Source organism: Nitrosomonas sp. Is37 (genome assembly GCF_033063275.1).
In the GTDB taxonomy this organism is placed as follows: domain Bacteria; phylum Pseudomonadota; class Gammaproteobacteria; order Burkholderiales; family Nitrosomonadaceae; genus Nitrosomonas.
In genome coordinates, this window is the sequence record NZ_JAWJYP010000010.1 from 57,672 (window position 1) to 109,550 (window position 51,879).

The 51,879-nt window shown below is 47.6% G+C and carries 45 protein-coding genes; 22 read left to right on the forward strand and 23 right to left on the reverse strand.

Translation table 11 applies throughout. From position 1 onward, the window contains the following. The first annotated feature begins 635 nt into the window (after window positions 1-635). Entirely contained in the window at window positions 636-1,541 is a 906-nt protein-coding gene (locus R2Q26_RS06450) for a Hint domain-containing protein (RefSeq protein WP_317535527.1), read from the forward strand. A gap of 333 nt (window positions 1,542-1,874) precedes the next feature. Here the strand turns inward: R2Q26_RS06450 and R2Q26_RS06455 are convergent, their stop codons facing one another. Then, window positions 1,875-2,744 carry a hypothetical protein gene (locus tag R2Q26_RS06455; RefSeq protein ID WP_317535528.1) on the reverse strand — a complete coding sequence of 290 codons (870 nt, stop codon included), beginning with the start codon at window positions 2,742-2,744 and terminating at the stop codon, window positions 1,875-1,877. Between the two features lie 205 nt (window positions 2,745-2,949). Here R2Q26_RS06455 and R2Q26_RS06460 point away from each other — a divergent pair, with 205 nt between their 5' ends. From R2Q26_RS06460 to R2Q26_RS06470, 3 genes are read left to right on the forward strand one after another with little or no spacing between them, the layout of a single operon-like run. Next, the gene (locus tag R2Q26_RS06460; RefSeq protein WP_317535529.1) at window positions 2,950-3,603 is read left to right on the forward strand and encodes a TetR/AcrR family transcriptional regulator; all 654 of its coding nucleotides are present in this window, start codon (window positions 2,950-2,952) and stop codon (window positions 3,601-3,603) included. Window positions 3,604-3,615: 12 nt separating this feature from the next. After that, on the forward strand, window positions 3,616-4,662 hold the full coding sequence (locus tag R2Q26_RS06465; protein ID WP_317535530.1) for a metal-dependent hydrolase: 1,047 nt from the start codon (window positions 3,616-3,618) through the stop codon (window positions 4,660-4,662). Window positions 4,663-4,722: 60 nt separating this feature from the next. Continuing rightward, window positions 4,723-5,958, forward strand: coding sequence for an EAL domain-containing response regulator (locus R2Q26_RS06470; RefSeq protein WP_317535531.1), 1,236 nt, complete (start codon window positions 4,723-4,725; stop codon window positions 5,956-5,958). Window positions 5,959-5,962: 4 nt separating this feature from the next. Here R2Q26_RS06470 and fghA read toward each other — a convergent pair whose 3' ends face one another. From fghA to apbC, 5 genes are all read right to left on the reverse strand, one after another. Beyond that, window positions 5,963-6,814, reverse strand: a complete 852-nt coding sequence (fghA, locus tag R2Q26_RS06475) for an S-formylglutathione hydrolase (protein WP_317535532.1) — start codon at window positions 6,812-6,814, stop codon at window positions 5,963-5,965. A gap of 10 nt (window positions 6,815-6,824) precedes the next feature. Beyond that, window positions 6,825-7,931, reverse strand: a complete 1,107-nt coding sequence (locus R2Q26_RS06480) for an S-(hydroxymethyl)glutathione dehydrogenase/class III alcohol dehydrogenase (protein WP_317535533.1) — start codon at window positions 7,929-7,931, stop codon at window positions 6,825-6,827. Window positions 7,932-8,146: 215 nt separating this feature from the next. After that, a complete protein-coding gene (locus R2Q26_RS06485; RefSeq protein WP_317535534.1) occupies window positions 8,147-9,868 on the reverse strand; it encodes a sirohydrochlorin chelatase in 1,722 nt (573 codons plus the stop codon). Between the two features lie 108 nt (window positions 9,869-9,976). Further along, window positions 9,977-10,543, reverse strand: coding sequence for a dCTP deaminase (gene dcd / locus R2Q26_RS06490; protein ID WP_317535535.1), 567 nt, complete (start codon window positions 10,541-10,543; stop codon window positions 9,977-9,979). Between the two features lie 9 nt (window positions 10,544-10,552). Then, window positions 10,553-11,641 carry an iron-sulfur cluster carrier protein ApbC gene (apbC, locus tag R2Q26_RS06495; protein WP_317535536.1) on the reverse strand — a complete coding sequence of 363 codons (1,089 nt, stop codon included), beginning with the start codon at window positions 11,639-11,641 and terminating at the stop codon, window positions 10,553-10,555. A 120-nt stretch (window positions 11,642-11,761) separates the two neighbouring features. On the opposite strand from apbC, the gene metG reads away from it, so the two are divergent. Next, window positions 11,762-13,885 (forward strand): methionine--tRNA ligase, encoded by a 2,124-nt coding sequence (metG, locus tag R2Q26_RS06500; RefSeq protein ID WP_317535537.1) that lies wholly within the window; start codon window positions 11,762-11,764, stop codon window positions 13,883-13,885. A gap of 96 nt (window positions 13,886-13,981) precedes the next feature. Then, entirely contained in the window at window positions 13,982-15,928 is a 1,947-nt protein-coding gene (locus R2Q26_RS06505) for a choice-of-anchor tandem repeat NxxGxxAF-containing protein (RefSeq protein ID WP_317535538.1), read from the forward strand. A gap of 165 nt (window positions 15,929-16,093) precedes the next feature. Here the strand turns inward: R2Q26_RS06505 and R2Q26_RS06510 are convergent, their stop codons facing one another. From R2Q26_RS06510 to R2Q26_RS06570, 13 genes are all read right to left on the reverse strand, one after another. After that, complete coding sequence (locus R2Q26_RS06510; protein WP_317535539.1) at window positions 16,094-16,486, reverse strand: hypothetical protein; 393 nt, start codon at window positions 16,484-16,486, stop codon at window positions 16,094-16,096. A 203-nt stretch (window positions 16,487-16,689) separates the two neighbouring features. Then, complete coding sequence (locus tag R2Q26_RS06515) at window positions 16,690-17,898, reverse strand: aminotransferase class V-fold PLP-dependent enzyme (protein ID WP_317535540.1); 1,209 nt, start codon at window positions 17,896-17,898, stop codon at window positions 16,690-16,692. Window positions 17,899-17,905: 7 nt separating this feature from the next. After that, window positions 17,906-18,331 carry a ParB N-terminal domain-containing protein gene (locus R2Q26_RS06520; protein WP_317535541.1) on the reverse strand — a complete coding sequence of 142 codons (426 nt, stop codon included), beginning with the start codon at window positions 18,329-18,331 and terminating at the stop codon, window positions 17,906-17,908. Window positions 18,332-18,378: 47 nt separating this feature from the next. After that, a complete protein-coding gene (locus R2Q26_RS06525) occupies window positions 18,379-19,131 on the reverse strand; it encodes an ABC transporter ATP-binding protein (protein WP_317535542.1) in 753 nt (250 codons plus the stop codon). Next, entirely contained in the window at window positions 19,125-20,186 is a 1,062-nt protein-coding gene (locus R2Q26_RS06530) for an iron ABC transporter permease (protein WP_317535543.1), read from the reverse strand. Before R2Q26_RS06530 ends, R2Q26_RS06525 begins: the two co-directional genes overlap by 7 nt. Continuing rightward, on the reverse strand, window positions 20,183-21,373 hold the full coding sequence (locus tag R2Q26_RS06535; protein WP_317535544.1) for an ABC transporter substrate-binding protein: 1,191 nt from the start codon (window positions 21,371-21,373) through the stop codon (window positions 20,183-20,185). Before R2Q26_RS06535 ends, R2Q26_RS06530 begins: the two co-directional genes overlap by 4 nt. A gap of 54 nt (window positions 21,374-21,427) precedes the next feature. Then, window positions 21,428-22,660 carry an MFS transporter gene (locus R2Q26_RS06540; protein ID WP_317535545.1) on the reverse strand — a complete coding sequence of 411 codons (1,233 nt, stop codon included), beginning with the start codon at window positions 22,658-22,660 and terminating at the stop codon, window positions 21,428-21,430. 3 nt (window positions 22,661-22,663) lie between these two features. Beyond that, entirely contained in the window at window positions 22,664-24,571 is a 1,908-nt protein-coding gene (locus R2Q26_RS06545) for an IucA/IucC family protein (RefSeq protein WP_317535546.1), read from the reverse strand. Between the two features lie 10 nt (window positions 24,572-24,581). After that, window positions 24,582-25,724 (reverse strand): NAD/NADP octopine/nopaline dehydrogenase family protein, encoded by a 1,143-nt coding sequence (locus R2Q26_RS06550; RefSeq protein ID WP_317535547.1) that lies wholly within the window; start codon window positions 25,722-25,724, stop codon window positions 24,582-24,584. After that, window positions 25,721-26,806 carry a cysteine synthase family protein gene (locus R2Q26_RS06555; protein ID WP_317535548.1) on the reverse strand — a complete coding sequence of 362 codons (1,086 nt, stop codon included), beginning with the start codon at window positions 26,804-26,806 and terminating at the stop codon, window positions 25,721-25,723. Before R2Q26_RS06555 ends, R2Q26_RS06550 begins: the two co-directional genes overlap by 4 nt. A 16-nt stretch (window positions 26,807-26,822) precedes the next feature. Beyond that, a complete protein-coding gene (locus R2Q26_RS06560; RefSeq protein ID WP_317535549.1) occupies window positions 26,823-28,238 on the reverse strand; it encodes a Y4yA family PLP-dependent enzyme in 1,416 nt (471 codons plus the stop codon). 22 nt (window positions 28,239-28,260) lie between these two features. Beyond that, on the reverse strand, window positions 28,261-30,543 hold the full coding sequence (locus tag R2Q26_RS06565; protein WP_317535550.1) for a TonB-dependent siderophore receptor: 2,283 nt from the start codon (window positions 30,541-30,543) through the stop codon (window positions 28,261-28,263). Between the two features lie 560 nt (window positions 30,544-31,103). Continuing rightward, entirely contained in the window at window positions 31,104-31,310 is a 207-nt protein-coding gene (locus tag R2Q26_RS06570) for a hypothetical protein (protein WP_317535551.1), read from the reverse strand. 833 nt (window positions 31,311-32,143) lie between these two features. On the opposite strand from R2Q26_RS06570, the gene R2Q26_RS06575 reads away from it, so the two are divergent. The 5 genes from R2Q26_RS06575 (at window position 32,144) to R2Q26_RS06595 (ending at window position 36,900) form a co-directional block, all read left to right on the forward strand. Further along, window positions 32,144-33,106, forward strand: coding sequence for a glycosyltransferase family 2 protein (locus R2Q26_RS06575; RefSeq protein WP_317535552.1), 963 nt, complete (start codon window positions 32,144-32,146; stop codon window positions 33,104-33,106). Further along, complete coding sequence (locus R2Q26_RS06580) at window positions 33,081-33,485, forward strand: GtrA family protein (RefSeq protein ID WP_317535553.1); 405 nt, start codon at window positions 33,081-33,083, stop codon at window positions 33,483-33,485. The genes R2Q26_RS06575 and R2Q26_RS06580 overlap by 26 nt, the downstream gene beginning before the upstream one ends. Beyond that, window positions 33,467-35,206 (forward strand): hypothetical protein, encoded by a 1,740-nt coding sequence (locus tag R2Q26_RS06585; protein WP_317535554.1) that lies wholly within the window; start codon window positions 33,467-33,469, stop codon window positions 35,204-35,206. The genes R2Q26_RS06580 and R2Q26_RS06585 overlap by 19 nt, the downstream gene beginning before the upstream one ends. A 378-nt stretch (window positions 35,207-35,584) precedes the next feature. Continuing rightward, window positions 35,585-36,160, forward strand: a complete 576-nt coding sequence (locus R2Q26_RS06590) for a hypothetical protein (RefSeq protein WP_317535555.1) — start codon at window positions 35,585-35,587, stop codon at window positions 36,158-36,160. A gap of 254 nt (window positions 36,161-36,414) precedes the next feature. Further along, entirely contained in the window at window positions 36,415-36,900 is a 486-nt protein-coding gene (locus R2Q26_RS06595) for an SRPBCC family protein (protein ID WP_317535556.1), read from the forward strand. A gap of 75 nt (window positions 36,901-36,975) precedes the next feature. On the opposite strand, the gene R2Q26_RS06600 is transcribed toward R2Q26_RS06595, so the two are convergent. After that, window positions 36,976-38,931 carry an ATP-dependent DNA helicase gene (locus R2Q26_RS06600; protein WP_317535557.1) on the reverse strand — a complete coding sequence of 652 codons (1,956 nt, stop codon included), beginning with the start codon at window positions 38,929-38,931 and terminating at the stop codon, window positions 36,976-36,978. 179 nt (window positions 38,932-39,110) lie between these two features. Between R2Q26_RS06600 and R2Q26_RS06605 the strand changes: the two genes are divergently transcribed. From R2Q26_RS06605 to R2Q26_RS06630, 7 genes are read left to right on the forward strand one after another with little or no spacing between them, the layout of a single operon-like run. Next, a complete protein-coding gene (locus R2Q26_RS06605; protein ID WP_317535558.1) occupies window positions 39,111-41,387 on the forward strand; it encodes an LPS-assembly protein LptD in 2,277 nt (758 codons plus the stop codon). A gap of 32 nt (window positions 41,388-41,419) precedes the next feature. Next, on the forward strand, window positions 41,420-42,787 hold the full coding sequence (locus R2Q26_RS06610) for a peptidylprolyl isomerase (RefSeq protein WP_317535559.1): 1,368 nt from the start codon (window positions 41,420-41,422) through the stop codon (window positions 42,785-42,787). A 13-nt stretch (window positions 42,788-42,800) separates the two neighbouring features. After that, window positions 42,801-43,799: a 4-hydroxythreonine-4-phosphate dehydrogenase PdxA gene (pdxA, locus tag R2Q26_RS06615; RefSeq protein ID WP_317535560.1), complete on the forward strand. Its 999-nt coding sequence runs from the start codon at window positions 42,801-42,803 to the stop codon at window positions 43,797-43,799. Window positions 43,800-43,851: 52 nt separating this feature from the next. Continuing rightward, on the forward strand, window positions 43,852-44,625 hold the full coding sequence (gene rsmA, locus R2Q26_RS06620) for a 16S rRNA (adenine(1518)-N(6)/adenine(1519)-N(6))-dimethyltransferase RsmA (RefSeq protein ID WP_317535561.1): 774 nt from the start codon (window positions 43,852-43,854) through the stop codon (window positions 44,623-44,625). Between the two features lie 55 nt (window positions 44,626-44,680). Next, complete coding sequence (locus tag R2Q26_RS06625) at window positions 44,681-44,956, forward strand: transposase (protein ID WP_317535562.1); 276 nt, start codon at window positions 44,681-44,683, stop codon at window positions 44,954-44,956. Next, the gene (locus R2Q26_RS15505; protein WP_411182327.1) at window positions 44,949-45,023 is read left to right on the forward strand and encodes a transposase; all 75 of its coding nucleotides are present in this window, start codon (window positions 44,949-44,951) and stop codon (window positions 45,021-45,023) included. Before R2Q26_RS06625 ends, R2Q26_RS15505 begins: the two co-directional genes overlap by 8 nt. Window positions 45,024-45,032: 9 nt before the next feature. After that, window positions 45,033-45,749 carry an IS5 family transposase gene (locus R2Q26_RS06630; protein WP_317535563.1) on the forward strand — a complete coding sequence of 239 codons (717 nt, stop codon included), beginning with the start codon at window positions 45,033-45,035 and terminating at the stop codon, window positions 45,747-45,749. A 483-nt stretch (window positions 45,750-46,232) separates the two neighbouring features. On the opposite strand, the gene R2Q26_RS06635 is transcribed toward R2Q26_RS06630, so the two are convergent. Together R2Q26_RS06635 and R2Q26_RS06640 are read right to left on the reverse strand one after the other, a co-directional pair. Further along, window positions 46,233-46,766 (reverse strand): IS630 family transposase, encoded by a 534-nt coding sequence (locus R2Q26_RS06635; protein WP_317535570.1) that lies wholly within the window; start codon window positions 46,764-46,766, stop codon window positions 46,233-46,235. Next, entirely contained in the window at window positions 46,690-47,055 is a 366-nt protein-coding gene (locus tag R2Q26_RS06640) for an IS630 transposase-related protein (RefSeq protein WP_317535564.1), read from the reverse strand. The genes R2Q26_RS06635 and R2Q26_RS06640 overlap by 77 nt, the downstream gene beginning before the upstream one ends. Window positions 47,056-47,164: 109 nt before the next feature. Here R2Q26_RS06640 and R2Q26_RS06645 point away from each other — a divergent pair, with 109 nt between their 5' ends. From R2Q26_RS06645 to R2Q26_RS06655, 3 genes are all read left to right on the forward strand, one after another. Then, window positions 47,165-47,959 (forward strand): RNA methyltransferase, encoded by a 795-nt coding sequence (locus tag R2Q26_RS06645; RefSeq protein ID WP_317535565.1) that lies wholly within the window; start codon window positions 47,165-47,167, stop codon window positions 47,957-47,959. A 66-nt stretch (window positions 47,960-48,025) separates the two neighbouring features. Beyond that, window positions 48,026-48,892 (forward strand): DNA-3-methyladenine glycosylase, encoded by an 867-nt coding sequence (locus R2Q26_RS06650; protein WP_317535566.1) that lies wholly within the window; start codon window positions 48,026-48,028, stop codon window positions 48,890-48,892. 3 nt (window positions 48,893-48,895) lie between these two features. Continuing rightward, window positions 48,896-49,387: a methylated-DNA--[protein]-cysteine S-methyltransferase gene (locus tag R2Q26_RS06655; protein ID WP_090568742.1), complete on the forward strand. Its 492-nt coding sequence runs from the start codon at window positions 48,896-48,898 to the stop codon at window positions 49,385-49,387. A gap of 119 nt (window positions 49,388-49,506) precedes the next feature. Here the strand turns inward: R2Q26_RS06655 and aroC are convergent, their stop codons facing one another. Next, complete coding sequence (gene aroC / locus R2Q26_RS06660; RefSeq protein WP_317535567.1) at window positions 49,507-50,679, reverse strand: chorismate synthase; 1,173 nt, start codon at window positions 50,677-50,679, stop codon at window positions 49,507-49,509. Between the two features lie 197 nt (window positions 50,680-50,876). Between aroC and hemF the strand changes: the two genes are divergently transcribed. Next, window positions 50,877-51,779, forward strand: a complete 903-nt coding sequence (hemF, locus tag R2Q26_RS06665) for an oxygen-dependent coproporphyrinogen oxidase (protein ID WP_317535568.1) — start codon at window positions 50,877-50,879, stop codon at window positions 51,777-51,779. Window positions 51,780-51,879 lie beyond the last annotated feature (100 nt).

Here is a 51,879-nt window from a genome sequence, read left to right on the forward strand (position 1 = left end):
GTCTGCAATAGAGTAAAAAAAACTATTTCAGGTATTAATTCCTGATTTTTAAGTTAAGTTTTTCCAAAAATTTTCACCTTGGTTGTTTCAAGTGGAAAATCCTGGTTCGATTTACTTCAACTCTGTGAATAAATTTGTAGCGCTGACACTACAGATAGTGGTTACTGTGGCCGATATAGTGATTAATCGAAATGACATCATCATTGATATAAGAGTTGTTCCTATATTAGGACAAAAGAATTTCCTACAACATTTATTATTTTCGATTAAAGAAATTAGGGAATAGGGGAAGTCTGAATAAATATTTACCCAAACAAATTACGGTGTTTAGCGCTTTGGGATATGGTTTTGCCAAAATGAAGTTTAAGTAAATTCTCTATTTTCATTTTATAGAGTGTTTCTTATAAGTAAAAACGAATAATACAAAGAAGTAAGCTTATGACTTAGGGTATTCATGTCTAACACATCCTGTTTCTTTATTGCTGTGACGTAAGTTAATACATAGCGGATTCACAACTATTTCATGAATCAGGGAGCATAACAGCATATCTACAAAATTATCAGATATTATCATTAATCATGTTAGCGAAGACAATGATGTAACTAAAGGTGAGGTTTCTAGTAGCTTTGATATTTTGGGCTCAGGTGGATATTCAGGGAGAGCTCCTACCGTTAATGAAACTATCTCAGCTACAGTTAAGTGGTCTGACGGAACTCACACCTTCACTCAAAATATTAACGCCATAGTTGATAGCGTTACTAAAACCGGACACCACGAAAAAGAAGATCGCAAAACATTCACTTGGCATATTACCGAAAGCAATTTTTCTACGACTTTTCCCAACCTCAATCTTGGTTCAGACGATACCGTTCAAGTCACCTTTCCCCAGACTATAAATCCTAATGGTACAACTTATGGGACTGTATCTTCTCCTATTACGACGTTTGCTTATGGCTGTTTCCTCTGCGGCACACGGATCTTGACCCGGTATGGTTACTGCCCGGTCGAAGAGTTGGTTGTGGGCGACGAAGTTCGAACGATGAACAGCGATTGGCAACCGTTGCGGTGGATTGGGCATCAACGTGTCGTTACGCTTTTCGGACTGGTAAATGGCACGCCGGTGCGCATCACCACAGGCGCTTTCGGGCCAGCGTTGCCGGAGCGGGATGTTTGTGTTTCTCAGGATCATGCAATTTTTTTCCGGAATGAGCTTATTCCCGTTAAATCTTTGATCAATGGTGTGACCGTGTTTCGTGATACCAGTGTCAAGGATATCAAATACTTTCATCTGCTTCGTGACCGGCACGCGGTGATCTTTTCGGAAGGGCTCGCTACCGAGAGTTATATGCCTTGCGAAAACATTGAATGGTTTGATAATACATCGGAATGCCTGGAAGCATTGCTTAACGCCATCTGTGCTGGTACCGCGGAATGTCTGATCGAAAATGCTATCCGCGCAGAACCGACAGCCCTGCCGTGGAAGCGGCTCGCGCCCTGTTGGCCCGCTTTGTGCCAGCAGAACTCAAAGACCGCGCGGTAGGCTAATTTGTGCCCCCGACTCCAGCCGTAGTAGATTTTCCGCTATCGGCTGGATTCATATCGAATATAGGGATTTTCCAGCGGCAGCGTTGACTTACTTACAAAGCTTCCAGCTATCTCTTTCTATTTCTCCGAATTTCCTTTTCTGACATGCAAGAACCAGCTGCCAGCCAAGCGACGATATTGCGTCTGTATTATTTTGCTCTATCGGGATGAGCCGATTCATAAGGATCCTCCTTTGGATGAGGATCTAAAAATCCAGGTAGAAAGCTATGTTTACTTCGATAGCTTTCTACACGTCCAGTTTATGCAGCGTTCATCAACTAAAAGGAAATTAATTGCTAATCTTGACAAAATCACCATTTTTCTTGATCCACACTTCATTAGTGAAAGCATCATAGATACTGTTGGCATCAGTGGCAAAACAATCGGCTACGGTCTGGCTAGTGATAGTATTTTTGGCCGCCATGGTGATGGGTGGATTGACGGTGATGCCAGGAACGCTTTGAAATTGCCCTTCGAACGCGGATGTCATGTCGTAGCAGACATCTGAATGGACAGTCAGATTGGGGCTTTCCCGCGGTGCATTGATGGTGCAATGCTTGCCATTAAGGGAATCATTAGCAAAAGATTGAAATGGGTTGGGAATGCCAGGAAGGTCAATGGTAATCCCTCTTATTTCGGAGGAAGTGACATTACTGGTGGTGAGTAAGGAAATGCCAGTTGCAGAAGCTTGTCGGGGTGCCTCACATAAATTGGGGTTTGTTGGAAGTGGAATACATTGCCCATTGGTCGTGACATTGACGACATTACCACTCTGCGTGAAAACCAAGCCGGCAGGCACATTGGCCGTATTACAGGCAGGAATGCTGCCATTGCCACCCAAGTTGACTATGTGGGTGATCATATTGGGCAGGCTATCAATGAATGTGGGGTTATTGCCCCAAGGACCGCCTAATACATAAATGCCGTTATCAGTCTTATTAACACCTGCATAAATGCCTACTTCAGGATAGTACCTGAAAAGCCAAGGTTCAATACTTTGCGTAGCCTGGTGACTTGGAAAGAATTCGGGATAAGTATTTTCAGCCCAGTTAAGCAAGATCTCGGCATCACTGGCAGTATCAGCTGATGCGAAATTGAAGCTGCTCAGCAGGGCAAGGGAACAGGCTGACAAAATGAACTGCTTTATGCGGTGTTTCATGTAAATAACCTCTAATTTAATTTGTTGGAATTAATTTTTATTTAATTGGTTAGAGTATTAGTATTCTATCTTTGTATCGGGATAGAAAGCCGCGAGATGTTCTCTTTCTATATATAGAATATAAAGTACAGGATATAAAGTACGATTTAGCAGATTAAAGCAGGCGTTTCTCGCAATCGGATAGAGATTCCTTAAGGAGGGCAAGATGATAACAGAAAGCGAAAATATTCGTGATGTAATTGTCAATACTGCAGTTGCAATAGCAGCGCGTACTTCGTGGGAAGCCGTTCGTATTCATGATATTGCGGCTGAGCTAAATATTTCATTAGATGAGATACGTGGCTACTTTCGTGAAAAGGAGGATCTGGTTGATGCCTGGTTTGATCGTGCAGACGGTATCATGCTAAGAGAGGCAGATACTGCTGATTTTTCAGCACTCACATCGCAGCAACGTATTCATCGTCTCATCATGATTTGGCTGGATGCTCTGGCTGTCCAGCGCAAAGTGACACAACAAATGATTTTAGCAAAAATGGAACCTGGACACATCCATATTCAAGTGCCTGCCGTGATGCGTATTAGCCGTACTGTGCAATGGATTCGTGAGGCGGCACAGCGTGATGCTATCTTTGTGCGGCGTGCACTGGAGGAATCTGTTTTGACTACTATTTATCTGATGACATTCTTTTTCTGGATGCGGGATGAAACACCAGGATCAAGTAGGACGCGACAATTTCTGAATCGTAATCTAAGCCTGGCAATGTGGCTGGATCAAACTATTTATGGTAATAATGAATCTAAAATAAGTCAGGTATCAGTTGATCGAATCAGTGTGTCACCCAGCAAATCGACTCACTGATCATCCAACGCGGTGGATACCTTGACCCATGCCTTAAGCAGCGCCTTGCTGGTACGTGCGGCTGAGCCAGTGCTGCCGAAGTTAAAAGCCCTGCCAGTGCGTACTCGCCTTATCGCCGGAATGACGGCAGCAGCTTTTCCTGATATTGATGGTGCAATACGGTTGATCGATACCCTTACCTATCTTAACTGGCACCAGGGTCTTACCCACTCACTCTTGATGTTACCGCTATGGGCATTTTTTCTGTCGTATTTATTTTCCAAAGTTGCACGCGGTCGTTATTCATGGCAGCTTTTTTTAATTCCGGCTAGTCTAGGGATCGCTATTCACATTGCGGAAGACTTGATTACTTCTTATGGATTGATGCTGCTGGCGCCTTTTTCTACTGAGCGATTTTCTATGCCGCTTGCCTTTGTCATTGACTCATGGTTTAGTGCCATTATCATCGTGGGGTTGGTCATGAGTTACATTCTTCCAGCAAAGAAGTATATCGCTGGTTTTGCGCTCGTTTGCCTGAGTATGTATGTCGTATTTTTAGCATTCTTGCATGAACAGGCCAAGGACATTGGTCTGGCATATGCCCAGAAAATGGCTCTTGCCGACGCAGAAATCAACGTGTTACCACAACCTTTTTCACCTTTTAACTGGAAGATCGTTGCCGTGGAAGGAGAAACCTATCATATTTTATTAGTTAAGTTAGCATCTGGTTCTTCAGCAATGCTCTCTGATAATGGCGTGTTATCAAAAATGCTTGCCGTTTATCAACCGTTGACTTCCGCCAAGTGGCAGCAACTTAAGCGGTTTGGTGATTTCCCTGTTGATACTGCACTGGTACGTGAAGCCTGGTATCAGCCTGCCTTGGCAGATTTCCGGCAGTTTGCGGTATTCCCGCAATTGGATAGAATTGATTACTCTGAAAAAGGGGTATGTATCTGGTTTTATGATTTACGGTTTAAATTTCCTTTACTGCCACCATCATTTCGCTATGGAGGGTGCAGAGAGGAAGAGAGCGCTAATTGGTATTTGCAACGTCAGAAAGGCGCTTTCTGGATTGATTAAACCGTTTGAGCTATTTTAGCGTAGCTCAATACTAATTATTTTTTCCTAAAAAGGAACATCATGATCGAAAGATCTGCGATCAAGATTTTGATTCTTGACGATGAGCGGTTTATGCTCAAATTATTGGCACGTATGCTGACAAACCAAGGATTTACTTCCGTTGTTTGCTGCGATAATGGGTACGATGCATTAGCGCAGGTGGATAACGAGGCAACTCGACCTGATCTGATATTGCTTGATTTGAACATGCCAGGGATGGACGGGATCGAATTTGTACGTTATCTCGTTGAGCGGCAGTTTACGGGTAGCTTGATTCTCGTGAGCGGCGAGGATGAGCGTATGCTGAGAACGGCTGAGAGATTGGTGCAGGCGCATAAAATTCATATGCTAGGTTATCTGCAAAAGCCAGTCAAACCCGAAGCGATGCTGGCTTTGTTGACGCAATGGACGCCACCCGTACCAGTGAAACCTCCCAAAGCTAAGAAAATATATAGCGCGGAAGAAATAAGAACCGCCATTAAAGAGGGCGCGCTGATTAGTTACTATCAACCCAAGGTGTCTGTTGCCAGTGGTACGGTAGTGGGTGTGGAGGCATTGGTGCGTTGGCATCACCCTGAAGATGGCCTCGTTTTTCCAGATCAATTTATCAGTGTAGCGGAGGCACATGGCCTGATCAATGATTTAACCCGGTTAGTCCTTTCACAAGCATTCACGCAAGCAAAAAAATGGCAGCAGGCAGGGTTTGAGTTACGCGTTTCCGTCAATGTTTCTATGGATAATCTAGCTTCTCTCGATTTTCAGGATCTCGTTGTTAATCTTGCTGCCGACACTGGGATTTCACCGCAAAAACTGATGCTGGAAATAACCGAGAGTCAGCTGATGGGCGATATAAGAGTGTCGCTCGAAATTCTGACGCGGCTGCGCTTGAAACGCTTTCGTCTTTCCATCGATGATTTTGGCACTGGGCATTCTTCTCTGGCACAATTACGCGATATTCCCTTTGATGAACTCAAAATCGATCAAGGATTCGTCCACCGAGCCTGGAAAGATGAAACGCTACGTGTGATTTATGATGCGAGTCTGGCATTGGCTAAACAATTAAATATGGAAGCGGTGGCGGAAGGTGTCGAAGATCGGGATGACTGGGAATTACTGCGCCGCACCGGTTGCGATCTCGCGCAAGGTAATTTTATTTCCAAACCATTATTGGCCGAAGAAATCCCTGATTGGATAAAGGTTTGGTTAAAAAGGGTACAAACTGAGTCTATGGTAGCGAGCTCAGCTCAAGCTGATTAAGTCGCTATATCTGGCTAAGCTGATTGTAATGATGCTGTAAATGATCTGCCATGAAGGTGCTGATAAAGTAATAACTGTGGTCATACCCTTCATGGCGACGTATTGTCAGAGGTTGTCCGGTTAGCTGGCAGGCTGCTTCAAAACGATCCAGCTGTAATTGCTCTGCCAGGAAAGGATCGCTGAGACCCTGATCAATAAGGAGTGCAGGCAGTCGACGGCCTGCTTCGATCAAGCCGGTCGCATCATATTTGCACCAATTTTCCGGAGATGCACCCAGATAATGACTGAATGCCTTTCGCCCCCAGGGGCAGCGTTGCGGAGCAGCGATTGGGGCAAATGCCGAAACGGATCGATACAGTCCTGGATTTCGCATTGCAAGCGTTAAGGCACCATGACCGCCCATAGAGTGACCAAAGATACCGACACGATTTTGATCTGCCTGGAAATGCGACAAAATGAGCTGGTACAGTTCCTGCGTCACGTAACTTTCCATGCGGAAATACTTTGACCACGGTGCTTCAGTCGCATCCAGATAAAATCCTGCACCGGTACCCAACTCCCAATCATCAGCTTCACCGTCGATACCTGTTTGGCGTGGGCTGGTATCCATGCTAACCAGCATGATACCAAGCTGGGCAGCGATACGTTGCGCACCCGCTTTGATCATGAAGGTTTCTTCCGTGCAGGTAAGTCCGGCAAGAAAAAAAAGGACAGGAACTGAACCGTGCTGAGCCTGCGGGGGTTGGTAGACCGAAAATCGCATCGGCAGACCGATGGTTTCTGAGAAATGTTGATAGAAACCTTGTGTGCCACCAAAACAACGGTGTGTGTTGCGTGTTTCCAGATGTGTGGTCATTTGTTTGGTATTAGTAAAGGACGACCGAGCGGATCGATTTACCTGCCTTCATCAACTGAAAGCCCTCATTGATATCTTCCAGTTTTAGTGTATGTGTAATCAACGGATCGATCTTGATCTTGCCATCCATATACCAGTCGACGATCTTGGGAACATCGGTGCGACCGCGTGCGCCACCGAAGGCAGAACCTTCCCATTTGCGACCCGTGACCAGCTGGAAAGGGCGTGTACGGATTTCAGCACCGGCTTCTGCCACACCAATAATGATACTGCGTCCCCATCCCTTGTGCGTGCATTCCAGCGCCTGGCGCATGACCTGTGTATTGCCGATACATTCAAAGCTGTAATCGGCACCTCCGTCAGTCAATTGCACAATGGCATCGACAATGTTCTCTGTTTCATTGGGGTTGAGGAAATGAGTCATGCCGAATTCCTGCGCCATTTTCTCGCGCGCCGGGTTGACATCGATACCGATGATTTTGTCAGCACCCACCATTTTGGCACCTTGGATAACATTCAAGCCGATGCCGCCGAGGCCGAATACTGCGATATTGGCACCAGCTTCTACTTTGGCTGTAAAAACGACAGCACCAATGCCGGTAGTCACACCACAGCCGATATAACAGACTTTGTCAAAAGGGGCATCCTTGCGAATTTTGGCCAGGGCGATTTCAGGCACGACCACATAGTTGGCAAAGGTGGAGGTGCCCATGTAATGCAGGATCGGTTTACCATTGAGTGAAAAACGGGAGGTGGCATCCGGCATCAGGCCGCGCCCCTGGGTACTGCGGATTGCCTGGCATAGATTGGTTTTTCTGGATAGGCAAAATTTGCATTCCCGGCACTCCGGCGTGTACAAGGGGATAACGTGATCGTCCTGTTGCAGCGATTTAACACCAGGACCGGTCTCAACCACGATACCAGCACCTTCATGCCCCAGGATTGCTGGAAAGAAACCCTCAGGATCAGCACCGGAAAGGGTGTAATAATCGGTATGGCAAATACCGGTCGCTTTGATTTCAACCAGGACTTCGCCGGCTTTGGGAGCCATCAAATCGACCTCTTCAATCGTAAGGGGTTGTCCTGCCTGCCAGGCTACGGCAGCACGTGTTTTCATACTAGATGATTCCTTTTTGTTTGGTGAAATGATATTAAGTGCTCATCCCGAACGCTAGGTATTCAACATTCAAAGCCGAGCCAGTTACGAGCAAAATATTAACGTATCATTGGGGTGATAGATAGCTTTTTGTCAAGAATTCAGCATAAGTTGGTAAAAACAAAGTTTCAATAAAACGCAGTTTTGCTAAAACAAAATTGCATCGTGCAGCAGATTTATTCATTAGTTCTGAACTGCGCCATGCCCGATTTGATTTGCTCATCAACCCATTGGACAAATAAGGGATGTGGCGCGAATCCCAAGCCTAATTCATATTCTAATCCAGCTAAAAACATCTTTTCGTGTCCTTCGCCCATGACACGTGCAGGAATAATAAGTGCTCTTCCTCCTTGTTTTTGCGCTTCATTCACCATGGCACGAACTTTTTCAATCCAGGGTTCACGCTTATCCGGCCAGTCTTCGCGCCAGGTTGCGACTTTGATTGCACGAAATTCATTACCGCCTATTTTGCGCATGTGCGTGGCGAGTGTTTCCAGTATTTGGAGCCATTGTTCGTTTTGCTGGTCATTGCCGGAGCCATGTGCGACAAGAATGATGGTCTCTTTGGCAGGATCCTTGGACAATGCGCGCACCCGATCAAACAGCGCAGCTGCGAACAGTGGACTCGTTCCAATTCCTCCTGTTGTTCGGACTGGTAAGCGGGTACGGATGCGGGTTGGAATGTTTTCAGGCGTGCCATGCTGAGCATATTCTTTCCCACTATGAGCATCGTGCTCAGATATGTTTTGAACCTTATTTTCTATATCCAACCCGACCATGCGTTCAATCTCGTGACGAAAACTTTCTTCCAATGCAAATACGCGTACGATGATAGCCGCTTTGGCACTGCGCTGTTCCAGCTTACGGATAGCACGTTCAATCGTGAATTGATCTGCCATCGAAAATGCAAATTCGATCTTGTAGCGATTCATCAATGGTTGCACTGCTTCGCGCATTTGCTCATTCCAGTCAAAAGTTGAACCGTGGGCTAGAAACACCACACCAATATCTTCTGATGTGAGCGGTTGACTCAGATTAGCTTCGCGTTGTAACCAAATAGCCAGGCTATCGATGTTGCTTTTACTCTCGGAAAGCAACTGCATACCGGCGGGAAGTAATCGTTTCAGTCCCATGTCGAATGACATCATGCTGTCATACTTAGGACCAAAATGAAACGGTATAACAATGGTTTTGGTTTTATCGTCTAATTCCTGGGCCGGGCGGCTGTTGATGAGTGCTTGCTTTAATAGAGCAGCGTGTTGTTCTATTTCTTCGCTCCTTCCGTCATAGGCGAGCACTACCTGAAGTGATTTGAAGCCAAAACCAGCAGCAGCTTGTCCGGCAATACGCTCCCAATCCTTTTGCATTTTTTGCGCGTTGACGGGATCAGTTGCGCCATATCCAATTACAAGTACATGAGTATTAGCGGGATATTCAATAACACGGAATTTATCGACCAGATCTTCAACGGCAAAAAAGCTTTCACCGTAAGGACGCGTATATGAAATGGGTACGGTAAGTTGCTGGTGTGACAGTAGTTCACACGCAAACTGGTAACGTGGGTTTGCTGCTGAAATGAATAGCGGGATTACTTTGATCCGTTCAGCCCCTTTATCTAGCAGGGCATTAAGACTGATCTTGAGATATTTTTCTGTGTGCTCATCGGTGACAAAGACCAAAGCAGCATTATGCTTTTCTGCAAATAATTCAAATATATCCAGAATTTCTTCGTTACCAACAAAACCGCGATCCGCAGTCAAAACGAGAAAACCAGTCTGATTCTGGTGTCGATTGCTTTCTTCGGCCAGAGCATGGCTGCTCAAGATTATCAGCGCTAAAACAAACAGTCTTGCCTGGAAGAAGCATTTCAGGATTATGAGGTGCTTTGGTATATACATGATATTCCTCCATAGTCACGCACCAGGCGCTTTTGCTAAGGAAATACAAAGCATGATGCTACGTCATTCGTCTGGATTACTGAGATAAGCAGTTGTTTCAGTCTGAAATTATATCTTAGGCAGCGTCACTCCCTGCTGAAATTGGTATTTACCATTTCTATCTTTGTAAGAGGTTTCACAGACCTCGTCCGATTCAAAGAAGATCACTTGGGCAACGCCTTCATTAGCGTAAATTTTGGCCGGCAGCGGAGTAGTGTTGGAAAATTCGAGCGTGACGTAGCCTTCCCATTCTGGCTCAAAGGGGGTGACATTGACAATGATCCCACAGCGGGCATAGGTGGATTTTCCCAGGCAGATTGTGAGGATGTTGCGCGGAATGCGGAAGTATTCGACGGTGCGCGCAAGGGCGAAGGAGTTAGGGGGAATGATGCAGACATCACTTTTGACATCGACGAAGGAATTCGAATCAAATTGCTTGGGATCGACGATCGTCGAATTCAGGTTAGTAAACAATTTGAATTCATTTGAGCAGCGAATATCGTAGCCATAACTGGATGTGCCGTAGGAAACGATTTTGTTGCCATCTTTGTGTTTGATCTGTGCTGGCTCGAATGGCTCGATCATGCCGTACTCGATGGCCATTTTGCGGATCCATTTGTCTGATTTGATCGTCATATCAAATAATTAATCATTTTCCATAATTATTTTAGTAAACACCTCAGAATAATCCTTTGTCAGATTGGCGATTTTGACTGCCACCCGCCGTGCAATGGCACGATAGATTTCGGCAATCTGCCCATCCGGCTCAGCGACTACTGTGGGTTTACCCGAATCGGTGTGTTCGCGGATTTTAATATCCAGCGGTAGTGCGCCTAACAGGTCTACCTCATAATCTTTGCACATCTTTTCCCCACCACCTGTTCCAAAAATGGGTTCGGTATGGCCACATTTCGAGCAAGTGTGCATGCTCATATTTTCCACAATACCCAGAATCGGGATACCGACTTTCTCGAACATTTTCAGTCCTTTGCGGGCATCCAGCAAAGCGATGTCCTGGGGGGTTGTCACGATGACTGCCCCGGTCACCGGTACTTTCTGCGCGAGCGTCAATTGAATATCGCCGGTACCGGGCGGTAGATCGATCACAAGGTAATCGAGATCATGCCAGCGGGTATCATTCAATAGTTGTTGCAAGGCCTGTGTCACCATCGGACCGCGCCATACCATGGGTGTTTCTACATCGATCAATAAACCGATTGACATGGCCTGAATACCATGTGCACGCATCGGTTCGATAGTCTTACCATCCGGTGATTCGGGTTGACCGCTGATGCCGAGCATTTGGGGTTGTGAGGGACCGTAGATATCCGCATCCAGGATACCGACATTTGCCCCTTCAGCCGCGAGTGCGAGCGCGAGATTGACTGCGGTGGCAGATTTGCCAACACCGCCTTTGCCAGAAGCGACCGCAATCACATTTTTTACCCCGGGAATCAGCTTGACGCCCCGTTGCACGCCATGCGGAATAATCTTGCTACTTACATTGACGGTTACGTTGCCGATAGCTGGAATGGTTTTCAACGCATCACTGACCTGCTGGCGAATCGATTCGATCACGCTTTTGGCCGGGTAGCCTAGTTCAATATCAAGCGAGACATTGCTTCCGTCGATTTTGATATTGTGCACTTCCTTACTGGTGACGTAGTCTTTGCCCGTGGTGGGGTCGATAATTTCCTTGAGGGCGGTTTCTATTTGTTGTTCTGTAATCGCCACGATACAACTCCTTTATGCAGAGCATTTATTTATTGAAATTATTGATGTTAACAAATATCAGGGGAAAGTATCCAGTTTGTTACAATTCACCTTCTCAAATATTCAATATACCGACGATCGATGAACACACGAAAGATGCTGGTTACTTCTGCGCTGCCTTATGCCAACGGCAGCATTCACCTTGGCCACCTGGTGGAATATATTCAAACCGATATCTGGGTACGCTACCAAAAAATGCAAGGGCACACCGTTTATTACGTATGCGCAGATGATACGCATGGTACGCCCATCATGTTGCGTGCCGAGAAAGAAGGTATGACGCCGGAAGCGCTGATTGCCCGTGTGCATGGTGAGCATTTGCGCGATTTCACCGGCTTTCATATCTATTTTGATAATTACTACAGCACTCATTCGCAAGAAACCCGTCAGTATTCGGAAGAAATCTATCACAAGCTGAAAGCAGCGGGGCTCATCAAAATGCGTGCCATCGAGCAGCTCTATGATCCGGTTAAAAACATGTTTCTGCCGGATCGTTTCGTCAAAGGAGAATGCCCCAAGTGCGGTGCGAAAGATCAATATGGTGATTCCTGCGAAGCCTGTGGCGCCGCCTATGCGCCCACAGAATTAAAAAATCCTTACTCTGCGGTTTCGGGCGCGGCGCCCGTGAAAAAAGCCTCCGAGCATTTCTTTTTCAGTTTGTCAGATAGTCGCTGTGCAGATTTCCTGCGTCGCTGGACACGGGAAGCCAATCATCTGCAAGCAGAAGCCGCCAACAAAATGCACGAATGGTTAGGGGAGGCAGGGGAAAACAAGCTGTCCGACTGGGATATTTCCCGTGATGCGCCGTATTTTGGCTTTGAAATACCAGGAGAATCCGGCAAGTATTTTTACGTCTGGCTCGATGCACCGATTGGTTACATGGGCAGCTTCAAAAACTTGTGTTCCCAGCGTGGTATCGATTTTGATGAGTTCTGGCAGAAAAATACTCATACCGAGCTTTATCATTTCATCGGCAAAGATATCCTGTATTTTCATGCATTATTTTGGCCAGCCATGCTGGAAAATTCAGGCTATCGTACCCCGACGCAGATTTTTGCGCATGGCTTTCTCACCGTGAATGGCGAAAAGATGAGTAAGTCACGCGGTACCTTTATTACTGCGGAAAGCTATTTACAACAGCAGCTTAATCCAGAATGGCTGCGCTATTACTATGCTGCCAAACTGAATGGCACCCTGGAAGATATCGATCTCAATTTGGAAGATTTCACCGCACGCGTGAATTCGGATCTGGTCGGCAAGTACATCAATATCGCCAGCCGCTGCGCAGGATTCATCAGCAAACGGTTTGACGGCAAACTGGTTGCTGGGGAAGAATATCGCGTGCTGCAGAAAATGATCGATGAACGCTTTGCTTCCTGGCAGTCTGGCGTTATCGAAAAAGCGTATGAAGAGCGGGATTTTTCTGCAGCAATGCGGCAAATCATGAAGCGGGCAGATGAAGTGAATGAACTGATTCAAGAGCTGGCCCCGTGGGAAATCGCCAAAGATGCTGCGCGCAATAAGGAATTACATCTTGCCTGTAGTTTGGGAATACAACTGTTCTATTTGCTCTCGTGCTACCTGAAACCCATTTTGCCTGCCACAGCGGCGAGAATCGAGCATTTCCTCAATTGCGACTCACTTCCCTGGCCAAAACAAAAAGCCGGGCAAGCTTTATCTACAGTGCTATTGCCAGCAGGACACACGATCAATACCTACCAGCACTTGATGACGCGCATTGATGCTAAACAAATCGATGCCTTGATTGAAGCCAACAAACAGACTATCGCCCCAAGCCCTGATTCACATTCCCGCGTACGACACTCAGAAACGCAACAGCATATACAGCAACGTGTGATTGCACCAATCGCAGAAACCATTTCAATCGAAGATTTCAGCAAGATCGATTTACGTATTGCACGCATTGTCAATGCCGAACATGTAGAAGGTGCAGAAAAATTACTCAAACTCACGCTGGATATTGGTTCAGAGCAGCGCACCGTGTTTGCCGGCATTAAATCTGCTTATGATCCAGAAAAACTCAAAGGGCGTCTCACCGTCATGGTCGCCAACCTCGCGCCGCGTAAAATGAAATTTGGCTTATCCGAAGGCATGGTGCTGGCAGCAAGTGATGGAAGCAGTGGAGGGGGGCTGTATATTCTCTCACCAGACGACGGAGCGCAGCCGGGTATGCGGGTGAAGTGAATCGATGCAATGGGTTACATAAAGTCGCTCAACCCGATAGTTATAAGTGAGTTGTCTTCAGAAGAAAGAAAAAATATAAAGTGAGATGAAATGAAGATGAGAGCAACAAGCTGCAGAATTATTCTAAAAATAATTCTATTGAATGTAACCATTTTATGTTCTAGCTATTTATTTTCTGCAGTCGATTTAATAGCTGAGTCTGGTCAGCCTGCTGCGGGTTTCACATCTGAATATACCTATAACAATCTAATGATTCCCGTTATAGGGTCTTCAGGTCATGTGGCATTTACTGGTGATGCAATTGGCAGAAATAAGTTAAATGCTGTTTGGTCTGGCTTGCCTGGGCAATTAAAAGTAATTATAAAAGAAAACGATTCAATGCCTGGATTTCCAGACAATGTATTTTTTTTCAGCGCATTATCTACCAATACCATCGGTAGCCGATTCTTCGCAATGCAGGCAGAAAGAATTATAGTGACAAAATCAGGGCATGTAGGTTTTATAGCGGAATTAAAAGGAATTGGAGCCATCGGTCAAAATTATCCATTTGGGGTGGTTGCTTACGTTGGCGGAAAGATATACGGGATACTGCGTAATGGGGACCAAGCTCCAGGTTTTTCGCAGGAATACTCTATTAGAGGCATCACAAATTTTGCTTTTACCGATGCCGGCATGATTATTCAAGCAGTAGTCGGAGATCGCAATAGTAACCAAAGTGAACGAATGGGTATATGGTTCTGGAATTTTGAAACACTGGAATTAATTCCTTCGCCTGTAGAAAATTGTAGTTATATATTTTTACCAACCGCGATAAGTTCAGTGAATATTAATCAATCTGGAGAAATTGCTTTTAGTTCAGGCTTGGGGGGAGCTTTGTGCCCATCTGAAACTTTTGGTATTTTCAAATGGGATCAAAAGAAAACCCAGCTGATACTGGCTAGTGGCGACCCTGTGCCAGGTATGGCAGATACAACATTTCATTTGGATCTCGACAACCGAGGCCTGAATATATTTGCCATTAATGTAAATATACTTTCATTCAATGATCAAGGGGAAATAAGTTTTCCTGCAATTTTGCGTAATGCTGCTAATGGCTCCGCAAAAAAAAGTCTATGGATAGCAGATAGTTCGAGTGCAATTAAATTGCTGCTCCTGGAAGGAGAGTTTCTTGCTGAAGATGTGAATAATGCTTTTTTATTACCATTCACTGAGACGAGCTTACCATTAATAGGAAGCAATGGTTCATCAATAGTGCCGGTTAAAACAGATTCTTCTGTAGCGATCTTAACTGGAGCGCCCAGACCATCCCAGCCTTATGCAAACATTAATGAAGCTGGTGTTTCTCAACTTTCTTCTATTTTACAGCTTGCAGATCAACCACCTGGCTTTGGTGACACCTGGTTTTTCAGCTCCTTCTCCAGCATAGCAATGAATAAGGCTGGCCAGTTTGCTTTGAGCGGAGCGGTTGTAGATGCGAACGATACTTCTACGGATGCATTGGGATCTCCCGCTAGTCAGAAGTATGGAATATGGCGTGGAACCAGCAAATCAGATCTTGAACTGGTTGCATATGATGGAATGCCGGTTTTTGTTGATGGCAAAGAAGTGAGCTTTGATTTTGCACTTGGCCATTCTACCAATGGAACTGGTGGAGTTGCTGCTTTCAGTGAATCTCAAATTCTTCATAGTTCAACAGAAGGGGGGCGTGCAACCCAATTAAATGATAGCGGCCAAATAGTTTTTGGAGGCTTTTTGGATGCTGCTAGTGGAGATTTCCGGAGAGGCATCTTTTTAGCTGAAGGTAAAAACAATCAGGAGGAAAGAATCTTTGCGCTCGCCGAGCAAGTATTTCCTGATCTTTTTTCTCCAGCAAATGTTATTAATCAGATTGCTGAAGGATTTCTCTTTCGTTTTTATCCTGCCACCAACACTTATCTGGGCATGAGGAATAAAACAGTTTTTGTCGCTGGGGAACGCTTCGGATCAGGTATTATAGAAGTAGGTCCGGTAGAAAATGTCATTGTATTTCTTGAAGCGCAGTAGGGTAATGGAATAGACTCTTCCTGTTTTACTTGCAAAACAGGAAGAGTCCATAGCCCGCGTAGGGCGCAATCGTTATTGCGCCTTATGATACAAATGGTGCAATGCGCTTCGCTTATTACACCCTACCTACTGATTTCTTTGCGATTGAGTTTATATTCTTTTCACTTATTTTAGGTTAGGTTCGTTTCGTTGCCTGATATAGGTTTTCAGCTTTCTATCCTGCATGGCATTTTCTTCTCCACCAGTAGGTTCACCTCCGCCAGTTTGTCCCGCATTCGAAAGCATGCAGGCAAACATGCAAGCGACCTCAGAAAAGATGCTGCTGCAATGACTTCCTATTCGTGTGCACCTGCACGGACCAACCGAATCATATCCCACCTTGCTGGCATTGCATGATTTGATTAGCCGCTCCACACAATCCATCACGCCATCGACGCTTTGCCAGCCTTCGACAGTACCATCAGTTGATGTTCCATAAACAAACGTGCTCGATTCGCATGTTGAGCTCCTATTCCAGATGCAATTATCTTGATTTTCATAAGCATGCGTAGGGCGCAATCGTTATTGCGCCGAATGATACAACTGGTGCAATGCACTTTCGCTTATTACACCCTACTGCCAGGATAAGTAAAACCAAGGTCACAAACTCTTATGCTGATTAGAAGCGCGATGACGAATCTTGCTGAGAGGCATAACCCAGTTCTTATCAGCCACGCAATATCTTCAACTCGCATGAGCTTATTACCAGGGGCTATAACAATTTACCTAGTAGCTTTCGTCAGCTTCGACCCCGGTATCGTTTCAATCGCCTGAGCAATTGCCTCGATGTCTTGCTCCGTATTATAGGCATGGACAGATGCGCGTACGATGTCGCGCAGGCCACGCGCCTCCATATCCAGCATCGTTGAGCGGAAGGTCGAGGTAGAGACATTGATGCGCCTTGGCTGCCTGGCGAGCAGGCGCTCGATCTCCTTCGAGCCGTATCCATCAAGCGTAAACGTCACAATTCCGGATTTGACGAGACCGCTATCCCAAACTGTCACACCATCGATCGGTGCCAGCCGCTCGCGTAGGTGATCGGCAAGCTGTTGGATACGCGCCCAGAGGTGGTCGATGCCGAGTGCCAGCGCGTACTCAATCGCAGCGCCCATACCGAGCTTGGCAGCGATATTACATTCCCAGTTTTCAAAACGCCGCGCATCATCGCGTACTTCGAATTGGTCGGCCGTTTGCAGTGTCGCTGCATGCAAATCGAGAAATGTGGGTTCAAGCTGCCGGCATAAGTTTCTTTCAACGTAAAGAAAACCCATACCACGCGGTCCGCGCAGATACTTGCGGCTGGTCGCTGAGAGCATGTGGCATCCCATCTGTTGTACATCCAGTGGCAACTGACCCACAGCTTGGCAGGCATCGAGCAAAAACCATACACCAGCTGCTCGGGCTGCTGCACCAATCGCTCCAACTGGTTGCACCGGGCCGCCGTTAGTCGCGATGAGGGGCAAGGAAATAAGCTTTACACGCGGGTCAGTGAGCATATCGTAGAGCGCGTTGACTGAAACCTGATCCTGCTCGTCGTTAGGAATGATCCTGATCTGGACACCGCGCTGCCGTTTCATTTGGAGGTAGGGAATATAGTTGCCTGCATACTCGGTTGCGGCGGTTAGAATCACGTCGCCTCTCGCCAGTGGCAGTGAGTAAAACGCCATGTCCCATGCGCGCGTCGCGTTTTCTACAATCGCGATCTCCCCAGCCTGCGCGTTGAGCAGGCGCCCGATCGCGTCATAGACATTTTCCAGGCGCTCGCTGGCTGCCTCCGCAGCCTCGTATCCCCCGATGAGCGCCTCCTGCTGTAAGTGCTGGATGATGGTATCGAGCACGACGCGAGGCATAAGCGCAGCACCAGCATTATTCAAATGAATGATGTTGTGCGCGCCCGGCGTATCCGCAAGGAGCTGCATGATATTCAGCATGAGATCGTTAACCGGCTTCCACGTCTTTAATCACTGCTTCATCTGCCAATAACGACAGCGAAAGGTCGCAGGTGGGCAGCGGCGACAAAAACCGATGGAAAGTGGTTTTTGGCGGATAGGGTTCTTCCGTCTGCGCACGGCGCACGATTTCCTGTGGCGTGACGAGATAGCCTGGTCGCGTGGCGCTCACTTCGACCTGGTTGTAGTCAAGCAATACGCATGGAACAAACTTGAGCTTGAGCAGGTGTGCGGCCGCGACGCGGTGATGACCATCCATCACTGCCAGACTATGCCGTTCGAGCGTAACCGGAATACGCCAGATCCCTTCATTCTGGATTGTATCGGCCAACGCAATGGCGTGTTGTGGATCGTGGAGTTCGCTCGGCCGAATCCGGCCGATTGGAACGAGATGAATCGAAAGTTTGCGCAACATAACCAGTTCCTTTTTGTTTTTTCTTTTACAGTCGCCGCAGGATTGAGTCAAACCACGCCATCGACAATAACGTGACTGATCCCCATCGAGCAGCGCTCGATACGGGCTTCTATTTGATACACTTCGCGCAGCATCTCGACAGTGATGACGTCCGTGCAAATACCACTCTTCCATGCCTTGCCGGCAGCGACCACCAGTACCTGGTCGGAAAAACGCAATGCCTGGTTGAGATCGTGTATGGCGATGAAAACGATCATTCCCTGCTTACGGGCAAGGGTGCGCATGAAACTGAGCACCTGCACTTGTCGATGCAGATCAAGGGCGCTGGTCGGTTCATCCATGAGCAGGATTTCGGGCTCGCGTGCGAGCGTCTGTGCGATTGCAACCAATTGGCGCTGTCCGCCGGAGAGCTCCCCTAGGTTACGAAATGCGAGCTCCGCAATGCCCAATGTGGCAAGAGCTTGATCGACCTGTATCAGATCAGTTTCTTGCACTGACCAGGAGGCGTGCTGCTTGCGCGCCAGCAGTACGGATTCATAGACAGTGAGTCGCGCGCTCACCGTCGTTTCCTGTGGCATGTAGCAGATACCCTCGACTCCTTTGTGTGCACCATCAAGCAGAACTTTGCCGGGTCCTTTGAGCAGTCCGGCGATACGCTTGAACAGCGTTGACTTTCCAGCCGCATTGGGCCCGATAACCGCAATCACCTCGCCGCCCGAAAAGGTAGGTGTACTGATCCCGGAGACGACCAGTTCTTGACCGTAACCCGCGCCGATATCCTCCAATTGCAGCCTCACCATGAACGCCTCTTGCTTAAAATCAATGAGATGAAAAACGGCACGCCGATCAGCGACGTGACGATACCAATCGGGAAGATAGCCCCCGGGATCAAGGTTTTGCTGACTATCGAGCTCAGCGACAGCAGCAGGGCGCCAGACAGCAGTGATGCCGGCAGAAAGAAGCGTTGATCTTCGCCGATCAGCATGCGCGCAATATGGGGGCCGACCAGGCCGACGAAGCCGATCGTCCCAACGAAGGCCACCGGGAGAGCTGCGAGCAGACTCACCATCATCAACGTTTGCAGCCGCAGCCGCGGCACGTCGATGCCGAAGCTCGCCGCTTTGTCCTCACCCAGGCGTAGCGCCGTCAGCGCCCATGCGCGGTGCACGAAGATGGGCAGCATAACCAGAATCGCTATGCAGGTGATGGCAAGTTTTGGCCATGTGGCCTTGGTAAGGCTGCCCATAGTCCAGAACACCACAGCGGCCACCGCCTGCTCACTCGCGAAATATTGTGTGAGCGCCAGCAACGCATTGAAAGTGAAGACCAGGGCGATCCCGAGCAGCACCATCGTTTCGGCGGTCACGCCGTGTCGCCGGCTCAGCAAGTGAATCAAGAACGCCGCCAGCATTGCCATGACGAAAGCGTTGAGCGGCACGACATATTCCACCATGACCGGAAGCACTTTGATGCCAAAGGCGAGCCCTAAGGCGGCGCCGAAGCTTGCGGCTGCCGAGATACCAAGCGTGAAGGGACTCGCCAGTGGATTATTGAGGATGGTTTGCATCTGCGCACCGGCGAGCGACAGTGCTGCCCCCACAGCCACCGCCATCAGGGCCACGGGCAGGCGAATGTCCCACATGACGACGCGCGCCTGCGCGGATGCGCTGTCCGGCCACAGCAACGCTTGGACAACTTCATCGAGGCTATAGCTCGCCGGTCCGAGTGCAAGATCGAGCAGAACACTGCCCAGTAACAGAATAACGAGCAGTCCGAGCAACCATTGTTTGCGGCGCACGAGGGCACGGTAGGCGTGACGCTGTTCCACTTCCGATATAGGGGTTGCGCTCGTCATTGATCACTCCTGCTCAGGGTTGCGAAATAACCCGGCTGGTAGTCGAAGGGTAAAAATCGCTCGTGTAATTCGCGAAAGGATGCTTCGGGATCGAGATCGGCAAAAAGCGCCGGATGAAACCATTTGGCGAGCTGCTGGATTGCCACAAACTGGTAGGGATTATTGTAAAACTGATGCCAGATCGCATGAAATGCGTGATTCTTGTTCGCGGTGATGTTGGTGTAAGCCGGCCGCTTCGTATAAAACGCGAGCTTGCGCGCTGCTTCGCCCGGATTGGCGCCTGGTCCCACCCCGACCCAGTTTCCATTCGGAACATAGGCCTCCCAATTAGCACTGGTGACGACGACGTGATCGGGATTAGTGGCGATGATCTGCTCCGGGTTTAACTGCCCAAATGTTCCGGGAATGCTGTCCTTGGCAATGTTGCGCCCTCCGGCGAGCTCGACGAATTTGCCGAAGTTCTCGTCGCCGAAGCTGAGACAACAATCGGTAGTGTAACCGCCAATGCGCTCGATGAATACTTTCGGGCGTGATGGCTGGTGGGCGGCGATGACGTCAGTGACGCGCCTGATCTGCTGGGTCCGAAATGCAATGAGCTGCTCTGCGCGCGCTTCCTTGCCGAAGAGCTTACCAAAGAGGCGCAAGGTCGGTTCAGTGTTTTCCATCGGAGCATGACGGAAGTCGACATACACCACCGGAATGCCAAGCGCCGAGAGCTTCTCGATATAACGCGCTTCATCTATGGCGCGTTGTGCTTCAATGTTCAGAAAAATGACGTCGGGCTTCTGTATGATTGCCTGCTCAATATCGAATGCGCCGTCCTCGAAACCGCCGAAGGTGGGGATGTCGGCGATCTTCGGAAACTTCTGACGGTACAACGCGTAGGTATCCGGATCAGCCTGGATCAGATCCTTGCGCCAGCCGATGATACGCTTAATTGGGTTTTCCGTATCGAGTGCCGCGACGATATAGAGCAGCCGCCCTTCACCCAGGAGGACGCGTTGTACCGGCGTACGCACCTGCACCTGGCGCCCGAGGAGATCGGTCACCGTAATGGTACCAGGAGATGCCACCGCTGCTGCTATTCCTTTGGACTGGTTTAAAACAATGAAAAGCGTGGCCAGGAAGCAAATCAATATAAAACTAACCAGCATACCGGCCCATCGATGTTGAAATGTAAATGTCATCGTAAGACTCCTGTAAATAAATACTCGGATTGCTTTTTATTGCCGTGGCGACATTTAGGAGCGTTGGACTGCAACTTGGCTCCGTCTCATGGCCAGAACGGCGATTACCGCCAAGGCATATGCAAAAGAAACAAAGAAATAGGTACTTTCTAACACAGCGATTTGCATTAACCAGCCGCCCAGTGCAATGCCTGCGATCGACGAGAATTGCACAGTGCTTTGCGCGATGCCAAGGACACGACCCTGCTGGAGGCTGTCGGCTGCCCTTGATACCAGTGACATCAGCACGGGCGTCGTGGCCCCCAGCAGAATTCCCCATGCAAAATAAATCGTGATGAATACGCCGATGCTACGTGTGGCGCCGGCAGCCGCCATCAATGTTATGCAGGCGAGGACGATGTAGATCATGCGGCACAGGGCTTCGGATAAGGTTTTTTCCTCGAAGTATCTTGCCCATAGCGAGGCAGACACGACAAAGCCTGCTGCGAGCAAACCGTAGCACAAGCCCACGACCCAGTTGCTCACCTCTAAGACTGCGCGGACATAGAGGGCGAAGGGTGCCTGAGTCAGCATGCGACTCATGAGCAGAAGGCCGATAATAATCAGCAAGCCAAAGATCGGTGATGAACGCCAGAGGGATAACGAACCAGCATTCACCGGCGCATCGGCAGGCTGCGTTGCCGGTGACGCGACCTTCAATGGCGCCACATTAGGTAAACTCAACGCCACGGCAATAGCGCAGATCGCGCACAAGATGGCGGCAACGAAATTGATCCAGAAAAACGTCGCATGGTCGAGGATCAGGCCACCGGCGATGGCGCCGGCCAGCGATCCCACATTGGTCGACACTTGCAAATAGGCAAACAGACGAGCCCGCCGCAAGGGAGATTCGATACTCACGCCATAGGCCTGGGCAGGCGCAATGTATCCAGCACAAGCGCCTTGCACGAAGCGTAGCACCAGGATTGTCCAGACATCAGTCGCATAGGCCAGCGCCAGCTGGGTCAAGGACAGACCCAACAAGGCGCGGATCATCATCAGCTTGTGCCCGTACCGATCACCAATGCGCCCCCAGAACGCGCTTGTTAGCATGATGCCAAGCATTGGTCCAACGTAAACAGCGACACTGGCAAAACTGAACAGCGAATCAGATGAGCTGAGTGCCTTCAGGTGAATAGGCCAGAAAGGACCGCTCATCTCCATAGCCCCCATGGAGACCAGTTGAATGGCAAACAGAATGTGAATCAGGCGCGTCGCTTGATTCGGCGCAATAGCTGTATTTGGCATCAATCAATTTTTACCGTGTGCTATCCCCAGTGGGTTGGGCAAGTAATGCTGTAGCCGATAATTGGAATACTTGAGTAAATGCATTCGCAGCACGGAGCGTGTCGGCCAGGGGTTCTCCATGAACGCCGCTCGCTCCGCTTGCCATAGAGCCTCAGCAACGCGCGGTGCCACGGCATCGAAGGCGCTTTCCGTCTCTTCATGCAATATCTCCCACAAGCGAGACGACGTGAATTCGTATTCGCTTGTCAACAACAGCGCTAATTCGTGCAGGTGGCATACGAAACAAGCATCCAGCACGAACGTACGAACCGGCTCGATATCGTCAGTGAAGACAGTAGGAAGTATCCCAGGATGAACATAAGGCTTGAGTTCATAGCCTCGCTCTAAAAGTAGCGGCGCATAGGTACGGCCGTCGCCAAAGTCACGTATCAGTAAGCTCTTGGGTGTTCCGTCCGGAGAGAACAGGACAGAGGTGTTCTGTTGATGCGCTTCAAGTCCAATACCGTACAGCAGATAAATGGCAATCACGGGACGCGTGACGGTGCGCGCATACTGTCTGAACCAGGTTTCCACATGTTCCTTGCTCCATTGCTCGCTATTGCGCTCGATTAGCTCGGTAATAAGCGGCCGACCGTTCGATGGCGACCTTGCGAATAAGGTAGCCACGGTGATGGGCAGCAAACCATCCGTTCGCTCGAATGCTTCTTTACTCGCGCGATAGGCGACCGACAAGTGGCGTCCTGGTCTGTCTTCCTGCTTCACGGCATGTTTGTAATGAAACGCGACCTCCTCTGGGAAGATGTCGAGTGTTTGCTCGAACCCGTTTTCATCAGCCAGAATACGTTTGATCACCGTACTGATACGCGGCCCCATATGGATTGATTTGGCTTGCAGACTGCGCTGTTCGCTGGTCAACCATAGTGCAAGAGGCAGTTTGATGAACGGTGCCATTTTCGGCTGCAGAGGTGCCATGGTGCGGAAGGACATGGTCGGCAGCGTCTCGATATCGGGGCCCTCCAGAATCAATATCCCTTCCTCGATCTCTACTGCATATTCCTGCTTCACATAATGTTCGAGATGCCAGGAATGAATCGGCAAAGGTAGCCAGTCCTGTTCATTTAACTGTCGTGCGTGCAAACCTTCTTTCCATCGCGTCCACAGCACCGGGAATTGATCAGCGAACCATTGGTGGTAGCTATGAACGTGCGGCATACGCTCCATATATGCCATATCCGAGCGTAATGCAGCAATACGCACGACGACCACGGCGTTGAACTCCGGCGACAGGGTTGCCACTTCCTCTGGACTAAGGTCAGGTTTGGATTTCCAGGTCGGATAGAACGGATGTCCTTCCAACGAGCCCCATTGATCCAGCAGCGTAGCCGCCTCTGCAAGTGTAGTCTGGCGGCGCAGATAGTCGATAAAATCATCGGCATCAGTTAAACCGATGCATTCGTTCAACTGCGCATTCCATGCCTCACGGTAGATCCGGGCAAGCGCATCATTGGCGATGCTGTTGGCCATATCCACCTTAAGATCCTCAACCCCTTCGTCGCTCGGAGAAAAATCAAACTGATCACGCAACAAATCGATTAGTTGATGTGGCATATCGATGGTGTTTATGGCACCATCAGACTCGATCATGGTGATCGAGCCGCGATTGATGAAAGTATCCGCCGGAGCAGACCATAGGTCCTCAAAAAAGAGGATAGCATGCTTGTTCCAAAGTGGCAGCCATGCGCAGCGACTCTGCGGGACGAACACCAGCAAGTTCTTGTCAATGATCTTCTCGGCGAACAGGCAGCGGACAACGCGCCGCAAGGCGTTGCGCCGGGCAAATGTCATGGCACCATTCTTGTGCTCAGCATAGAATGCATTGTCGGGTTGCAATAAAGTTAGATCGTTTTTCATTGTTACCACATCAGGTCGGCCAGGTTTCGGGGAAGTAGTCGAGCGCAGAACTGCGCAGCCCACCCATGTAAGAAACGTTCCAGTGGAATATCTCTTCAAGGTGCGGCACTTTCACGTTCAGTCGTGTTGCCATCTTGACGAGCAAAGCTAAACCATAAGCCACATCTTCGTGAAACGCGCGACTTTCCTTGTCGATGACATACCCTCTGTCGTCAACCGCCGGGATTAGCGGCGCCTGAATCGAGTCATAGGCTTGGTTGGTGCGCAGCACTGACAACATCGTGCGGGGGTCACGTATCTGGTCTTCATAGGCTTCGGTAATCTCTTGCTTCAAGGGCTTCACCGAGGATAGGTCCACGCCCAGGCATTGCTCAATGGCTTTGCATAAAGCTTGACTTTCCTGATCGCTGCGCTCCAGGAAATATGCGCCAAGCTCGGGGCAATCCGTCCACCAGCAAATGGGGGAAGAAAATGACCTGTTGTGCCACTGCCCATAAGGTCCGATCAGTCCGTACACTACTGAAGGATGCATGATGGGGTTGCCGGGCGTCAAGGTGATTTCCAGATAGTGGGCTAGCAACTCAACAGGAGAAGTATATAGCCTTTGCAGATGCTCTAAAAGAGTGAGGCGCGCCGCTTCGCTTTCACGCACATGCGTGCCGATATAAAGTGTGCTCTTTGCGCCGCCCATCCTGATCGAGACGCCCGGCTGCAGATCATAGGCAATGTGGGGTACGTCCTTCATACCCCAGATGACGACGTTCGGCCGAGTTGCTAATGCTTTTTCGGCAAGCCAATCGAAGCCACAGAAACCAGGGATGGCTCCCACGTAGACCGGCTTGTTCGCTGGCAGGCTGGAGGCAATTGCGTGCAGCAGCTCCGGCCTCCCGTGCGCGGGTACTGTAATAATGACGACATCCGCTTCACCAAGAGCATGTTCCGGATTGCTCGTAACGATGTCTGGACGGGCGGACAGTTGATTTCCATCTGGTAGAAAAGCAGTGATACTTCCCTCACCATAGCGAGAGTGGTCTAATACGTCCTGGCTGCTCGTGAGCAACGAGACGCGCACGGCGGGAATCTGCTTGAACAATACGGCGTTTAGATGACCAGTTCTGCCACCGCCGCAAATGGCGACATTCAGTGGCTTCATGATGCGGATCCTACCCTTTCATGGCCACTCACGCCACGCTCGGCTAAGAACAGCCGTGGAACCGCCCGCGGCACTTCATTCGAGCTTTCCTGGCCGAACCACTCATCTAGTTTTTCCCAGATTTCTGGATCGAGAAGATTACGCTCTTTCAACCAGCTCTCGTTGAATACGGTGTGGAGATATTTCTCACCGCCATCGGCGACTGCAATCACGATGTTGCCGTCTATCAGACCCGCATGAAGGAACTCCAGAGCCTTATAGATGACGCCGCCGGTAGAGCCCCCAACGAGCAGCCCTGTGCGCTGGGCGATGTATCGAGCAGTTTCGAATGCTTGGGAATCGGTGACCTGAACTCCTATGTCAATACAACTGTAGTCAAGTACTAGACCGACGGTGTCACCCTTGGGGGTACCTGTTCCGGACTGATAATAAGGATGTCCCGGTTGGCCGAAAATAATCGATCCCGCAGGCTCGACGGCAATCGTTTTGGTGCGGGGATTATGCAATTTCAACCCTTGTGCGATCCCCGTCATCGAACCGCCTGTTCCCACGCAGCCCACGTAAGCGTCGATGCCGCCGTCGATCTCGCTAATGACCTCCCGTACGAAATCGAAATATGCGCCCGCGTTGGCTACGTTGTCTGATTGATTCATGAAGACTGCGCCGGGAAGCTGGCTCGCGATCTCTGCCGCCAAGCGTTGGCGCTCGACGACAGCCACTTCATCCTCGCGATAGTCCCCCTCGACATAGCGAATCTCCGCGCCGAGCGCACGCATCACTGCGATTTTGTCCTGGGCCGCATGGTGATCGACCACGGCGATAAAATGCAGTCCGAATTCGATCGCCGCAATGGCCAAACCAATGCCAGTATTGCCGGACGAAGACTCCACCACGATACCGCCTGGTTTGAGTCGCCCCGATTTGAGCGCCGCAACGATCATGTTGCGGGCCATCCTGTCCTTGATGCTGCCACCCGGATTATTCTTCTCGATCTTGATCAGCAGGGTAGCGTTCTTCCCAGGAATCGGAAAAGCAAGCATGGGAGTATTGCCAATCAGATCGGTCACTTTATTCAGTATCATAGAGTCGCTCCATTCGTTAGTCAGGGGAAAACTCCATTCCGCCCGCGGTGTTGTAAGTTACAGCGATTCGACGCGGCATCGGATGGCGGTGAAATTCATTCTCAAGCAGATCCATTTGGTAACCAGAGGTGTTAGCGTAAACCAGCAAATCGCCAGCTTGCGGCATGCTCTCGAAGTCAATCAAACGGTTCGTAATGACATCCTCATCCAGACAGCTGTGCCCGGCGATGTAGGCACGTGTGGGAACATTTTGGCTTGCACAGGAAGCTGCGCGCGAAACCAGAATCGGATCAACCAGGTATTCGGAAGCGAACCAGGTTTCGCAGGCGCTGAAGCTGCTTCCTTCCACGAATATCACATTATTCCCATCTGCCTGGGGTTTGATGCAGGTGATTCTGAACATGGAAATGGCAGTTTGATCGACAAGACAGCGCCCCGGCTCGATTGCTAAAACAAGATCCATTGTCTTGAGATATTGTGCGATTGACAGACCGTTCGCACACGGCGATTCAAGCAGCCGATGCAGCCATTCACAGGCATTAATCCGACCACCGTAAGCATAAAACGATGCGGGAACTTTGCCGTTACGATAATGCTCACTGCATTGGCTGCGCAAGAATGCCTCGTACTGATCACTCTCCACATACTGGATAGGCAAACCACCCCCGATATCGATGATTCTGGGGCGCAGGTCCAGACTACACGCCGCATCGACGTAGGCAGTAAGTTCGCGTAATGCCTGGGCACGGGTTTCATGAGCGTAACCGCCCAGATGAAAATGAAACCCTTCGAAAGCAAACTGTTCCCTGAGCTGCGTAAGTCTGCGTAGACACTGCAATAAATCATCACCACTCATTCCAAACCGGCTCGCAGTAGCTAAGGCAGGCCGGTAGCGAAGCAAAAGCCGCGCTTTGCGAGGCGACGAAGCAAGCGGTGCAAGCCTGCGGACACATTGCTCGAGTGCAGAAAACTCTTCAATGGAATCGATCGAAATCAACGAAGCGTTGGTGACGAGTTCGGCATGGAATTCCGGTGTCTTTGCCGGACCCGTTGCGCAGATCCGTGAAGGATCTGCCCCTGCAGCGAGGGCATCTCGCAATTCATAAATGCTAGACACATCCACGCCTATACCGGACTCCACCGCAGCGCGAACGAGCGCTAGCGATTTGTTGACCTTGGCACCGTAGAAGATTTCAAAGCGCAGCGCATGTGCATGAAGGATGGCTCGAAACGCATCAACATTTAACTGCAGAATATGCGGCCAAATGACATGGAGGGGAGATCCATACCGATCAACCAGATCCAGGAGCGTGTGAGGTGACGAATAAACGATGTCTGTTATACTTTGATTGAGAATTGGCGGTAGTGCGATTGGGATCGAGGCACGTATGTGCTCGGCTCCGTTCTTCATCTGTAAGAAATTGTCTTGCATTGACAGTGCCTCCCAACTCAACTTAAAAGTCGACTGTAGCCGATACCAGTACGGTACGCGGCATGCCTAACGACAAAGTGCTGAAAGAGGCCACACCTGACCAGAAGTTGGTATCAAACGCATTAAGAACATTGGCCCGCAAGGTTGCGGATTTTCCGACCACCTTAGTACGGTAGCGTGCGCCAAAGTCAAAAGTGGTCCAAGAAGGCACACTTTGCGTATTCGCCTGATCAACAAATCGTTTGCCAGTATAGTTAAGGTTCCCGGTCAAGGTGAACCCAGGCAGTAGCCACGGCATATCCCATTCGGCACCCAGATTAGCTTGCAATGACGGCACACCGACCGGCGTGTTGCCCAACGTAGCGGGGTTGTTGGTTTTCGTCAACTTGGCATCGAACAGTGCTACGCCACCCATCAGCCGAACGCCTGATACGGGTTCGCCAAACATGGTAAATTCCAGACCTCGATTACGCTGCTCACTATCAACTCCAAAGACGTTGCCAGTGAGCTGACCAATGGGTCTTGAAATCTGGAAGATACTCAGCGTGGTGATCAGGCGGCCATGATCGATCTTGACGCCAAGTTCGAGTTGCTCTGATCTGATGGGTTTAAAGACCTGACCAGCATTAACTGCGGTCTGTGGCGCAATGTCACCCTTGCTCAACCCTTCAATACGGTTGAAGTAGAACGAGACGTTTTGCCAAGGACTGGAGACGTTTTGCCAAGGCCTGAAGACCACGCCCACCAGCGGCGTGATGGCGCCCTTGTTAAAGGTAGACGTGACGGCACCCGTAGTTGGATCGAAATTTTCTGATTTAATCTGCTGCAGGCGTAAACCGAGCGTAAGCAGCACCCGATCGTTGGCTATAGACATCGTATCGGCCAATGCGCCTCCGTAGAATAAGGTCTCCGAGACCTTCGGCACCGAGGCAGGCTTAGCTATGTCTTGGCGGGGACTCGCAACCGGAGAATACATATTCGACAATACTGCCGTACCGCTGGTAGAGGCCCGATCCAGGCTATCATGATAACCAGTTCCCTGAAGCGTCACAGTGTGGTGAATGGCACCGGTATTGAACCGGGCGCGCACCCCGGCATCGGCGCTGAAGCGGTTGACCTCGAATCTGAAATGCACCGGCAGTGCGCTGGTATCGCCTGCGGCATTCAGAATCTTTGGCGTCTGATCGGACAGTCGGTCCACCGATGTGTGGGCGCCACCGACATTACCAAACAATGTCAGCTTGTCAGTGAGATCGTATTCGGCCTTGAATAGGAGCGACTGGTCATCGATCTTTGAGAAGCCCCAGGGTTGGGTCACGTTGCGCCGGCCATTAGGTGCGGACGGTACGGCAACTCCCGCGGCCACCAGGAACGGGCGCGACGGTGCATCGAACTTCTCATACTGGCCGATGGCGTCAATCGTCATCCTGAGGCGTTCGCCCTGATAGTCGAGCGCTATGGCACCGACATCTGCCTGACGGAACTGGTTGTCCAGCAGCGTATCTCCCTGATGATGACTGCCGTTGAGCCGTATCCCGAACTGGCGATCCGCCCCGAAACGCCGGCTGACATCGAGGTGTCCGCCTCCCTGCGTGCCTGACAAGTAGTTGCCCGTGAGTCGGGTCAAATCGGTCGGGGATGCGCGCTTAGGAACGATATTAATGACACCACCGATACCGCTGTTCGGAGAGATGCCATACAGCAGGGCGCCAGGTCCCTTGATCACCTCGACGCGCTCGGCGTACTCAGTAAATACCCGAAAGTTAGGCGCCACGCCGTATTGTCCATCGAAAGCAAGCTCTCCCAGGTTACCTTCGCCGATTGGAAAGCCACGAATAAAGAACGAATCGACCACCCCACCCCTCTGACCGGTCGAGCCGACTGAAGGATCTCTGGACAAGACGTCGGCTGCCGTAATTGCCTGCCGATCCTGGATCAGCTGCGATGTATAGCTGCTCATGCTGAAAGGCGCCTTCATGATATCCGTATTGCCGAGCACCCCGAGTCGCCCGCCGCGCGCAACTTGTCCGCCAGCATAGGGCCGCGGAAGCGAATCAGGATTTTTCGTCTCGACTTTTACCTCAGGGAGTGTCGGCGGGTCTTCGGCAGTCTCTTGCTTTGCCTCTGGCGCAGTTTGTGCATGAACATGATCGATGAATCCCGTAGTCAATAGGCCAACGAAAACCATGCGCATGGTAAAAATCAGCGGCTTGCGAAGTATGGAAATGTGAGCGCACGAAGGCGGGCAATAGAAGCAATCTTGCACAGCACAATGTTTTTCTTTTTCTTGAAAGAGTATTGACATGTTTTTCTTTTCTTGAAGAGCATTGGCTGGCGATAGCTGGCTGGTGCGGTTATTAGTTTATATATGCAGACAGCATTGAATTGTAATTAGCAATCATTCTCATGTAAAGCTGATTAGTAATTATTCTCATGTAAAATTGAAATTTTGAGGGGGCACGCTGATCGGGCCCGTTTGAAAAAGCTATTCAAGCTCAATGGTCCGATCTCAATCGATGCGTGGATCGAATTCTGCTGTCACTTCTTTACGAGCAACTCTCTCATCTTCGAGTACTTCATCGGTGAATACTCAGCCTACATTGTTGAGATTCTTCAGAAATTACAAGCCAATAGTGAGCGCAATACTTAACCCTTCTTCAGTCAACCGGGCCACCTGTAAACTATGCTTGCAGGTTCTCTCCGGCCTTCAGCAACCGTTATCTTGCGCGTCGAAGTGCGGTAGGGCGAACAAGCCCGCGTAGGGCGCAATCGTTATTGCGCCTTATGATACAAATGGTGCAATGCGCTTCGCTTATTACACCCTACCTACTGATTTCTTTGCGATTGAGTTTATATTCTTTTCACTTATTTTAGGTTAGGTTCGTTTCGTTGCCTGATATAGGTTTTCAGCTTTCTATCCTGCATGGCATTTTCTTCTCCACCAGTAGGTTCACCTCCGCCAGTTTGTCCCGCATTCGAAAGCATGCAGGCAAACATGCAAGCGACCTCAGAAAAGATGCTGCTGCAATGACTTTCTATTCGTGTGCACCTTGCACGGACCAACCGAATCATATCCCACCTGCTGGCATTGCATGATTTGATTAGCCGCATCCACACAATCCATCACACCATCGACGCTTTGCCAGCCTTCGACAGTACCGTCAGTTGATGTTCCATAAACAAACGTGCTCGATTCGCAAGTTGAGCTCCTATTCCAGGTGCAATTATCCTGATTCTCATAAGAACAGCCGGGGGATACCCCATAAGAAGACTATAAGCCTTTGATATAGGATTCTTTTTCCAGATCAGTCTATTCTCCAGGATCCAGACTGAAATCATAACTTGAGCTGTTATCAAAATACCATTAGTCCGGATAGCCACTCAACGTAATATTGGGCGACATATTACATATTCGATAGTCAGCAGCGTGGCTATTTGTGATAGGTAGGCTTAGCAATATGCCAAATATTATAAATTTCGCTAATAAACTCATCATTTTTCTCGTTTTATTAGAATCTTACAAAACATCATGATTTATAGCGGCACTTAAGCCGTAATCTGAATGCTAAATCGTAATTTTCTTTGCTTAATCCGGTTATCTTTCTGATATCAGGATCAAATGGCGAGAACTTTCGATGCATACTCATGGACAAAATAAAAACACCCATTAATGCTAATCGCCTTGGAGGCGCCAAGAATAAAGGCAGCAAACTTATCTTGCTGAATATTGGGAATTAAGAGTATTCCTACAGGGTATTTGACTGACTACGGGTGAAGCAGAATGATGGAATAGATGGCAATCTTATAAATCAATTCATTGATTATCAATAACTATACTCACAACATGGGTCGGCAGTAATTCAGTTGGCTCAGTAGGGTATTGATGAAAATAGGTCATATGAGAAATGCACACTAGCATACGAAATCAGTGTTTATCTATCGTAGTTCCTTGTTTTAATGAAGGGGATGGTTTAAATGCTTTTTTCAGCAGGCTGGAATCGGTATTAACCGAACTCGGCAAGTATGACTATGAAATTGTTTGTATCGATGACGGCAGCCGCGATAACACACTGGAAGTGCTATGCCGGCATGCAGAACGTAATCCACATATTATAGTTTTAGAATTGTCGCGCAATTTTGGTAAGGAAGCTGCACTGACAGCTGGCATTGATGCGGCAAGAGGGGATGCGGTGATACTTTTAGATGCTGATTTGCAGCATCCGCCTGAATTGATTGTAGAAATGGTGAGAAAGTGGGAGAGTGGCAGTGATGTGGTTTTAGCCCGACGCAAATCACGGGAAACGGATCATCCTTTGAAGCAGTTTTTTACACAATGGTTTTACCAACTGCATAACTGGATATCTGAGTGCACTATTCCTCGAGATGTTGGCGATTTCAGGTTAATGGATAAGCGAGTAGTCGAGGCATTAAAGCACTTGCCTGAGCGCAGGCGCTTTATGAAAGGTCTATTTGCCTGGGTGGGATTTAGGCAAAGTGTGGTTGAGTTTGTGGTTGAACCGCGTAAGTCGGGGAAATCGTCTTTTACTGTGCGTCGTTTATGGGCATTGGCACTGGAAGGCATTACTAGTTTTAGTACGGTTCCTCTGTCTGTATGGATATATATCGGTTTCTCTGTGGCAATGCTTGCATTGATTTATGGTTGTTGGATCATCATTAAAACCCTCGCATTTGGAATTGATGTTCCCAACTACGTCTCGCTACTAGCGGCAGTACTTTTTCTTGGTGGTATTCAATTAATGGGAATTGGTGTATTGGGTGAATATATCGGACGAATTTACAGTGAGAGTAAGCAGCGACCGGTGTATATCATCAGACAACGTTATGGTGGGAAAAAGCAGGATACTTAACCGAGAAACTGGGCGGCAATTTATAGGTTTCTCTGTGATTGGTGTAGTAAACACGCTTATTCACTTGATGATTGTCATTGGATTGGTTGAATTGCTTTCTATTCATCCCGCATCCGCTAATGGTGTGGCATTTATCGGTGCTAATCTTTTTTCTTTCTGGGCAAATAGTCGCTGGTCATTTCGGGTTATAGCCACTAGCCAACGTTATATGCGTTTTTTAGCAGTATCCATCGTAGGGTTGTTTGTTTCAATCCTCGCTATTAACGTAAGCGAAGCTTTGCAACTGCACTATCTGGCAGGGGTATTGCTATCTTTTGTTTTCCTTCCCCTGATAACTTTCCTGGCGCACAGAAATTGGACATGGAAAACCTGGGGTTGAGGATTAATGTACCCTGTTGGGAGCGAACACTCATTCATCCTGCTACTGTGACTGTCCTTTTGGCAGTCATTTGTTTAGGGCTGCATCATAGCGCCTTATCAGGAGGTTGGCGATTCGATGATGGCGCGCATTTGTATTTTGCTGCGCTGTATTCGCCATGGCAGTATTTTTTTGTGCCTGAAATCATGCGTGAGCAATCATGGGCGCATATTACACCGTGGAACGCATTCTTCTATGAAATAGGGCTGCCCTTTTTTGGATTAAATCCAGCGGGTCATTATGTGCATTTACTGCTTGTTCTCTGGCTGACGTCTGTAGCCACATTCTTTTTATTGCGCTTGTGGTTAACTTCCTTGTTGGCGTTAATGGGAGCAGTTCTATTTCTTGCCATGCCAGCTACCGGTGCAATAGGGCAGATGTTGATGACTGGCCATTACGCTTATGGCTTACTTTTTTCAGTTCTGACATTTTATTTTTTTGCACGCGGTGTGCGTGAGAACAAAATTAATTTTTCGTTACTGTCCGCAGGATTTTATGCTCTCGCTTGTTGGAGCAAAGAGCTGTATGTGCCCATTATTGGCATTCTGATTTTATGGCCGGAGAGCAATTGGAAAGCACGCTTTAGTCATCTTTGGCCAACGCTGTTTGTAGCTTTTCTCTATACCATTTTCCGCCTGTTAGTTTTGCATGGTATTGGTGGGTACGGCAATCCACCGTTAACAGGTACGCTCTCAGTTTCCGATATTTTAGCCGGACTATTTTCTAATCTATTTGGTAGGGAATGGAATGGGGGAGTCATCGTAGTTTATCTCTGCCTATTGATATTGCTCGCGATTGTTAGGCAAAAACAAAGATTTAATCTCCTTTTTCTGCTGGGCAGTATAGTCGTTGTTTTCATTCCGATTATAGCTATGCTACAGAGAGGCTTCGCTGATGCGATATCCCCTCGGCTATTATTGCTAGCTGGCTGGTCATTGGCTGTATTGATGGCCTGGCTCACGAGTTCAAGCAGGTTGCATACGATGACCTTGATGATGGTGGCAGCAGTTTTCGTTTTTTCTCAACAAAAGATTACTGTTCAAGTTGCCAAGACAGCAAAAGTGATGGAAGAGCAGAGCCGCTTCTTGCTTGAAGAGAAAGAAGGAAGTGTGTTGTTGCCGCTCAATTTTGGCGGCCTTCACTATCTTGAGTCTATTCGAAAAGCAAATATTCTTATGGGCCGGGATAATCCACCTATTTTTCTTCAGGATGAGGAAGAGCTGATAGATTTGGGAGAAAAAGCCGGCTCAGAAGTTTATCAATTTAATGATCAATGCCAATGTATTCAGCTAATGGGACAAGAACGTTATCGGGATCATGTAGACCGCTTTCGTTCTAGACTGGCTGCGGGCACAGACCAGTTTCTAAGTATATTTCTTGAGATTCAAGATCAAGGGGTTCGTAAACTGCTCCGCTGGAAATTTTCAGGTGCTGAAGGAGATTTGAATCTTTATATTCGTGAATATGATGCGCTCTCTCTTCCTCCTTCGGGGGAGCTTATATTTGGATTGGATATTACTGGTCCCGCAAAAGAAGATTTACAAGTCTATGTTCACCTCGCTTCTCCTGAAGGTTGGATTGCAAGATCTCCTCTTCTCACGATAAACCCAGTAATCACTAATCAAGTCTCCTGGAACGGAAAATCCGCAGTAGAGTGGTCTCGACAGAAACAGGAAAAATAAACCGGGCCGACAAAGTCAGGCTTGATTTAGAAATGGAATTACACCACTTTTTTCTCCAGTCATACGCTAGAAATAATCCTGCCTTTTTAATGTACTACTGTATAAAAATAATCCTTAAGTATTTATACGTATTTACTCACTTTCATAATTAGAGTTAACTAGTATAGAAAATTTATGGATATCTATCTAAATATAATCAATTACTTATTTTAATATGCTGGAGCGTCGATCATTGTGATTATTGACAATAACTTCGATACGCATTCGGGCTGCAGAGTAGAAAAAATAAGGTAACTCAGTAGCTGGATTGCTTCGATTGTAACACTCTCTCGTTTTAAATTGGCATTGACGCTGCACATATACAAAAGGAGATCAATCATGCAGCGATTAGTCCTTACACTTTGCGTAGGAGTGCTTGTAGTTATCGTTCCTGTACCAAGTAACGCCGAGCCAGTAGTGGTGACAATGTGTCCAGCGGTGAATTCTCAGAACCCTGAGCAGAATTTTGCAATTGTTCCTGGTTTTGAGAACTGTAGCATCCACGCTCAAACTAGCTGTGAAGGAAAAAAAAGAAAAGGAAGCTGCGAGCTTTTACCTACTTCCCCAGTTACCGGTTGGAAGATGCATTCTGACAAAAGCGGCAGCAAGGTCACCGCGAAATGCGTTCCGATAGCAGTTTCTGAGAAAAATGATGAACGAATGCTTAAGGTCGTCTCAAACGACAATAAAAGCGGTGTTTTTCTGGAACTACCAAACCTGAAGTCTGATGCCAGGCGTATTCACTCAACATGGGTATGGGTCAGGAGCGGTCAAGTTACTATAGCGCGGCAGGGTGGAAATACACGACCTGCATCATCGAGTACTAAAGTAAATGGATGGGAGCAGCCGCGGATCTGTACCAATAAAGCAATGCCAACTGATTCTATCGTTATCGACAATCAGGTGAAGGGATGAAGTAGATTCGAGGTAGATCGGATAGAAATGCGTGACATTCCTTAGCAAGCAGTGCGTAAAAAGATAATAGCCTCATTGAGGTAATTGATTCCATCTCCAAATCAAACTTGACGCAAGAGCGAACCGCGGACAGTATAAATAATACGGCAAGGAGAAGCCGACAAAGTCGGGTTTGATTTAGAAATGGAATAAGATGACGAAATATCAGTTAAGTCTAAAATTTTTCTTTGTTTTTTTCGATCAATAAAGTAATCGTGACAGAATTCCAATTTATCACTGAATGGCGTATCAGTGCTCCTTTAGCTGAGGTGTACGACGCTATTACCCATTGCCTTGATTGGCCCACATGGTGGCGGGGCTGTAAAAAAGTGGAAAAACTTGTTATTGGCGATGCGAATGGGGTAGGGAGTGTGCATCGTTTTATCTGGAGAGGGCGAATTCCTTATCGGCTTACTTTCGATATGCTCATAACGCACGTTGTGCCGTTTGCGTTAATAGAGGGACAGGTCAGCGGTGAAGTAATGGGAATTGGACGGTGGAATTTTTTTCATGAAAATGGTGTGACTGTAGTGTGCTATGAGTGGCAGGTGCGTATTAATAAGTTGTGGATGAATCTCATTGCCCCGCTTGCGCAGCCTTTGTTTAGATGGAATCATCACCAGGTAATGCGGCTGGGTGCAGAGGGATTGGCGCACTTGTTGAATAGTAGACTAGAATCCGTTCACACTTCGACAAGCTGAGCGTAAATGGTGTTGCTGACTTTACACTACGGATGCTGCACTTCGCTTGTCTTGTACTTCATCCTGCTCGGCGATTTACTCAGAACTTCCCTGAGCAGTCTTTTCAGCAAAAAAAGTTTCTACGTCAGCTAAATTGCGGGTACGTTTCATGGGTGGCAGACTCTGCCAGATACGCTTGCCATAGGATTGAGTGATCAGACGTGGATCACAGATCATCAACACACCTCGATCATTCTCATCCCGAATGAGGCGACCGGCACCTTGTTTCAAGTTGATGACGGCGCGAGGCAGTTGATATTCCATAAAGGCATTGCGACCTTCTTTATTGATTTTTTCGATGCGTGCCGAGAGTACCGGATCGTCCGGTGAGGCAAATGGCAACTTGTCGATGATCACCACTGAGAGCGCTTCACCCCGTACATCGACACCTTCCCAGAAAGATTGACTGCCGATGAGAATGGCATTTCCTAACTCACGGAAGCGGTCCAACATCGTGGTGCGTGATCCCTGGCCTTGCAGCAATAGCGGAAAATCAAGCTGCTCCCGTTCGAATGTTGCCTGTAATAACTCATAAACCTGCTGCATCGCGCGCAAGCTGGTACATAAAAAGAAGGCACGACCACGACTTGCCCGCAGTACTGGCAATGCAGCCTTGACGACGCATTCGGTATAGTTGCGGTCATTGGGATTAGGGAGTTGAACAGGAACATAGAGCAGAGCCTGATTCGAAAAATTAAATGGACTGCTCCAGCAGATTGACTGAGCCGTTGCTAACCCCATCGCCTGATGGTAATGGGAAAAATCATTTTTGACTGCCAAAGTTGCCGAAGTAAATATCCACGCACGTGGCGAAGCGTTTAATTGTTTATTGAATATTTCAGCGATAGACAATGGTGTGGCATTGAGCTGCAAGGCATGATTGAACGTTTCCACCCAGCGGACATAGCCTTCGTTTTCAATTTGCTCGCACCAGCGTTTGATACTGGCAAGAATAGCAGCAGCCCGGCGCCAACAGTTTTCTAACCCTTGTGAGCGAACTCCTTGATTCTCAAGCAGACTGACAAGTAGCGTGAGTTTTTCCTGTAGAATAGCGAGCGTATCCTTGAAGTCAGTATTTTGCATCACTGCAGCAGACGGCAGGCGTGTGTTTTCTCCAGCTATGGCTAAACGTAAATCACGAGTTGCCTTTTCCATGGCAACCACTGCTTCGGGGAGAGGAGTAAAGTCTTTGGCATTGAGCAAGGCCTCAATTTCGGTGTCGCGCGCAAGCTCCAACAATTGACTGGTACTGACCGATTCACCAAAAAATAGACTGGCAACTTCTGGTAATTGATGTGCTTCATCAAAGATGACCGTGTTGCAGGCAGGTAATAGCTCTGATAGCCCTTCATCGCGCAACATCACATCAGCAAAGAACAAATGATGATTGACCACGACAATATCGGCTGAGAGCGCATGTTTGCGTGCTTCCATAACAAAGCATTGTTTGTAACTCGGACATTCTGAACCGAGGCAGTTATCTCGTGTGGAAGTTACATGCTGCCATATGGCCGCATTCTCTGGAACTTTGCTGAGCCCGCTTTTATCACCATGATGGCTCGTCTTGGCATAGCGTTCGATTAGTCCTAGATATTTGACTTCCTCACGCGATGCGAAACTAAGGTGATCAGATTGTAATGTTCTTTCCAGATGGTAATGGCAGATATAATTAGCTCGACCTTTCAGCAGCGCAACAGTGACAGGGACTTTCAGTGCTGCACGAACAGTAGGAATATCCCGATTAAACAGTTGATCTTGCAATGTTTTAGTGCCGGTGGAGATGATCACTTTGCCGCCCATCAATAAGGCGGGTACCAGGTAAGCAAATGTTTTTCCGGTACCGGTACCGGCTTCTGCTACCAGCACACCATGATGTTCAATCGTATTTTCAATGGCTTGCGCCATTTGCAATTGCTGAGTACGAACCCGGTATCCTGGTATGGTATGGGCTAGCAGGCCATTCTCAGAAAAAATAGTAGCAAGATCGGACATGAAAAAAATTTTGTCAGCTAAAATAATACTCTTTTATTTGATGAAACCGAATTGTGAACTTTCACTTAATGCTCATGATGTGAAATGATAATCTTAATCTCACCTTTATATCATCCCTATGATGTGGATAGGCTGAAAACCTGACTATAGCAAGCATCGCCTGAAAAAAGATTTTCAGGATGACTACACGTGTAATGAACAATTATTTTATTCAAATTCTCGTTTCTTTCATTGTACTCAGTTCATCTGTCGTCGTGATTGCAGCTGAACAGTTGGATGACTCAAAAAAGAATCTACCGGTATTTATCGAGGCTGACCTAATGAAAGGTTACCCTCGTCAAGAAATAGAAGCCATAGGAAAGGCTAAATTGCAGCGCGGCGATCAAGTTATCTCAGCCGAGCATATGAAATATTTTCCTGCTACAAAAGATACGGTGATTGAAAGTAAAGTACGGCTTGAACGAGAGAACGATGTACTGGATGGAACTAATCTCAGATTGAATCTTGAAAGCTTAATTGGAGAGCTGGGTCAGCCGAGTTATTATTTAAAAGAAGGAGGCGGGCGCGGGAGTGGGAGTTTATTTTTGTTTGAAGGAGAAGATCATTACCGGCTAAAAAAGGGTAGTTATACGACTTGCCCAATCGAAAACAATGATTGGTTCATCCGAGCGGAAGATTTGGAAATTGATCAAGAGAAAGAAATAGGTACTGCACGTCATGTCACTGTTGCATTCAAGGATGTACCCTTTCTTTATTTACCGTGGATGAATTTTTCCTTTAGTGGTAAACGAAAAACAGGTTTTCTTGCGCCCGTTATGGGTAATACGGCGCGAAGCGGTGCGGAAGTTTCCTTGCCTTTTTACTGGAACATCGCGCCTAATTACGATGCAACGATTACGCCACGTGCTATGAGTAAGCGCGGCATAATGTTCGAAAATGAGTTCCGCTATATGGGCGAAACGCTGGGAGGGCAGGCGCTTCTCGATATATTGCCTGATGATCTGATCACCAATAAAACTCGTTATGGGGTTTTCTTGAAACATGCTCAGTATCTGGGTAGTGGCTGGTCGGGTAATGTCGACTATAGTCTCGTTTCTGATCGTGATTTTTTTCGTGATCTCGGCACTAACATTAATCTCACTTCCAGAACCAATTTGTTGCAACAAGTGACTACTTCATATAATAGTAGTCTCGGACGTAATAATGCGATAAACTTTACTGCGCTCGTCCAGAGCTTTCAAACGCTTCAAGACCCCAGAAATATCATTACACCGCCCTTCAAGCGCTTGCCTCAATTCTCCCTGACAGCATCACAACGCGATGTCTATGGATTGGATTTTGATTTTACGAGTATCTGGACAAACTTTTTTTTCGAAACCCAACGTTTGCCAGATGGACAACAATTAAAGCTAGCCGATGGCTTGCGCTTAGTGCTTTATCCCAGTGTTAGCATGCCTTTGCAAACGGCATTTGGCTATGTCAAACCCAAGGTGAGTTTGCATCACACTCGTTACGATTTAAATGAACCAGTGAGCGCAAATGGAGATGCTAACCTTACTCGAACTGTACCACTGTTTAGTCTCGATAGTGGCGTGGTATTTGAACGTGATACGACATTCAGGAAGGAAAGTTTTGTGCAAACGCTCGAGCCACGCATTTATTACCTCTATGTCCCATTCCGCAATCAGGATGACCGTATCTTCCCCAATTTTGAATCGGCGGAGATGGATTTCAGTTTTGCGCAGATTTTTACTGAAAACCGGTTCAGCGGTCATGACCGGATCAATGACGCCAATGAGATTACATTGGCATTGACCTCACGTCTAATAGAATCAACAACTGGTAATGAGCGATTGCGGCTTGCGGTAGGCCAGCGAATACGTTTTCATGAACGCGACGTAGTACTCAGTACGCAACAAACAACAAGTAATAAATCAGATTTTATTGCAGCTATTTCAGGAAGAATCACCCCGGTGATTACGACTGACACCAGTGTTCAGCTCGATCAAAGTGGATTTCGCACAGAAAAAATTCGTACCGGCGTGAGCTATCACCCAGAGCCTGGAAAAATAATCAATCTAGGCTATCGCTATACTCGAGGGGTCCCAGGAGTGGTGCAGAGCAGCAATTTATTATTTCCAGTACCAGGGGCAGGTCTGGAGCAAGTCGATGCATCAACTCAATGGCCATTCCTGAAGAATTGGCAGGGGATGGCAAGCGTCAACTACTCGTTGAAGGATGATAAGCTTTTAGCTGGACTGGTAGGAATAGAATACAATGCATGTTGCTGGACGTTACGTATGGTGCTAAACCGGTTTATTACCGCAACGGAGAGAACTTCCACCGCATTTTTTGTCCAACTTGAGTTAAACGGCCTGATGCGAATAGGGAATAATCCATTACGGGTACTACGGCAGGGTATTCCAGGCTATGCACAAACAAGCGAGCAGTACTAAATTAGATTAATACTTACTAATAATCGGAATAAATGGGAATTGTGAAAAGTATATGCAGGATCGCTGATCATCTTATTAATAAGGTAGGTTTTGCTTGTCAGATTATGTTGATGCTAACCATCATGGCAATAACTGGGAAAGCTGCTGCACAACAAATTTCTGCCCTTACTCAGATGATTCCAATCGATCATATTGTTGCTGTCGTTAATGAAGAAGTCATTACACGCACTGAACTCAATGATGTGATACAAAATACTATCAGGCAGTTGCAGAAACAAAGAATACAACTTCCACCTTTTGATGTATTGGAGAAACAGTTATTGGAACGTCTCATCCTTACGAGAGCCCAGTTGCAACGTGCGAAAGAACTGGGTATATCCGTTAATGATAGTGAACTTGACAAAACGATGCGCAATATTGCCAAGGAAAATAAATTATCGATGGGGGAATTCTATGCTGCGCTCGAACAGGATGGTATTGGTTTAAGCCAATTCCGCGATGAGATACATAATGAAATCCTTATGACCCGACTAAAAGAACGCGAGGTAAACAGTCGTGTTAATGTAACAGAAGGAGAAATAGATAATTTTCTGCGTACTCAGAAAACCTCATCGATCGGTAACGATGAATATCATGTTGCACATATTCTGATCCAGATCTTGGAACAAATGGATTCAACACAGATTGAAGCGAAGCGTCAGCGTGCAGAAACTGTTATGAGAAAATTGCTGGAAGGTGTTGAATTTGCGCAAGCTTCAGCAGAATTCTCCGATGCACCCAACGCCATGCAGGGAGGAGACCTTGGATGGCGACCTATCATGCAGATGGGGCCCTCTTTTGCAGAAATGCTGGTGAGCATGCAACCTGGTGATGTGACGCCCATTATTCAGAGTCCTGTTGGTTTTCATATTCTTAAGTTACTGGGTCGACGCCCGCAGGAAACCCCAGTAGTTATCATCAATCAAACGAATGTCCGCCATATCCTTGTCAAAATCAGCGAGCTGATATCAGAAGATGATGCACATCGCATGATAATGCAGATCAAAGACCGCATCGATAATGGCGCTAATTTTGCAGAAATGGCGAAAGCTCATTCTGAAGATACCAGTGCCTCAAAGGGCGGAGATCTAGGTTGGCTTTCTCCTGGCGATACCGTTCGTGAATTTGATCAGGCTATGGATGCGCTTTTACCTGGTCAAATCAGCTCCCCTGTAAGAACCCAGTTTGGTTGGCATTTAATTCAGGTAATTGAGCGTCGATCACAAGATGTCAGTGATGACCAGCAACGCCAAACTGCACGCAAAGCGATCCATGCAAGGAAGGCAGAAATGGTGATGCAGGAGTGGTTACAGCAGCTGCGCGATCAGGCTTATGTCGAATATCGAGCCGAAGATATTTAGCAGTAGCTATTCGATGAAAAAAATGCCCATACTTGCATTGACGGCAGGTGAACCAGCCGGCATTGGCCCCGATTTGTGTGTTCAAATCGCGCAGGAAGCTTTATCTTGTCAACTCGTGGTCATTGCTGATCGTGACATGCTGCAGCAGCGCGCGGCATTGTTACAGCTGCCTCTGGAATTAATCGAAAGACCCTCTGCTCATTTTAGTGAGCATAAACCTGCAAGTCTGCAAATCATGCATGTACCGGTAAACGTATCTGTTTCCTCTGGTAGACTGGATCCAGCGAACGCAAGCTATGTACTCAAAACGCTGCAATATGCTGTAGAAGGGTGTCAAAATGGAATGTTTGATGCTATGGTGACAGCACCGGTTCACAAAGGGATTATCAGCGAGGCAGGCATACCTTTTACGGGTCATACCGAATACCTAGCAGAAATGACGCACAGTCAGGTAGTTATGATGTTGGTGGGTGGTAACATGCGGGTAACACTTGCGACCACGCACTTGCCCTTGAAAGAAGTCGCTGCGGCAATTACGCCTGAAGAGCTGGAGCAGAAACTACGCATCATCCATCATGATCTGGTTAATCGTTTTTTTATCAATAATCCATGCATTGCAGTTGCTGGGCTCAACCCTCATGCAGGTGAATCAGGACATATGGGCCGTGAAGAAATCGACATCATCATTCCAGTGTTGACCAAACTTCGTGCTGAAGGCATGAACTTGCTTGGGCCTTTGCCAGCCGATACGTTATTCAATCCAGCACGACTGAAGGATTATGATTGCATTCTTGCCATGTATCATGATCAAGGATTGCCTGTGCTTAAGTACGCAAGCTTCGGCACGGGAGTTAATATTACTCTGGGGCTACCTATTATACGAACGTCGGTGGACCATGGCACTGCCCTTGATTTGGCTGGAACGGGGCGAGCTGATCCGGGTAGTTTACGAACCGCCATAGAAATGGCAATCATGCTGGCTCAAAAGCAGTGTGCTCGGCAACAATCCTGAAATTCCATAACACAGTTACTACCAGCCTAAGCTTACGTATTTTTATTAGATTGTGAAGCATATTCCGCGCAAGCGTTTTGGTCAGAATTTTCTGATCGACCCCGAGATCATTGCTGAAATCATTCACGCCATCCGACCATCCAGGGGCGATCGACTTATTGAGATTGGCCCTGGATTAGGTGCATTGACGCGGCCATTACTGCAAATTGTGGACCATCTTTATGCCATAGAAATTGATCGGGATATCGTTAAGCATCTAAGTCAGGAATTTACTGAAGAGAAATTAACTATCCATTCAGTAGATGCATTGAAGTTTGATTTTTCTCAATTGGGTAACCGCTTACGCATCGTTGGCAACTTACCCTACAATATTTCTACCCCCCTTTTATTCCATCTCAGTCAATTTTGTTCTTATATTGTCGATATGCATTTTATGTTGCAAAAGGAAGTAGTCGAGCGCATGGTAGCTATTCCCTCTACTCCAGATTATGGGCGTTTATCTGTCATGCTGCAGAATCATTTTGAAATGGAACAAATCCTGATGATTCCGGCAGAATCGTTTCGTCCTTCCCCAAAAGTACAATCAGCTATTGTGCGCATGCGTCCATTGACGCAACCTGTTGTCCCTGTTGACCAAGAGCCATTATTTGCCCAAATCGTATCGGCTGCCTTCTCACAACGGCGCAAAACATTGCGCAATACTTTGCGTGATTATCTTAAGCCTGAAGATTTTGATGCTTTAGCCTTAGATTCCGGTTTACGGGCAGAGAATTTGTCGGTAGCGCAATATGCAATGATCGTGAGTTATCTGGCTGGCCTTTCTTAACATTGTCTTGCTTATAATCTAAAAGTTCACATTTCATGTTGTTGGGGTAATTTATATGAGTTTTTCAGATTTTGATGTTACGCGCCGCACCCGCAAAGGCAATTTTCTAAACCAAATTGATCAGTTGATTGATTGGAACCCGATAGAGAAAGCAATTGCTCAGCATTATGCGCCTACAAGCGATGCCACAGGTCGCCCTGCTTACTCTGGGCTACTGCTTTTCAAAATGCTGTTAGTCGGCATATGGAATGGTGGTCTCAGTGATGAGGCGGTAGAAGATATGGCTAACTCGAATCTGCACGTGATGCGTTTTTTGGGTTTGTATTCTTAAAGATAATGTTCCGGATCATTCAGTGTTATCGCGTTTTAGAACACGCTTGACGGCAGCTTGCGCATGAGATGGGTTGTTGGAGAGAATCAATGAACAAATTCAGGCGCATAACATCACGGTAACCAAGGGATGTCATGTGGATGCGAGCATCACACAAAGTCCGCGCAAACCGAAGACCAGGCCACCCTACGAAGTGGTCAATGATCGGGAAGATCGGGATGATGAAGATGATGCGAAAGCGGCTATGCGTGTGATTGAAGTTGTTCAACCTGGCGTGGATGCTGAGGCGCGCTGGGTGAAAAAAGGCGGCCAATCAATATTTGGTTATAAACAGCACACAATGGTTGATGGCAATGGTTTAGTGCTAGCAGTTGAAACCACGGCTGCCAATTGCCATGACAGCAAGCCTTTAATAACTTTACTCGAAAAGGTCGAAATCAAATCAGGCACTCGGGTTCATGCTGATAAGGCTTACTGTAGCCAGAAACACCATGCAGCTTTGAAAGCACGCGGTATTAAAAATGGTATTCAGGATAGGGCGGTGAAGAACAAACCTCTAACACAGCAACAATTACAACGCAATCGCTTGATCACGAAAGTCCGTTATGTGGTAGAGCGTACCTTTGGCAGTCAGGCGCGCTGGTTTGGAGTCAAAATCCTGCGATACCGTGGTCTAGCCAAAGCACATGCCTGGCATATTTTTCAAGCCATGGCATACAACCGGAAAAGACTACCAAAATTGTATGTCGATAGCCTATTTTCACGACTCTCACAGGAGAAATGTGCCTTTTGAACAAATAAAATGCGCTAAAGCGATCATTTTCCGGAAGAATTGGAAGTAATTCGCAAAAATATTATCCAGTTGTTTATGAAAAATATGAAATTACAGACTTCCCTCAGAAAATAGGGAGTTTTGCAAAGGTCTCTGATTTTATATCGAACAGTGTAGAGAGCAATGCAAGAAATAAAATTTAATTTTCCATTACTCGTTTCGTCATCGTAACCAATCTTGTTAGGCCGAATATTTCGCCAGAACACAAGATAAAGGCAGGCAGATTTGCGAGCAGACAAATTTGCATAGCCTGCATCAAACCAACATCCGCGACTATTGGTGCGAAATGAGGAGGAAAAGATGCTGGAAATCTCCAGCCAACATCCTATTGGATTTTCATAAATCTATCCAGAAACATTGCTTCATCAGCTTTAGCACTATGTTCCTGCTGGCCTGGTGAAATATCCAGGTTAGCTTGATATAGCTAAACCAGTTAGGAATGATTCAAAGAGCATTCTCATTGAAGAGACCCTCGATGGAGCATCGAAATTTTCTGCACAGGACTTTTGATTGCGCCCATTTGTGTTCTATGAGGTTGAGGTCCGGGGAGTAAGCGGGTAGGTATTCGAGCACGTGCCCAGCTTTGGCGATGACATCCTGGATATCCTGTCGCTTGTGGAAAGCGGCGTTGTCCATCACGATGACGCAAGCCGGAGGAAGTTTGGGCAACAGGTCTTGCACGGTCCACGCGTAGAAAACATCGGCATTAATGCTCGTCTTGAACAATCCGATGGTATGCAGGAATTCTCCGGTCAGCGCACCGATGACGTTTGTCCGCTCTTTGGCATGCCAGTCCCGGACGCCGTAGCATCTTTGCCCCAGGGGAGGATATCCATGCATGCGCGGCATATCATGGGCAAACCCACTTTCATCAATGTAAACAATCGTGCGACCGACAGTTTCATGCGCCTTGATTTTTTCCTGGAAGGAAAGCCGTGCGCCTTCGTTCGCCCCAGGGTGCCGCAGTGTTTTTTTTATAGCTCACGCGCAATTTCCTCAGGGCAAGAAAAATCGCATTTTGCGTAACACCCAGACGCTTTGCTCGCTCAAACTGGTAAGCATCGGGGTAATCGAGAACATCCTGGCGCAGCGCGTCGAGATCAATCTTGCGTCTTCTGAGCCCTTGTGGCTTGCGATAGATATTATTAATCCAGCGCGCCACGCTTGCCACACCAACATCAAATCGGGCCGCCACCTCCGCTATTGTGAGTCCTTCTTTCTTTCGAACAGACAGAATTTTACGGCGAAAATACAATGTATATGCCATGCCTTTTATCATAATCATAATTATCTTGTTTTGCTATATATTATGCCTGAACAGATATATGAGAAAATAGCGGATAAGAAAATTTCAGTATTCCGGAAATTCGCGCCATATGTATCCCATTACTTCCCGCGAGCACGGGCTCTTCAAGCAACTGGTTAAGCTGGAAAAATCGTCACGGCTACGACGATTAAAAGGTTTGACGTTACTCGATGGAGTCCATCTCATTCAGGTTTATCATGCTAGAGAACAAATACCGCTAAAGTTGATCGTGAGTGAATCAGGATATGACCATGCTGAAATCAAACATTTGATACGCGAATTCAGTAGACAAGCTGGAATCGATACCATAATGTTCAGCGATGCTTTGTTCAAGCAAGTATCCCCTGTCAGAACACCAACCGGTATCCTGGCGCTTATTGCTATTCCCACATGCGAGTCTAATGCAGTCGACGACAGTCAGGTATTTTGTGCATTACTGGAAGCCATACAGGATCCTGGCAATCTGGGCTCGATGCTTCGTTCGGCTGCAGCCGCTGGTGTGAATGATGTTTATTTGTCCAACGATTGTGCAGATGCTTGGTCGCCTAAAACACTGCGAGCAGCAATGGGAGGGCATTTCTCGCTAACTATACACGAGCAGTCTAATTTGGTGCAGGTGGCCCAGCAATTTCACGGCAAAGTCATCGCTACGACTTTACAGGCGACCCAGCATCTTTATCAAACCGATCTCAAAGGCCCGGTTGCATTTTTATTTGGCAATGAAGGAGCAGGACTATCGCAAGAAATACTGCGAGCAGTCAGCGAGCGGGTTACAATTCCCATGCTAGGCAATACGGAATCGCTCAATGCTGCTGCCGCAGCCGCCATTTGTTTCTTCGAGAAAGTCAGGCAGCAATACTATTAATGTTTGATTGCCTCATCTAAACTTTAGCTAATGTGTCTTACGTCAGTTCGCAGCAGGAAGGAGGAAATGATAGTTTTATACCTAAGCTACCATCCGCCATTGGCTTGGAAGGCTCTAGTCAGTTTTCTTTGTAGTCGGAGCAACTTTCGCGTAGAACGATTAAACGGTGATCGCTATCTGCGAACGATTAAGCTCAACAATGATACCGGCTGGATTACTGCAAGGCAGGATGCGGTCCACCACCAGATAGATGTGGCAGTATCCCCATCCCTGCTACCCTGTTTAACTCAGCTACAGACTCGTTTACGCATTTTATTTGACCTGGATGCGAACCCAGTAGTTATTGAAGCTCATCTCAAACACGACAAAATATTGAAGCAACTTATTACTCATAGCCCTGGTTTGCGCGTTCCTCGCACCCTGGATACCTTTGAGCTGAGCTTACGGGCGATACTAGGGCAGCAAGTCACCGTCAAGGCGGCCACTACCCTGTTCGGGCGTTTTGTTGCAACTTTTGGTAAACCAGTCGATACGCCATTTCCTGAACTGGATCGCACTGGACCAGTAGCTAGCGCGATTGCTAATGCAAGGCTGCAAACAATTATCGATCTTGGCTTAACACAACGCCGCGCCTCAACTATTCACCAGCTCGCGCAGAAAGTAGTCGAGGGAACACTGGGGCTGGAGCATGGTGATCCAGCTCAGATAATCGAACAGTTGCGTGAATTGTCGGGAATCGGCCCCTGGACTGCCCAATACATCGCTATGCGCGCCTTAGGAGACTCCAATGCAATTCCAGCGTCAGACTTAGGGCTAATACGCGCTTTACAAGTGGAAAAGCCAGGGGAAGTTCTATATCGTACAGAAAAATGGCAACCTTGGCGCGCCTACGGCGCAATCCATTTGTGGCATCATTTAAGTGCAGGAGGTTAAACGATGAATTACTACACAATCATGGAAAGTCCTGTCGATCCGCTCTTACTCATGAGTGATGGCGAACACCTTACTGGTTTATATATGGATGTGCAAAACTACCTGCCATCCATGAAAGAAAACTGGATTTATGAACCAACTCCCTTTGCAGAAGCCATCTCCCAATTAAAGAGCTATTTTGCAGGAGAGCTGTGTCAATTTGATCTCCCGCTAAAAGCATCCGGGACAGCTTTCCAGGAAACCGTTTGGCAATTGCTGACGACCATTCCTTATGGCGAAACTGTCAGCTATAAAAGTATTGCCGAGCGCATTCATACACCCAAAGCAGTGCGTGCAGTAGGTTTGGCAAACGGCAAGAACCCTATTTCTATTATCATACCTTGTCATCGTGTCATCGGCGCTAACGGCAAGCTAGTCGGCTACGGTGGCGGCCTGCACCGTAAGCAGTGGCTATTAGCCCATGAAGCAAAACAAGGTGAGCTACTGCCAAGATAAAACTGGCCCCGCCATTGTGATGAAATTAATCAGCTACCAGCAAAACTACAGGGCAGATAAACCAGAGAGGGTATGCTAACAGCTTCGCACGTTGGCAATTAATATCAGATCAAACTTGCTCACACTTCATAAGGCTCAGGATCTTCGGCTAAGGGTGATTCTGGTCCTATTGAAGTAGTTGTCATAGCGCTACTGCTTACCGCTCCTGGAATTCTGGGCGTATTGCAAACCACATCGGCATTTTGTGCACGATGACGCAAGGCGTGATCCATCAATACCAAGGCCAGCATGGCTTCAACGATAGGAGTAGCACGTATGCCGACACAAGGATCATGCCTGCCATGTGTTTCGACAATTACCGGCCTACCTGCCTTATCGATAGAGCGTCTCTCCAGACGTATGCTAGATGTTGGTTTAATTGCCACATTGACAGTAATTGGCTGCCCCGTGGAAATACCACCTAGAATACCGCCAGCGTTATTGCTCAGAAATCCCTTGGGCGTCATCTCGTCCGAATGCTCTGTCCCTTTCTGACTGACACTAGCAAATCCTGCACCAATCTCTACACCTTTGACGGCATTGATACTCATCATTGCATAAGCAATTTCTGCATCGAGACGATCATAAACGGGCTCACCCCAGCCAACGGGCACTCCCTCAGCGATGACGCTGATTTTTGCACCCACCGAGTCACCAGATTTTCGCAGACGATCCATAAAATCCTCGAGCTCCGGCACGATACTGTTATCTGCCGCAAAGAATGGGTTCTGATTCACATCATTCCATTGTTTAAAAGGGATGATGACAGGCCCCAATTGCGCCATATAGCCACGAATGATGACACCATAGGTTTCATGCAACCATTTCTTGGCGATTGCAGCCGCTGCAACCCGAACTGCAGTCTCGCGTGCAGATGCGCGCCCGCCCCCACGGTAATCACGAATACCGTATTTCTGCCAATAGGTGTAATCCGCATGGCCGGGGCGAAATACATCCATGATTTTGCTGTAATCCTTGCTGCGCTGATCCTCGTTACGAATCAGCAGGGCAATCGGTGTGCCGGTTGTTTTACCTTCAAACACACCCGAAAGAATTTCTACCCGATCAGCTTCTCGCCGTTGTGTAACGTGGCGCGAAGTGCCAGGTTTGCGCCGATCCAATTCTTGTTGTATAAATTCTTCTGATAAAGCCAATCCTGGTGGACATCCATCTACTACACAACCAATCGCCGGGCCATGCGACTCACCAAACGACGTGACACAAAAAAGTTTTCCTAGCGTATTCCCAGACATTCTCTTTTTCTCGTTAAATCGGTGATCCAAGTCTAACATATGCTGGTGTGGATTTTTACTGCTGCTCACCGGCGAATACTTTTATACAGATACTTGTGACTGAATTTCTTTCTTAGCCGTGCACCTCTAGGTAGAATGATGCTTACGAATAAAAGTTATTATCTAATTGATGTTACTGAGTTGAAAGAGGAGTAATCATGAATACAGCGGAAGTCAAGGCGTTTCTCACTAATTTACAAAAAAGAATCGTTGCAGGATTAGAACAGTTAGATGGCAAACCTTTCCTGCACGACGCCTGGGAACGTCCCGAGGGAGGCGGTGGATTAAGCTGCGTGATTGAAGAAGGTAATATATTTGAGCGAGGTGGGGTCAATTTTTCTTATGTCCATGGCAATGGCTTACCTGCATCAGCCACTGCCGCGCGGCCTGAATTAGCTGGTCGTTCATTTGAAGCTACCGGAGTGTCACTGGTCTTGCATCCACGCAACCCCTATGCTCCCACCATACATATGAATGTACGATTTTTTGAAGCCAAAAAAGAAGGATCAGAACCCGTTTGGTGGTTTGGTGGTGGCATGGATTTAACACCGTATTATGGCTTTGAAGAAGATGCCATTCATTTTCACCAAACCTGTAAAAATGCACTTCAGCCTTTCGGTGATGCATATTATCCTCGCTTCAAAAAATGGTGCGACGAGTATTTCTACTTAAAACATCGCAAAGAGCCACGCGGCATTGGTGGTATTTTTTTTGATGATTTGAATCAACCTGATTTCACCACCTGCTTTACTCTAATGCAGAGCGTTGGAGATCATTTTTTATCCGCCTATGTTCCGATCCTAGAAAAACGCCTCAATACACCGTATGGTGAGCGTGAGCGTGATTTTCAGGCCTATCGTCGCGGACGCTATGTCGAATTCAATCTAGTTTGGGATCGAGGAACGTTATTTGGATTGCAAACAGGTGGGCGTACCGAATCGATCCTAATGTCTTTGCCTCCGATCGTCAAATGGCGCTATAACTGGACTCCTCCATCAGGAAGTACAGAAGCCGCTCTCTATACTGATTTCTTGATTGGCAAAGATTGGGTTAAATTTTAGGAAAAATTCTGGTTGAACACTTCGAGACCTTTGCAAAACTCCCTATTTTCTGAGGGAAGTCTGTAATTTCATATTTTTCATAAACAACTGGATAATATTT

Excerpts from the sequence above, each read along its gene's own strand:
- R2Q26_RS06455 (WP_317535528.1), bottom strand. The coding sequence starts at position 2,744 with ATGAAACACCGCATAAAGCAGTTCATTTTGTCAGCCTGTTCCCTTGCC.
- R2Q26_RS06460 (WP_317535529.1), top strand. The coding sequence starts at position 2,950 with ATGATAACAGAAAGCGAAAATATTCGTGATGTAATTGTCAATACTGCA.
- R2Q26_RS06470 (WP_317535531.1), top strand. The coding sequence starts at position 4,723 with ATGATCGAAAGATCTGCGATCAAGATTTTGATTCTTGACGATGAGCGG.
- fghA (WP_317535532.1), bottom strand. The coding sequence starts at position 6,814 with ATGACCACACATCTGGAAACACGCAACACACACCGTTGTTTTGGTGGC.
- R2Q26_RS06480 (WP_317535533.1), bottom strand. The coding sequence starts at position 7,931 with ATGAAAACACGTGCTGCCGTAGCCTGGCAGGCAGGACAACCCCTTACG.
- R2Q26_RS06485 (WP_317535534.1), bottom strand. The coding sequence starts at position 9,868 with ATGTATATACCAAAGCACCTCATAATCCTGAAATGCTTCTTCCAGGCA.
- dcd (WP_317535535.1), bottom strand. The coding sequence starts at position 10,543 with ATGACGATCAAATCAGACAAATGGATCCGCAAAATGGCCATCGAGTAC.
- metG (WP_317535537.1), top strand. The coding sequence starts at position 11,762 with ATGAACACACGAAAGATGCTGGTTACTTCTGCGCTGCCTTATGCCAAC.
- R2Q26_RS06505 (WP_317535538.1), top strand. The coding sequence starts at position 13,982 with ATGAGAGCAACAAGCTGCAGAATTATTCTAAAAATAATTCTATTGAAT.
- R2Q26_RS06515 (WP_317535540.1), bottom strand. The coding sequence starts at position 17,898 with ATGCTGAATATCATGCAGCTCCTTGCGGATACGCCGGGCGCGCACAAC.
- R2Q26_RS06520 (WP_317535541.1), bottom strand. The coding sequence starts at position 18,331 with ATGTTGCGCAAACTTTCGATTCATCTCGTTCCAATCGGCCGGATTCGG.
- R2Q26_RS06525 (WP_317535542.1), bottom strand. The coding sequence starts at position 19,131 with ATGGTGAGGCTGCAATTGGAGGATATCGGCGCGGGTTACGGTCAAGAA.
- R2Q26_RS06530 (WP_317535543.1), bottom strand. The coding sequence starts at position 20,186 with ATGACGAGCGCAACCCCTATATCGGAAGTGGAACAGCGTCACGCCTAC.
- R2Q26_RS06535 (WP_317535544.1), bottom strand. The coding sequence starts at position 21,373 with ATGACATTTACATTTCAACATCGATGGGCCGGTATGCTGGTTAGTTTT.
- R2Q26_RS06540 (WP_317535545.1), bottom strand. The coding sequence starts at position 22,660 with ATGCCAAATACAGCTATTGCGCCGAATCAAGCGACGCGCCTGATTCAC.
- R2Q26_RS06545 (WP_317535546.1), bottom strand. The coding sequence starts at position 24,571 with ATGAAAAACGATCTAACTTTATTGCAACCCGACAATGCATTCTATGCT.
- R2Q26_RS06550 (WP_317535547.1), bottom strand. The coding sequence starts at position 25,724 with ATGAAGCCACTGAATGTCGCCATTTGCGGCGGTGGCAGAACTGGTCAT.
- R2Q26_RS06555 (WP_317535548.1), bottom strand. The coding sequence starts at position 26,806 with ATGATACTGAATAAAGTGACCGATCTGATTGGCAATACTCCCATGCTT.
- R2Q26_RS06560 (WP_317535549.1), bottom strand. The coding sequence starts at position 28,238 with ATGCAAGACAATTTCTTACAGATGAAGAACGGAGCCGAGCACATACGT.
- R2Q26_RS06565 (WP_317535550.1), bottom strand. The coding sequence starts at position 30,543 with ATGTCAATACTCTTTCAAGAAAAAGAAAAACATTGTGCTGTGCAAGAT.
- R2Q26_RS06570 (WP_317535551.1), bottom strand. The coding sequence starts at position 31,310 with ATGATTCGGTTGGTCCGTGCAAGGTGCACACGAATAGAAAGTCATTGC.
- R2Q26_RS06575 (WP_317535552.1), top strand. The coding sequence starts at position 32,144 with ATGCACACTAGCATACGAAATCAGTGTTTATCTATCGTAGTTCCTTGT.
- R2Q26_RS06580 (WP_317535553.1), top strand. The coding sequence starts at position 33,081 with ATGGTGGGAAAAAGCAGGATACTTAACCGAGAAACTGGGCGGCAATTT.
- R2Q26_RS06585 (WP_317535554.1), top strand. The coding sequence starts at position 33,467 with ATGGAAAACCTGGGGTTGAGGATTAATGTACCCTGTTGGGAGCGAACA.
- R2Q26_RS06590 (WP_317535555.1), top strand. The coding sequence starts at position 35,585 with ATGCAGCGATTAGTCCTTACACTTTGCGTAGGAGTGCTTGTAGTTATC.
- R2Q26_RS06600 (WP_317535557.1), bottom strand. The coding sequence starts at position 38,931 with ATGTCCGATCTTGCTACTATTTTTTCTGAGAATGGCCTGCTAGCCCAT.
- R2Q26_RS06605 (WP_317535558.1), top strand. The coding sequence starts at position 39,111 with ATGACTACACGTGTAATGAACAATTATTTTATTCAAATTCTCGTTTCT.
- R2Q26_RS06610 (WP_317535559.1), top strand. The coding sequence starts at position 41,420 with ATGGGAATTGTGAAAAGTATATGCAGGATCGCTGATCATCTTATTAAT.
- pdxA (WP_317535560.1), top strand. The coding sequence starts at position 42,801 with ATGAAAAAAATGCCCATACTTGCATTGACGGCAGGTGAACCAGCCGGC.
- R2Q26_RS06625 (WP_317535562.1), top strand. The coding sequence starts at position 44,681 with ATGAGTTTTTCAGATTTTGATGTTACGCGCCGCACCCGCAAAGGCAAT.
- R2Q26_RS06640 (WP_317535564.1), bottom strand. The coding sequence starts at position 47,055 with ATGGCATATACATTGTATTTTCGCCGTAAAATTCTGTCTGTTCGAAAG.
- R2Q26_RS06645 (WP_317535565.1), top strand. The coding sequence starts at position 47,165 with ATGTATCCCATTACTTCCCGCGAGCACGGGCTCTTCAAGCAACTGGTT.
- R2Q26_RS06650 (WP_317535566.1), top strand. The coding sequence starts at position 48,026 with ATGATAGTTTTATACCTAAGCTACCATCCGCCATTGGCTTGGAAGGCT.
- R2Q26_RS06655 (WP_090568742.1), top strand. The coding sequence starts at position 48,896 with ATGAATTACTACACAATCATGGAAAGTCCTGTCGATCCGCTCTTACTC.
- aroC (WP_317535567.1), bottom strand. The coding sequence starts at position 50,679 with ATGTCTGGGAATACGCTAGGAAAACTTTTTTGTGTCACGTCGTTTGGT.
- hemF (WP_317535568.1), top strand. The coding sequence starts at position 50,877 with ATGAATACAGCGGAAGTCAAGGCGTTTCTCACTAATTTACAAAAAAGA.